This window comes from Halorientalis regularis, from assembly GCF_023698535.1.
GTDB classification, from domain to species: domain Archaea; phylum Halobacteriota; class Halobacteria; order Halobacteriales; family Haloarculaceae; genus Halorientalis; species Halorientalis regularis.
Map to the genome: position 1 here is coordinate 329,698 of NZ_JALJCL010000001.1, position 53,760 is coordinate 383,457.

Consider the following 53,760-nt stretch of genomic DNA (forward strand, 5'->3'; position numbering starts at 1 on the left):
ACCCGGCCGCCGCCAGCGCTGGTTCACGGCCTTCCTCGCCGACCTCCTGGAGAACGACGGCTCGACGCTGTCGCTGCTGCGGTCCAATCCGTTCCCCGACGAGCCGCCCGAGAAGGTCCGGGTGCGGCGGTTCCGCTACCGCTACACCACGCCCGAGGAGCGTGCCGAGACCGGCGAGTGGTGGGAGCGTGACCTCGTCGGCATCTACGTTCATTCCACGTCGCTGTCGGAGCTCCGGTCGCCCACGGGTGGGCGTCGGCCGGGGTCGTAGTCAGCCGCCAGAACGCCGGTCGTCACCGCCGACGAGCGAGGCGAGGTCACCCCAGAACGAGCGGTTGTGGGCGACGTGCTCGTACCCCCACTCCCGGAGCTGTTCGTACTCCTCGAACTCCCGCAGGAACTCGACGACGGCGTGGTACTCCTCGCCCACGTCCGACATGAGCAACGCCCGCTCGATGGACTCGCCACAGGAGTACACCGTCTCCTCGGTGACCAGATGCGAGCAGTCCTCGTACCCCTCGGGCAACCCCTCGGGCAGGCGCTCGCGGAGGTCCGTCTCGGCCAGTTCGGAGAAGCCGACGATGTCGACCGGCGCGTGGTCGTCGACGTACTCGGCACTCCGCGTGCAGAAGGCACAGTCGTCGTCGTAGACGAGCGTCGCGTCCGTCATGCTCGGCGGTAGGTACGCCAGGCACAAACCGTTCCGGTCGGGACGCCACTGCCACCGAGCCGGCCCCCGCACCACCAGACCCATACCGGTCGAACGACCAGTGAGGGCCGTGTCCACCGAACGGTTCGTCCCCGGGACGGTCGAGTGGTTCGTGCAGGCCGTCGTCGCGGGCGGTATCACGCTGGTCGCCGGCCTCTGGCTGACGGCGCTTTTCCGGGTCGGTTCACCCCCGTGGCTGGCAGGCGTCACTCTGGCCGTGGGGGGCGTCGCCGGGATGACCTGGGGAATCTACAGCGAACTGTCGCTCTGACCGGTCAGCGCGAGACGGGAGGGTTTTGACGGCGCGGGAGCAACCGGGAGCCATGCCCGTTCCGAAATCCGAATTCGAGGATCTCCGGTCTCTGGAGTTTCGCGATCCAGGGGAAGTGCTCGACGCCGACGAGATGTATACGGTCTACGAGATCGCCCGGCTGTTCCAGGGGTTGGACCCGGGACAGGACCTCGATCCGGCCACCGAGGACATCCTGCTCGACTGGACCATCCCGTGGATGCTCGACAACAGCGAGGCCTTCGTGTTCGCCGAGCCGGCCGACGACGACGAACCCGGCCACTACGGACTGGCGACCGCTGAGACGGCCGGCGGAACTGACTGGGCGGACGCCGACAGCGAATGAAACTACTCGTCGCCGGCGCGGACCGGGTCGACGCCGGCAAGACCACGTTCACCGTCGGCCTGCTCGACCACCTCGACGCGGTGGGATTCAAACCACGCGCGGGCAACGACCACTGGTTCCACCACGACGACTATCGCCACGCGGTCGAGCAGGGCCGCCTGTTCGGGAAGGACGCCAAGCGCCTGGCCGCGGCCAGCCCCGACGCCCTCGACCCGGAGGATATCAACCCGATCCACCGGCTCTGGCGGCCCTCGCCGGGGGAGGGCGCAGGGATGCTCGGCCAGACCGACCGGGAGTTCGTCGTCGACCGCGTGGCCGAGAACTACGTCGTCAACGACACCGTCGAGATCCCGGCGGAAGTCCGGACGGACCTCCCGCTCGACGAGGCGACCCACGTCTCCTCGCTCCCCGAACTGAACGAGGTGATGGGGAACCTCCACCTGGTGGCGCTGGACGGCATCGCCCGGCGAATCGAAGAGCGAGAGCGCGCCGTGGTCGAGTCCTACGGCGACGTGGCCCGACCGCTCCGCGAGTTCGAACCCGACGCCGTCGCCGTCGTGGAACCCGCCCGTGTCCGAATCTACGAGGGCCAGCGCTACCGGAAAGCCTGTTCGATCACCAGCGGGGGCCCCGGAGAAGGGCAACTGGAGGAACGCGTTCCGGGCGTCGTCGACCTGATCGACCCGGTGGGGTCGGCACCCCTCCCCGCACTGTCGGGCGAGGACCGCGAGGACCCGTCTGCGGTGGCGGCGGCGTACGAACAGGGGTACGAGGAACTGCTGGCTGCGGTGGAGTGAGGGCGCAGCCCCGATTGGCTACCCCATCCGGGCGGCCTGGGCTGCGAGTTCGACGTCCTGGAAGGGATTCGTGGTGACGCTCGGGCCGTGCCCGGTGTGCATCTCGCCGAGGTCTTCGGGGACGACCGAGCGGACGCGTTCGATGCTGTCGATCAGGACGTCGCGGTTCCCCTCGGCGAGGTCGGTCCGGCCGAACCCGCCGTTGGCGAAGATCAGATCGCCCGCGAACAGGGCGCTTGCGGCCTCCGAGTAGAAACAGAGGTGGTCGCCCTTGTGGCCGGGGGTGTGGAGTGCTTGGTAGTCGTGGTCGCCAAGCGTCACGGTTTCTTCGTCGTCGATGGCGTGGTCGACGCCGGACTGGTCGGTATCGTAGCCCCACACGTCCACGTCGAACTCGGCGACGATGTCGGGACGGTTGCCGACGTGGTCGGGGTGTGTGTGCGTCATCACGAGCGCGTCCACGTCGTCGACGTACTCGCGGGCCGCGTCGACGACGTCGAACTCGTTGCCGGCGTCGACGATCACGGTCCGGTCGCCGTCCACCAGGAAGACGTTGCTCGTGAACGCGCGGACACCACGAGCGAGGTTGACGATCATGACCCCCGCTACAGCGACCGGCGGCTTTTGCGTGTCGCTTCATGCTGACACGACCTGGCAGGCGGTTGACCCGTGTGAGGAGACCCGTGGATCGGTATCAGGCGTGAGTATCGACCCACAGGGCTATGTATGAGGAATGGTAAAAGCGTACAAGAGCGCAGATGACTGATTCAGCAGCACCTGTCGTGCTCATCGTCGAGGACGAGCCCGACGTCGCCGAGACCTACAACCTCTGGCTCGCCGACGAGTACGAGGTCCGGATCGCTGGGGACGGTGACGAGGGGCTCGACAAGCTCGACGAAGAGGTAGACGTGGTTCTGCTCGACCGGATGATGCCCGGACTGTCGGGCGACGAGGTGCTCGAACGCATTCGGGAGCGGGAGTTGGGCTGTCGGGTGGCGATGGTGACGGCCGTCGAGCCCGACTTCGACATCCTGGAGATGGGGTTCGACGCCTATCTCAGCAAACCGATCAGGAGCGAGGAACTCATCGAGACCGTCGAGAAACTCCTCGAACGATCAACCTACGACCGCCTGCTCCAGAAGTACTACGCACTGGTCGAGAAGCAGGCCACGCTGGAAACGGCAAAGAGTGGCGCAGAGCTCGCAGAGAGCGACGAATACGCACAGCTACAGGACCGGATCGCCGGCCTGCAGGAAGAACTCTCACAGACGATGGGCGGTGTCGAAGACGACGCCGACTTCATCACGGCGATTCAGCAGATCGGCGGCAGTGAGGACACGTAATGTACGACCTATCATCTGTTCTGGAAACTGAGGCAGTGTCGGAGGTCCGCCCGGGGACCAGCATCCTGATCGCTGGCCCGGCGATGACGGGCAAAGAGAGCCTCGCGATGGAAATTCTGGCCGAAGGCTCGCGGAAGGGCGACGGCGCGCTGGTCGTCTCGACGAGCGACAGCGCCGAGACCATCGTCGAGGACTACCGCGACCGCGTCGCTGGCGTCTCCAATCTCCAGTTGGGCGTCGTCGACTGCCGTGCAGAGGGGTCGGGCGGCGGACTCGCCGACGGCGACACCCCGTCCGGCCTGTACGTTCACAAGGTCTCCTCACCTGGGGACCTGACCGGCATCGGGATCGGGATCACGAAGTGTCTGGAAGCGCTCCACGGCGCGGGCGCCGAGGAGGGCCGGATGGCCCTGATCTCGCTGTCGACGATGCTCACCTACACGGACCGCGAGACCGTGTTCAAGTTCTGTCACGTCCTCTCCTCGCGGCTGGACGCTGCGGGCTACATCGGCGTGTTCACCATCGACAGCGGTGCCCACGACGACCAGACCCTGCAGGTCATCAAACAGGCCTTCGACGGTCTGGTGGACGTTCGTGACGCCGACGCCGGCCGCGAGGCGCGCGTCATGGGGCTGACCGACGGCCCCACGGACTGGCAGTCGCTCTAGATCGGCGCGCCGACCAGCACCAGTCGCGCCAGGTCGTCGCTCTCGTTTCGGAGCTGGCGGCGCTGGTCCGGATCGATCCGCACGGCCTCGTTCTCGCCGAGCGTCACGGTCTCGCCGTCGAACTCGACGACCACTTCACCCTCGACCACGCAGTAGACCTCTTCCTGACCGTCCTCGCTGTGGTCGTGGGGCTTGCCCTTCGAACCGGGTTCCAGGCGCATCACGGTCACGCCCACCTCGTCGGTGTCGAGGGCTTCCTTGAGAAACCACATGCCGCCGTACTCGTCGTCGATCACCGATTCCACGTCGTCGGTCGATGCTTTCTGGTAAGCCATGGACGTAGCATGGACTGCGGAGGACAAGAATCCAGTGTCGGGAACTGAGGCGTACCCTTATCAGGGAAACCGGGAGCAGACACGGTATGGGAACGGAGTGTCCGGAGTGTGGTGAGTCCTACCGAAGACTGACGCAACACTGGGCGATGTCGAGCAGTTGTTCCTACCCAGCGCTTCCGGAACGCTGGCTGGGACTATTGACGGGCATCTTGATGGGCGATGGAACCATACACGACCCGCCGTCGGCAGCAAACACACGTGTCGATGTATGTAACATCTGCGTCACTTTTTTGCAGTGGGTCGACGAGAAGTTGGAATGGCTCTCGAACGGCGTCACGCTGCATCGGACGAGCGACGAAATCCGTGCCGAGAATGCCCGGTCCGACCTCGACCGCATCTCGTCGCTCGACTACGATATTCGAGATCAGTACGTGTTGACGACGAGGCGGCATCCGGCGCTCAATCGATACAGACACTGGTACGACTCAGAGAAACGATATCCCGCCGAACAGGACCTTCGTCCGGCGGTACTCAAACAGTGGTACGTCTGTGACGGGCACCTGTTGTGGGGTACCGAAGGTCACAGGCGACCGCAGGTCTGGCTTGCCGTGGAGAACGAGCGGGACCGACCCGGAGTGATCGAAGGGCTGTTCGATACGACGCCGATCTCACCGTCGTTCCGAAGCGGGAGAGTGATGCTCACGTCCGACGAAACCGAGGACTTCTTCGAGTACATCGGTGACCCCGTTCCCGGGTACGAGTACAAGTTCGTTACAGATGGGAGAGGGCGGTATCGAAAAGCGAAGGAAGCGTTTTATTGGAGGCATACAACGACCAATACAGCCTGACATGGAAGTCGAACTACTCGAAGCCACAGACGATCCTGAACGTCTCATCTGCAAAGGTGCGCGCAACGACTACATGGAAGCCTACGTCGGAGATCTCTCGTTCGAGGAAATTATGGACACGGTTGAGGGCGAGACGACTGCGGACAAGATGGAAACCCTCATCGGCCACCTGCTCGACCACGGCCACTTCGGCCCGTTCGAGCATCCACAGGCCACCTTCGCAGTGAAGGGGATCAGTCGCTCCTGTATGGCCCAGATCACCCGACACCGGCACGTGTCTTTCGACGTTCGATCCATGCGCTACGTCTCGTTCGACGACGTGGACCCCGACGACGTGCGCGCGGGGGAGATGGTCGTCACTCCGCCGTCGGCGACCGATCCCGACTGGGTCGGGCGCAACCAGCAGAGCGGCGCGGTGGGCGAGGAGACGGCAGAGAAGCGCGAGGAAGTCTTCCAGGAGGCCGTCGCCGACGCCGTCGAGTCCTATCAGGAACTGCTCGACCTGGGGATGCCGCCCGAGGACGCCCGGTTCGTCCTGCCCATCGGGACCGAGGTCAACATGGTCATGTCGATGAACGTCCGGATGCTCATGCACGTGGCGGACATGCGAGCGGCGGCGGATGCCCAGTGGGAAATTCGGGAACTGACCGAGCGCGTCCTCGACCTGGCCTCGGAGTGGTGTCCGATCACCTTCGAGTACTACGAGGAGCACATGAAAAACCGGAAGAATCGGCTGGCACCCTGAGTACGAACGGCGACCACTCGCAGCCGGCTAATCACCGGACACCGGCGGGTCACCCGACCTGTCGACACCGGCGAAGTTGGGTCAGACACAGTGTTTTTATAGAGTCCGGGGGTTCTTTCTCTCACTAGATGTCTCGTCCGCTCTCGCTCGCTCTCGTCTGTCTCCTGCTTGCCGGGGGAGTCCTCGGACAGGGCGTGGTCGCTGCTACTCCAGGGGGCAGTGGGGCCGCCCCTGTCGACGGCGCTGGGACACAGCCCGACAGCGGGCAGTCCCTCGCGACACCACAGCAGTTCGAGTCGACGCGGTTCGTCGTCACGGTGTACGCGAACGGCTCCGCACGGTGGACGTTCAAGCACTTCACCGGCGGCCCCCTGAACGACAGCGAACGCGCACAGTTCCGCGAGTACGCCGAGCGGTTCCGCACGGCGGAGACCGACCTCTGGACGAACTTCCAGAATAGCGCACAGGGGCTGACCGCCGCCGGCAGTGACGCGACCGGCCGGAACATGACCGCCACGAAGTTCACCCGGACGGCCGGGCTGAACCCACAGGGCAACAGCGGCGTCGTCGAGATGTCGTTCCTGTGGACGAACTTCGCGCAGGTGGCCGGCGACAGCGTGACCGTCGGCGACGTGTTCCAGGGCGAGTTCTACGTCGGGGAGAGTCAGCAACTCGTCTTCCGGGCCGGTCCCGACCTCTCTTTGCTGACGGACCGGACCGCCCCCGAACCGGACAGCACGACCGGTGGTGGGACGCCCTCACTCAGCTGGGCCGGCCCGCAGTCGTTCGCCGACGACAACCCACAAGTCGTGTTCACGACCGGCGATCCCAGCGCACTCGGTAACGGCGGCGGTGTGGCAACGACCACGGCCAACCCCGATCAGGTCTCGAACGACGGCGGCGGACTCCTCCCCATGGTCCTCGTCGGCGTGCTGGTCGTCGCCGTCGGTGCCGGCGCGGGCATCGCCTGGCGGACGGGGATGTTCGGGTCGACGGCGACCGAGAGCGACGACGCGGACGGCCCGGCCGCCGGTGCCACGGCGGAGACCGAACCGGAGCAACAGACCGCGGCCGAACCGGAGGAGGAGCCACCGATCCCCGACGAGGAGGTGCTGACCGACGAGGATCGGGTGCTCTCGCTGCTCGAGGACAACGGTGGACGGATGAAACAGGCCAACATCGTCGACGAGACCGGGTGGTCGAAGTCGAAGGTCAGTATGCTCCTCTCGGACATGGAAGACGACGAGCACATCAGCAAGTTGCGGGTCGGCCGCGAGAACATTATCAGCCTCAAAGGCCACGAACCGGACGCCGCCGGGTCGCCGTTCGACGACGAGTGATCGGAGCCGGCGGCAAGCCCCCGCGGGGCACGCGCGCTACCCGAACTCGTACTCGCCGTCGTCGGCGGCGTCGTACTGCACGCGCAGTTCTAGCTCCGGGAGCGTGATCTGGTTGATCACGAGGTACGTCGCGTGGATCTCGGGGTCGGTGAGTTCGATGCCGGGGTTCTCACCGCCGACGAGGTCCACCGTCTTCCCTTCGACCGGTTCAGGTGGGGCCGTGATCTGGAACGTCTCGGCCGGGTCGCGGAGTCGGTTCCCTGGATTGCCAGCCCGTTGAACGTTGTTTCGCTCGCGTTCAGTCCCGGCGACTGGATGCGTGTCTGGTCGGTCTCGGCGGTCCCGTCGGACTCGACCAGGATCCGGACGGTGCCGTCGAGGGTGTCGACGGACACGTCACCGAGGTCGATGGTCTTGACGAGTCGCAGTCCCTCGATGCGGTTGGCCTGGAGTTCGATGATCGCCTGCGGGGCGTTGGATCCCTGATCGCGTTCGACCACGTCCGGATAGAGGACCAGGTCGTCGCCCTCGATGCTGTCGGCCTCGACGGTGAACCCACCGATGCCGGCGGCTGGGACGGCCAGTCCCGTCCCGGTACTCAAAGAGAGCAGGCCGACGACCGCGACCACGCCCAGCGAGACACCCGCACTCTTTGCCAGTAGTGATTTGTCGTGCATACTGTTCCCTTTCGTGGTTGCCTCGTCGGCCACGCGGCGTCACAGACTCCACTGCCCCGCCGAGAGTCGCGCCGCTCGACGGTGCCGGTTCCGCCCCCGGGAGTCGCCGACCCCCCTACTGGCCGATCCTCACTCGGCCGTCCCACGCCACAACCACCTGTATCTCTACGTGCGTGTCCAGTGTGAGAATTTTCGCGGGAAACCAGCCGACCAGTCGGCACTTAGCGACGAACTAGGTCCCGACACGGGCCGGAGGCATCCACCCCGTTACCGGCAATTGTCCCGTTCGCTTCGGTTGTCCGTTCGATCATGACTACGATCCGGTGTAGCCGGCAGGGATTTGGCATGCGAACCTGCCCATCGAACGGCGCTGTACCGCGAAGTTCCGGGAGCGACGGGCGGTTGGTACGCCAGCCCACGGTGGTCCGAAAACGGAACTGTTAAACACAACTCGCGGTTACCGTGGAGTAGACGCGCCGAGGGCGTGCGGGACGCCCGAAGCCGGTGCGCTCCGATGGTGTAGTCCGGCCAATCATATTGCCCTCTCACGGCAATGACCAGGGTTCGAATCCCTGTCGGAGCATTTTGCTGCGAACCAACCGTGAGCAGCAACTGCGACTCATCAGCGGTTTGAGCCCAGGAAGTCGCAGCGCGAACGAAGTGAGCGACCGTCTTCCTTCGGTTCAAATCCCTGTCGGAGCATTTTGCTGCGAACCAACCGTGAGCAGCAACTGCGACTCATCAGCGGTTTGAGCCCAGGAAGTCGCAGCGCGAACGAAGTGAGCGACCGTCTTCCTTCGGTTCAAATCCCTGTCGGAGCACTTCTGCGACGAACGAAGGTAAGGAGCGAGTGCTCCAGAAAGGGATTTGAGGTAGAGAAAACGCAACCCGTGAGTGAAACGAACGGGTCCGTTTTCGCGTGGTTCGAATCCCTGTCGGAGTAGTACAGAAGTACAAGGCGAAAGCCCACGGCTTACTGGTTCTGAGTGTCGTGCACCGGGTGCACGGAAATCTCGAGTTCTCAGAGGGCGCTCGTCAAAAGCGGTATCTGCCGAATCAGCAACTACTGTTCAGGGGTGGGAAGAGGTCAAGATTCGTCGAGGACGACGGGGACGCCGGCCTCGGCCACGTCGGCGGCGAAGGTCCGTGCGTCGGCTTCGAGATTCGAGAACGTGTTGTAGTGGATCGGCAGGACGAGCGTGGGCTCGATCTCCGCGGCGAGGGCTGCGGCCTCGTGCTGGTCCATCGTCCGGCCACTCCCACCGATCGGCGGGCACAACAGCATGACCTCCAGGGTCCGATGTCCAGGGAGCACGTCGGTGTCGCCCGGCCAGAAGACGCTCCGCCCGTCGAGTTCTACCAGGAAGCCACAGCCGAAACCCTCTGGGTGATACGGAGTCCCGTCCGGGTGGATGTGAGGGCCTTCAGGTCGGTTGTACGCCGGCGTCGTCCAGATGTCCGCCCCAGTCACCGAGAGGGTATCTTTCATCCCGACCTCCCTGATCTCGTAGGGGAGGTCGTGGATCGCTCGGAGGTCGTGATCGACATCCAGCCCCGCGATACTCTCGAACGCGACCACGGTTGCATCCTCGGTGGCGACGCGCTCGATCCCGTCCGGATCGTAGTGATGGACATGCGAGACACAGACGACATCGCCGTCCTGTTTCCGATAGTCCTGACTCGGGGGGTGACCGATGCCATCGGCGTGGGGTTCCCACTGACCGCTGAGGACGCCGTGTCGACCCGGGTCCACGTAGACGACCGTCTCGCCGTCGGTCATCCTGAGTGTGGCGTATCCGAGCCAGTCGACCGTGAGGCCCGCGAGTCGAACCGTCATCGTGCCACAGTACGACAGCGGGGGCATAAAACACGCCGATCGAGGAGACACAGCGAAGACCCCGTCCCGTTCGGGCCACCGGACCTGCAGGCCTTCGCGAACGCGTTTCCCTGCAGTGAGTCGGAGCCATGCGCAGAGCGGTCGTCTGGCTCCTCACACTGGGTCTAGCTTCGGGACCTCGTCGGCGAGTCGGTCACGTAGCGCCGCAGCTTCGTCCTCGTCGTAGTCGGTGTGGTACTCCTTGGTGATCCCTTCGGACGTGAGCTGGGAGTGTCTATCTGGCGTCACGTCGTGGTTCGCCAGACAGTTTTTCGCGCATTCGAGGGGGCAGCCGTCGATGGCGACGACAGGGCGGTCGCTTTTCGCGGTTTCGACGAGCGGAGCCACGTCGCCGCCGACGCCGGCGATACAGGACATCTCGGCGAGGCGTTCCCTGTCGAGCCGGACGGCGAGGTCGTTGTCCAGCTGTGCGGCGCTGGAACACCCGGAACAGGCGTCCGCCAGCGGCAGGTCGTCGTAGTCGTCGGACATGATCGACGCTCCGTTAGACAGGGCGATAAGCGGTGTCCCGAACAGGTCGGGGTCGGGCGGCGACGGGACCACTCAATCGGTCGTCGACGCGCCCTCGAAGCGACTGGCCGGCAAGAGGAGTTCGTTGACGCCGGGGAGGTACTTGACGTTGAAGACGATCTTCGCCTCGTCGGAGACGGGTGAACTGATACAGGAGAGGCGGATGCCGCGGTCGAGCATCTCCTGTGGGAGGATGTGGCTGGTCGGGGTCGGCATCTCACCCTCGACGACGGCGACGGCGCAGTTCGTGCAGGCACCGCCCCGACAGGCGAAGGGCCAGGCGTGGCCGTCGTCTTCGGCGGCTTCGAGCAGCGACTGGTTGTCCTCGACCCGCAACTCGCCGTAGTCGTCGTCGTCGAGGGGCGCACCGGCGGCCTTCTCGAAGAGATCCTCGTCGGTGAGTTCCCAGCCGTGGTCGCCGAGGACTTCGTAGTTGAGGTACTCGACGCGGGTCCCCTCCGGTTCGCGTGTCCTGTCGTCGGCGCTCGAATCCGACTGGCCGGGCTGTCGAGGACTGGGCTCGGACTGCTCGTCGGGCTCCCATCCGTTCTCGATCTTCTCGTAGGCTTCCTTGACGCGCTGGAACTCGCGCGCGGACCCGCCGCGGTCGGGGTGGGCTTCCTTCACCCGCCGACGGTACGCGTCGCGGATCGCCGCGTCGTCGGCGTCAGGATCGATCCCGAGAACGTCGAATGGGGAGTCCACGCCTTCCCTACGGCTCTGTCGTATAAATCCCCTCCTTCCGCAACAAGTTATTCCGGGTGAGGAACGTGGACACGACACATGGAGCGAGGGTTGCCGAGCCTCGGGACGGACCGGAATCCACAACGAATAGGTGAAACGACGCCGGTCGAACGCATATGAGCGAGTCCGAAGACAGCGAGTTCGCGTCGGAACTGGAAACGGCGCTGATCGAGGAGTTCGACGCCGACGAGGAGACGGCTGCGGCCGCGGCGGAGAAGGCCGCGGCCTTCCGCGAGGAGTACCGCGAGGACCTCACGGTCGCGGAGGTGACCGACCGACTGGCCGACGGCAGCTACGACTCCTTCGAGCACCGGTTCGATTACACGGTGGGCAACCTCGCCGCCGCCGTCGAGGACTGCACCGACTCGCGAGAGTTCCGGCTCGCCGGGTTCGGCGACCTCGCGGCCGACCCCGAGCAGGGGGCCTGACCGACTGGAGCGACAGCGTGTGGCCGCTCAGAGCGGCCAGCGACCGTCGTCGCGGTCGTGGAACCGCTCCCGGGTGTCGTCGGGGAGCGTGTAGGTTCCGTCGTCGTCTTTCTCGATGGCACCCGCGCGGGTCAGGTGGTCGAGGTGGGCAGACGCCTCGCCGGGCCCGTGGAGGACGTGGATGTTCTCCAGGTCGCCGAACAGTTCGTCGCTGACTTTCCAGGCGCTCGCGGGACCGAGGTCGTCGAGCGCTCGGAGGACCCGATACGCGCGTTCCTCGTGGTGGTGAACGATTTCCTCGGCGCGAGCCGTGGGGTCGTCGATGGGGTCGCGGTGGCCGGGCCAGGCGCGGTCGAAATCCGCGTCGGCGATTCTGCCGAGCGCGTCGAGGTATCGTTCGAGCGGGCGGTCGACGCGCACGTCCGCACCGCCGACGTTGGGCGTGTAGACGGGGAGGACGGCGTCGCCGGTGAACACCTCGTTGCGGTCGGTCATGACGAAGGAACTGAGGCCGGCGGTGTGGCCGGGGGTGTGCATCACTTCGAGCGTGGTCTCGCCCACGTCGAAGCGGTCGCCGTCGGCGAAGGTTTCGACCTCGCTCCCGGCCGCGTGGTGGTCGACGCCGGTCTGCATGACAGTCAACAGCGCCTCCTGTCGGTTCTCGGGCATCCCCCACTCGTCGAAGGCGCGGCGCTGCTGATCGCGGAAGTCGTCCCAGGCCTCGTCGTCGCCCTCGATCAGGGGCGCGTCCTCGGGGTGGGCGTGGACGGTGGCACCGCCAGCGTCCTGGATTTCGGCGGCGAGGCCGGCGTGGTCGGCGTGGTAGTGCGTGAGAAAGATGTCGTCCACGTCGGCGAACGAGACGCCGTACTCGGCCAGGCTGTCGGCGAGTTGCTCGCGGGTCCCCTCGGTCGCGATGCCGGTGTCGATCAGCGTCGTCCGGTCGCCAGTGAACAGATAGGTGTCGTTCTCGCCCTCGAAGTACGTGTTTCCGAGTGTGATCCGTTCCATCGAACGCTCGTACAGGTCGAACCATCATAAAACGGACGTGCCCGGAAATCCGCTCCGATTCACCATACTGCGCGGTGATAGCCGCTGTTTGGCCTACTTCGTCGGTCGCCGAGGAAGTTAACGGCGTTTTCTCCGCCCGGAACTTATTTTTCCAATGGTAACGATGGGCCGGTATGTCGTTCCGGCTGACAGCGGAGCAACGCGCCGTCCGGGAGGCGGTCAGGGAGTTCGGCGAGGCCGAGATCCGCCCAGTCGCGCGCGAGTACGAGTCCGAGGAGCGGTATCCGGGCGGCCTGCTCGAAGCGGCCGCCGAGTTGGACTTCGTCGCACCGAACGTCCCCGAGGAGTACGGAGGCGCGGGGATGGACCCCGTCAGCGAACTCCTCGTGACCGAGGAGTTGTGGCGGGCCGACCCCGGCATCGGTGGGTCCATCTCGGCCGCCCGCTTCGGGACCGAGATGCTCCTGGAGTACGGCGACGACTGGATGAAAGAGCAGTGGCTCCCGCGGATTACGGCCGGCGAGACACCCATCTGTACGGGCATCTCCGAGCCGGCCCACGGGAGCAACGTCGCGGGGATAGAGACCACCGCGGAGAGGGACGGCGACGAATGGGTCGTCGACGGCCAGAAGATGTGGATCACGAACGGCACCGTCGCCGACGTGGCCATCATCATGGCCCGGACGGGCGGCGAGGGCCACGGCGGCATCTCCGCGCTGTTGACGCCGACCGACGTGGACGGCTACGAGGCAACCCGCATCGACAACAAACTGGGCATCCGCGCCCAGGACACCGCCGAGATCGTGCTGGACGACCTGCGCATCCCCGAGGAGAACGTCGTCGGCGAGGTCGACCGGGGCTTCCACCAGCTCATGGAGTTTTTCGCCCCGGCGCGGGCCGACGTGGCCGCACAGGCCACCGGCGTCGCGCAGGCGGCGCTCGACGCCGCCCTCGACTACGCCGACGAGCGCGAGCAGTTCGGCCAGCCCATCGGGGAGTTCCAGGCCATCGAGCACAAACTCGCCGAGATGGCCACGAACGTCGAGGCGGCCCGGTCGATGGCCTACCGCGCCGGCGCGGCCATCGACTCGGGCGACGACGCGCTGGCGACGAAACTCGCCAGCATGGCGAAGCTGTTCGCCTCCGAGCGAGCCGTCGACGTGACCGACGAGGCCATCCAGGTCCACGGCGGCGCGGGCTACGTCACCGATCACCCGGTCGAGCGGTTCTACCGGGACGCCCGCATCACCAAGATCTACGACGGCACCAGTGAGATTCAGAAGAATATCATCGCAGATCACCTCTAACGACACACGCTATGTCCGAGACACGCTACACACACGACGAGTGGTCCAGCGAGCAAAGCGACGCGGCCGTCACCGTCGACGGCCACGAGTTGTCGGTCGCGTTCTTCGATTCGGCCGACGAGGGCGAGGCCGACACCGCGAACGACGACCCGCCGATCCTCTTCCTGCACGGCATCCCGACGTGGTCGTACCTCTGGCGGGACGTGGCCCCGGCGGTCGCCGAGGCCACGGATCGCCGGGTGATCGTCCCCGACATGCTCGGCTACGGCAACTCGGCGATGCACGACGGGTTCGACCGCTCGGTCCGCGCCCAGGAGTCGATGCTCCGGGACCTGCTGGACGAACTCGAAATCGACGAGTTCGCACTGGTCGCCCACGACATCGGCGGCGGCGCGGCGGTCCGGTACGCCGCCCACCGACCCGACGAGGTGACCGACCTGGTGATGGCCAACGCCGTCTGTTACGACTCCTGGCCCGTCGAGTTCATTTCGAACCTCGGCCTGCCGGACACGGCAGAGCAAGACGCCGAGGAGTTTCAGGCGATGCTCGACGGGGCCTTCCGGCAGGGCCTCTACGGCGACGACGTCGACGAGACGTTCGTCGAGGGGATCGCCGCGCCGTGGACGACCGAGACCGGGCAGGTGTCGCTGTCCCGGAACGCGGTCGCGACCAACACCAACCACACGACCGAGATCGATTACGACGAGATCGAGGCCGACCTGCTCTGCCTCTGGGGCGCTCAGGACGTGATGCAACCCCTCGAGTACGGGAAGCGGTTGGCAGAGGATGTCGGGGGCGAGGTGATCGAACTCGACGCCTACCACTGGGTCGTCGAGGACCGCCCCGAGCGGTTCGCCGAGGAAGTGTCGCAGTTTGTGTCCAAGTGAAAAGGGTAAAATGAACGTACAAACCACCACTCAAACGATGGAGGGAGACGCGTGAGCGGAGAACGAGACGCACCGGACTGGGAGTTCAAAGAACGGGACGTACTGATACTGCGCGAGCTATCACGGGACCCACAGCTGTCCTCGCGGGACCTCGCGCGCATCCTCGAAACGGAACACGACATCGAGGTGTCCCACGTCACGGTCAGCGAGTCGATCCGCGGGATGCGCGAGGAAGGCGTCTTCCGCGAGGCGATCATCCCGAACGAGGAGTACTTCATCTTCGGGATGTTCGAGTTCAAGATCAACCCCGAGCACTTCGAGGAGGGGTGGCGCGACGCCATGGAGTACATCCGGGACTCGCCGAACACGCTGATGTACTTCCTCTCGGACGGCGAGTACCAGTGGAAGTCGGTGATGATGTTCCCCGACCGCGAGACCGAGTCCAAGTGGATCCACGACTTCTACAAGGAACACGGCGAGGTCGTCGACAACCTCCGCAACTCCGTCGTCCACAACGTCCTCAAGTTCCGGACCGATCCGGAGATCCTGGAGACGCTCCACGAAGAGGACTGAGAAACGGTCCGCTCTTCCGCTCAGGTCACCAGCGAGAGCATCTCACAGGACAACACGGTGTCGTCGTCCTGGGTGACCACGTCGATGTCGTACCGGACCACGCCGGTCGCGACCGGGTGCTCCCGTTCTTCTTTGTCGAGGACTTCGATCTCGACGTGGATCGTGTCGCCGATGAACGTCGGCCCGACGAACCGCACTTTGTCGATGCCGTAGAACGCGACGACGGCCTCTTTCTCTCGCTCCGACCGGGACTGCCAGAGCAGGCCCGTCGCGATGGAGAACACGAGCATGCCGTGAGCGATGCGCTCGCCGAACTGCGACTCGCCCATCGTCTCCGCGTCGGTGTGGAGGTGGTTGAAGTCGCCGCTGACACCCGCGAAGTTGACCACGTCCGCCTCCGTGACCGTCCGGGCCTGTGTCTCGCGCTGTTCGCCGATCTCGACCGTCTCGAAGTAGCTCTCTGTCATAGTGAACTGTCCGTGAAGAGTCGGTAGGTCGTCGCACCGATGGCGACCACCTTTCGGTCGCCCTCGTCGGTCTCACCGGTGACGGTGACGCGGGTGACGCCGGTCGACGTGCCCGAGCGGATGACCTCCGCCTCGACCTCGATGTCCGAGGTCGCCGGTCGGACGTACTTCACGTCCAGATCCGTCGTCGCGAGCGTCGTCTCCATCGGATCGTCCATCGTGGTCCGGAGTGCGAACGCGCTACACGTGTCGATCAGCGTGGCGGTCACGCCGCCGTGGATGGTGCCCGTCACCCAGTTCGTGAGTTTCTCCTGGTAGGGCAGGTGCATGACCGCGCGGCCCGCCTCCAGGTCCTCGACCGTGATGTTCAGCCACGAGAGGTAGCCGTGGTTCTCCAGGACGTAGGCGGCCACCTCCGCGCTTGGGGCGTCCGGGTCGATGTCGACCGGGCTCTCCGGGCCGTCGTCACCGTTCTCGCCCATCTATTTGCCCTCGAACTCGGGGTCGCGATCCTCGGCGAACGCCGAGGTGCCTTCCAGCACGTCCTCGGTACTCAGGAGCAGGCCGAAGCTCTGGCTCTCCATGGTCAGCGCCGCCTCCAGACTCGCGTCCTCGCCCCGGTTCATGACTTTCTTGGCGTAGTCGAGCGCGACCGGCGGCCCCTCGACGATGTCGTCGACGAACTCGCCACACACGTCGTCGAACTCCTCGGGTTCGACCGCACGGTTGATGAGGCCCCAGTTCTCGGCCTTCTCGGCGGAGATGCGCTCCCCGCGGAAGACGAGTTCCTTGGCGCGTGCCTCGCCGATCATGCGCATCGTGCGCTGGGTGCCGCCGCCGCCGGGCAGGAGGCCGAGGTTGATTTCGGGGAAGCCGAACTCCGACTCGGTGGTAGCGACCCGGAGGTCACAGGCCAGCGCGAGTTCGTGGCCGCCGCCGAGACAGAAGCCGTCGATCTTGGCGATGGTCGGCTTGGGGAAGTCGTTGACCGTCTCGAACATCGAGGTGATGGTGCCCCGCTCCCACGGTTTCGCGCCGGCGAAGCCGCCGATGTCCGCGCCGGCACAGAACGCGCGGTCACCTGCGCCCTCGAAGGTCGCGACGCGAACCTCGTCGAGGTCGGCGTTGTTCAGGACGTGTTCGATCTCGTCCATCAGGTCCTCGTTCAGGGCGTTCATCCGCTCGGGCCGGTCGAGTTCGATGGCCAGCACCTCGTCCTCGCGGAGGACGTTCAGGGTGCGGTACTCGCGGTCACCGCCGTCGTCGCCGTACTCGTAGAAGCCCTGCCCGGCGTCCTCGCCAGTGTGGCCGTTGTTGACGAGTTCGACGAGGTAGTCGGCGGGTTCGTACCGGCCGGCCTCGGTCTGTTCGTACAGGTCTTCGAGTTTCTCCAGCACCCGGTCCAGTCCGATCTTGTCCGCGCGGCGGCAGGGACCTTCGGGGAAGCCCGCGCCCAGACGCATCCCGGTATCGATGGCGTCGGGGGTTGCCACGTCGTTGCCGATGAGCTTGGCGGCCTCGTTGACCATCCGGGCCTCGATGCGGAGCCAGTCGAAGTCCTCGGACACGTCCTCGTGGCCGTAGTCGGCCCCGTCGCCGTCCTCGTAGTCGTAGTAGCCCTTGCCCGTCTTCTGGCCGAGTTCGTCGGCCTCGACCTTCTCCTCGACGATGGGCGGCACCGGCTTGCCCGCTTCCTTCCGGACGTGATAACCGATGTCGATCCCAGTCAAATCGCCCAGCTCGAACGGCCCCATCGGGTAGCCGCGTTCGTGAACCATCGTGGCGTCGGCCTCGCGGATGGTGGCCTCGTCGGCGCTGACCATCCAGCCGGCCTCGTCGCCGAACGGACCCAGCACCGAGTTGACGACGAAGCCGTTCACGTCTTTCCGGACGTATATCGGCGTCTTGTCGATGGACTCGACGAAGTCGTAGGTCGTCTCGGCCGTCTCGTCCGTGGTTTCCTCGCCGTAGATGACCTCGACGAGATCCATCTTCACCGGCGGATTGAAGAAGTGCATCCCGACGACCTTGTCGGGTTTGTCCGTGGCCGTCGCGATCTCCGTGATCGACAGGGAGGAGGTGTTCGAGGCGAGGATGGCGTCCTCGGGCGTGAATTCGCTGAGGTCGCCGTAGATGTCTTTCTTGAGGTCCATCTGCTCGGGCGCGGCCTCGATCACGAGGTCCACGTCCTCGACGGCGGTCTCCAGATCGACTTCAGTGTCGATCCGGGCCATCACGTCGTCGGGGTCCTCATCGACGATGCCCTTCTCGGAGAGCTTCTCGAGGCTCCACTCGATATCCTCGTAGCCCTCGTCGACGATCTCCTGTTCGATGTCACGCATCACCACGTCGTAGCCGGCGATGGCGACGACTTCTGTGATACCGTGACCCATGTTCCCGGCGCCGAGTACTGCGACTCGCTCGATGTCGTCGACTGACATGCGGGGTAGCTGTACCCCCACCAGTATAACTCCACCGGAGCGGTGGAACACTGTTAAACTTATTTAGATGTATCTCGTCAGTCGTAAAGTAGAGAGGGGTGAGCAGGTGATCGTGTTAAGACCTGCCTGGTACACCGGGTACGGGTTGCAACCCAGCGATGCCTTCCAACGTTTCGTATATATGCTTTTCGTCTTCCATCGGAAGGGATTACTACCAGGCCTTCGTGGAGCGTTAATGGTATGTACTGGCAACGCAGCATCGATCCGGTCGCCGCGAGGTGGTCGAGATGGTCGTGATCGACGGTCACGGCGGGTACGTTCCGCTGTACCGCGTCGACAGGAGCGAAGTGGCCGCCCAGCACGGCGGCCGGGGCCGCGGCGAGAGCGCCGTGCCGGCCCGCGACGAGAACCACGTCACGATGGCCTGTGAGGCCGCCGACAACGCGCTGGCCCGCGCCGGCGTGGCCGGCGAGGACCTCGGTGCCGTCGTCACCGCGAGCGTGAGCGACCCGTTCGCGGAACACGGAATCGCGGCCCACGTCGCCTCCCGGTTCGGTGCCACCGGCGACGTACGGACGACGGACCTGCGCGGGAGCCGCCGCGCGGCCACCGACGCGCTCGCGGCGGCCCGCGAGTTCGTCGCCGCGAACGACGCGCCAGCCCTCGTAGTGGGCGTCGACGTGCTCCCCGCCGACCCGGACAGCGACGACGTGGCCGAGGCCGGCGCGGGCGCGGGTGCAATCGTCCTCCACCGCGATGCCGACCAGCCCGCCGCCGAACTCGTCGGCGTCGCGCAGGAGACGACCGGCTTCGTCGAACACCACCGCCGGCACGGCGAGGCCGCCGAGACGGGCGACGCCAAGTTCGAGGGGCGGCACGGCGTCGGCGAGGCCGCACCCGCGGCCACCGAGCGCGCACTCGACGGCGCGACTCCCACAAAGGCAGTCGCCGCCGCGCCGAGCGACCGACTCTCCGGGGCCGCACTCGGTGGTGTCGACGCCGAACAGGTCTCGACACGGGATCAGGTCGGCGATGCCGGTGCGGCCGCCGCACTGCTCGACCTGGCGCACCTGCTGGAGACCGCAGTGACCGGTGAGACCGCGCTCGTCGTCGCGTACGGCGCGGGCGGTGCCGGCGCGGTCGCACTGGAGACCACCGACGGCGTCGGGACCGCCGACGCGAAGTCGGTCGCCACCTACCTGGACGCCAGCGAGGAGACGACCTACGCCAAACACCTGGAGTACCGCGAACCCGTCGACTACGAGGGGGTGAAGACGCCATGAGCGGCCCCCGGTACGACCGGAGCAAGCGCCAGGACCAGCACCTGATCGGCTTCGAGTGTCAGGCCTGTGGCTGGGTCTCGTTCCCCGAGGAGAAACGAACCTGCAAGCGCTGCGGGGACGCCCCAGCCGAGATGGCGGAGGTACAGCTGGCGGAGCGCGGCGAGATCCAGACGTTCGTCGTCCAGCAGTACCTCCCCGACGACATCGAGACGCCCCAGCCCGTGGCCATCGTCGACCTGCCCCAGGAGGGCGAGGGCGAACCGGCGCGGGCCTACGGCCTGCTGACCGAGACCGATCTGGAAGAGATCGACGTGGGCACCGAAGTCGTCGCACGCTTCCGTGAACTGTTCAGCGACGGCGAGCGGCCGATCAACTCGTTCAAATTCAGCGTTCCGCGGGAGGAGAAAGCATGACGGATCCACACGTCGTCGGCGCGGGGATGATCGACTTCGGCGAACTGTACGAGCAGAGCTTCGACGACCTGCTCGAATCGGCGTACCTTTCGCTCATCGAGAACGTCGACAAGGGCGTCGACCCGAGCGACATCGACGCCGCCTGGTACGGCACCATCGACATCGCCAACGAGGGCTCGTCCGGATCGGCCGTCGCCCACGCTACCGGCCTGTTCGAGACCCCCATCACGCGCGTCGAGAACGCCTGTGCCACCGGGAGCGACGCCTTCCGGAACGCGGCACAGGCCGTGAAGGCGGGCGACGCCGAGGTGGCGCTGGTCATCGGCGCGGAGAAGATGACCGACTCCACCGAGGGGCTGATCGCCAGCGCCGCCCTCGAACGGCTCTGGCGCGGCCGCGGCGTCACCATGCCCGCGTACTTCGGGATGCGCGCGACCCGCCACCTCGAGGAGTACGAGACCACCCGCGAGCAGATCGCCGAGATCAGCGTCAAGAACCACGAGAACGGGACGAAGTACCCCCACGCCCACCAGCAGTTCGAGTGTACGGTCGAAGACGTGAAGGAGTCCCCCACGGTCTCCTACCCGCTGAATCTCTACGACTGCTGTCCGGTCACCGACGGGGCCTGTGCGGTGCTGGTGACCAGCGAGGAGCGCGCGCGTGAGTTCACCGACGATCCGATCCGGGTCGCGGGCTACGGGCTCGCCAGCGACACCTTCCAGCGGGGTGCACCGGAGGCGTTGACGAACTTCCCGGCCACGCGGCAGGCCTCCAGTCAGGCCTACGAACGCGCCGGCCTCGGTCCCGACGACATCGACGTGGCCGAGGTCCACGACTGCTTCTCCATCACGGAGCTGATCACCTACGAGGACCTCGGCTTCTGCGAGGACGGCAAGGGCGGCCAGTTCGTCGACGAGGGACGCCCGCACCTCGACGGCGACAAGCCGGTCAACCCCTCGGGCGGCCTGCTCTCGAAGGGCCACCCCATCGGCGCGACGGGCGTCGCACAGATCGCGGAGATCTTCGAGCAGTTGCGCGGCGAAGCCGGTGACGTGCAGGTCGACAGTCCGGAGGTCGGCCTCCAGCACAACATCGGCATCGGCCGCAACGCGACCGGCGCAGTATCCTGCGTGAACATTTTGGAGCGGCCCTGAGACGCAGCGTCTCAGTTTTCGAGCGACGCGGGGTCTGGCACCGTCGGCACCGTCTCGTTGTAGCCGGTGAACCAGGTCACCATCGTGGCGCGGCCGGTCTCGGATCGGTGCCGGAACTTCAGCGTCATCTCGACCCGCTGGATTCGGTGTGTCGTTCTGTTCACGTGCATCTCGTAGGAGCGGTCGAGTACCGTCACGGGCCCGGCCCGTTCGATCCCGTTGCCGGGCTGGTCCGCCAGGATTCCCGCGAGGGTGCTGTTCCGTGGGGCCAGTTCGAGCTGGTAGGTCAGCCGACCGTTCGTCCGGGCCCGCTGGAAGTCGGTCACCGTCGCTGCAGTCAGGAGGGCGGCCTGGGCGCGTGCGGGGTCGCTCACGTCGGCGGACTCGCTGGGCAACGGCTCCCAGCCGTCGCTGGTGTTGCGGTAGGCCCGGTCGTCGACGACGTGAGTGGTGTCGTTGCTGTCGGTGCTGTAGACGCTCGTCGCGGCCAGCGACCGGTTGGCCAGCGTCGTGACGTTCGTGAACGTGCGGTTCGCGCCGATAGACACGTCCATGTTCGTGACCGCCCGGTAGCTGTCGACCGATTCCATCGCGTCGAGCGCGTCCGACTGGATCGAGACCGCCTGCTCGCCGACCGACGTGGCCCCCGTTCCGGGGACGATGCCGGCGCCGCTGACGAGGACGACGAACGTCAGCACGGCTATAACTGTCGCGTGGTGGAGGGACGCCATCTCGTTCGATACAACCACTCCCGGGGGTCATCAACCCATTGGTTTCCGAACAAATCAAACGAACGGGAACGTCCCAGCCGTTCCAGCGCGCGATGCGACTCCCCGGGGATCCCAGCCCGCCCGATGTACCCGGATTAGAGTTTGCTCTCGGCGTCCTCGGCGAGTTCCTTCATCCGCTTGCCGATCCGGCCGGCGTCGGAGAACTCGTCCTCGCTCATCGCGGTGGCCAGCGCGTTCCCGAGGACGAAGACGGCGTGTTTGTGTTCGCTTTTGGACTTGTGTACGTCGTTGGGCGTCACGTCGAGTTCCTCGTACGGGTCGAAAAGCTCCGAATCGACGTCCTCCAGATCCGAGAAGTAATCTTTGATCTGCACCATGTGATCGTGCAGTTCGAGCAGTTCGTCTTTGTGCATCTCTACTGTAACATACGCAAAAGCACTGTTTAAGGGTTTTTGACAACCCGTGCCACAGGTCCGCACACTCTCTGTGGGCGTGTCGAGAGCCCACGGCAGCTCCTTCCGGCCGACGGCGACAGGCCCCAGGCGCGAGCAGTCGGACCCGCGGTGGCTCCCTGGTCTGTCAGAAGACGTACTCGTCGTCGTGTCCCATCATCCCGTCGTCTTCGAGGCCGGCCTCCTCGTCGTCGTCGACCGGGCCGCTGGTCTTGTACGCCTTGATACCGGTCGAGAGGAGGTCCTCGATGGCTTCTTCGCGGTTCAGGAACTCCCCTTTCTCGACGAGCTGAGCGATCTGCATCTCGAGGTGTTCGGGGACGGTTATCTCTGCCTTCGGCATTTGAACATTCGAGGTTTCGACTGAGGGGTATTTAACTCTGACGGGGGTTCTTCGGTTCGCGTGAAAGATTTCGTCAGCATTCGCAAACTTGTCTTTTCACACGCGCGCGTTCTGTTTCCGAAATACGGCATCAGGGTTCCACATTCGGCAAGCAGTCGCCGGACCGATACGTTCGCCCGCCCGGAGTCGGCACGCATACGTAGCTGTGGCCCGTCGGTTTCGCTGTGCCCGTTACCGACGTTACGGACCTCTACGAGGAGTTCGGCGACGAGCGGCTCCCACCCGGCCAGCACGAGACCAGTGACTTCCCGGTCCTCTCGAAGGGGAACACCCCGACGTGGGACCCCGAGAACTGGAGCTTCCGGGTCAGCGGGGCCGTCGACGAGGAACTGGAGCTATCCTGGGACGAGTTCACCGACCTTCCCAGCGTGACACAGCGACAGGACTTCCACTGTGTCACCGGCTGGAGCCGTTTCGACTGTGATTTCACCGGTGTCACGTTCCCCGAGTTGGCCGAGCGCGCGGGTGTCCACGACGACGCCTGTCACGTCATGTTCACCGCCCTCGACGACTACACGACGGACTTGCCCCTCGAGGACTGCATGCGCGAAGAAGTGCTGTTCGCGTACGGATTCGACGGCGACGACCTGCCCGCTGAACACGGTGGTCCGCTCCGGGTCGTAACGCCGCACAAGTACGCGTACAAGGGCGCGAAGTGGGTGTGTGGCATCGAGTTCCTCACCGAGCCAGAGCGCGGGTTCTGGGAGAAGCGGGGATACTCTGTCACGGCCGACCCGTGGGCCGAAGACCGGTACAGCTGACCGCGAGCGCGCCGTTGGCCGGGTCGGCAACTCGTTCTCGCGCGCTGGAAGGACAGTCTCAAGAGGGACCAACCCTGAGATTCGGGGGAATGGAACCGGCCCAACGCGAGGAGAGAGTGGGTCCACGCGCGGGTGCAGTGCTGGTCAGTCGTACCTGCGAGGTACCCGACGTATCCTACCGGGCGTTCCTGTCCAGCCACCCGGCCCCGCGGCTTCACTGGGCCGCGCCGGACGGCCTCGAAGTGGTCGGCAGCGGGGCGGCAGTGACACTGACCGCCCACGGGCCGGACCGGTTCGCCCGACTCCGCGAGGACGCGACGGCGGTCTTCGGCGATGTCGACCGAACCGGCCCGGTCGAGACGCGACCGCGATTCCTCGGCGGGTTGGCGTTCAACGAGAACCACGATCCAGCACCGCCCTGGACTGGCTTCCCCGCGGCGGCGTTCTCGCTCCCCGAGACACAGTTGACCCGTGCCGACGGCACGACCTGGCTCACCGTCAGGGAGTACGGGCAGGACGTATCGCCCGACGACGTGGCCCGACGGCTGGAGGAGACCCGCGAGGACCTGGAGACGCTGCCGTCGATGTGTCCCAGCGGCGGTCCGCCGGGGGTCGACCGCACCGAAGTCACGCCCACCAAGGCCGAGTGGACCGCGCAGGTGGAGGCGGCCATCGACCGGATCGCAGAGGGGGACCTCCGGAAGGTCGTCCTCGCGACGGCGCTGTCGGTCGACCTCAAATCGGAGATCGACGTGCCGAGCGTCCTCGAACGGCTCCGCCGGACCTACCCCAACTGCTATCGCTTCCTCGTCCAGCCGACCGACGAGGCGGCCTTCTTCGGCCCGCCGCCGGAACGGCTCGTGAAGCTGACCGACGGGCACGTCAAGACCGAGGCCCTGGCCGGGTCGGTCCCGCGGGGCGGGACACCCGAAGCGGACGCCGACCACGCCCAGTCCCTGCTGGAGAGTGAGAAACTCCAGCACGAGCAACGGCTCGTCGTCGACGCCATCATGGACCAGCTGGCACCGCTGGGCGACGTTGCGGAGGGCGAGCAGGGCGTCCGGAAACTCACGAACATCCAGCACCTCCAGACGTCCATCGAGACGACGCTCGCGGACGAGGAACACGTCCTCACCATCGTCGAGGCGCTCCACCCGACGCCCGCCGTCGGTGGCCTCCCGCCCGAGAAGGCCTGGGAGGTCATCCGTGACACGGAGACCTTCGAGCGCGGCTGGTACGCCGCGCCAGTCGGCTGGTTCGACAGTGACGGAGACGGCGAGTTCGCCGTCGGCATCCGCTCTGGCGTGGCCGGTGGCCGACAGGCGACGCTGTTCGCGGGCAACGGCATCGTCGCCGACTCCGACCCCGACGAGGAGTGGGACGAGGTCAAACACAAGTACCGCCCGATCCTCGACGAACTCGAACGCTGACATGGTCGCTCCGAACCGCAACACGCTCTGGGGCAGGGTGATCGCCGACGAGCTTGCCGCGGCCGGCGTCTCGGGCGCGGTACTCTCCCCCGGCAGTCGCTCGACGCCACTGACCGTCGCCATCTCCGAACACGACGTGATCGAGACGTTCTCCGTACTCGACGAGCGGTCGGCGGCGTTCTTCGCGCTCGGCCGGGCCCGCCGGACCGGCGAACCCACCGCGGTCGTCTGTACCTCCGGGACCGCCGCGGCGAACTACCACCCCGCGGTGATCGAGGCCAGCCAGTCGCGGGTGCCCTTGCTCCTCCTGACCGCCGACCGCCCGCCCGAGCTCGCCGACAGCGGTGCCAACCAGACCGTCGATCAGGAGCAACTGTACGGCGACGCAGTCCGGTGGTACCGCACCCTCCCCGAACCCGAACCCACCGACCGAAAACTCCGCTCGCTCCGGACCACGATCGATAGAGCGGTCGGCGAGACCACCGGCGTCCCGGCCGGTCCGGTCCACCTCAACTGCCCGTTCCGGAAACCCCTCGAACCCGTAGAGGTGGAGGATGACGTGCCCGAGGACCTGGCCGAACGCGCGCCGCTGGCCGTCGAGGGCCGGGACGGCCCCTTCGTCGAGCGGACCGCGGGCCGACCGACCCTGACCGGGAGAGAGATCGAATCGGTCGCCGCGACACTCGACGAGGCCGACCGCGGCCTGCTCGTCGCCGGGCCGACTGACGCGCCCGCACTCGACGCCGACGCGATGGCCGACCTCGCCGCGGCGACCGGCTTCCCGATCCTGGCCGACCCGCTCTCGGGACTGCGCTTCGGCGACCACCTCGACCGCGACGGCGTGACCGTCTGTGGCGGCTACGACTCCTACCTTGCCGGCGCGAGCGAGTGGCCCGACCCCGAGGTCGTGTTCCGGATGGGAGCCTCCCCTACCTCGAAGGTTTGCAGGCAGTATCTCCGGGACCACGCGGCCCGACAGTTCGTCGTCGACCCCGCTGGCGGCTGGCGAGAGGCCGAGTTCACGGCGACGGATCACCTGGTGGCCGATCCCTCGCGGCTGGCGGCCGACCTCGCCGAGGAAATCGGCGACGGTGCGACCGACGCCACCGCCGACTACCGCGACCGCTTCGCCGCCGCCGAGCGCGAGTACTGGGACCTGATCGACGACGCCCGCGCCGACGAGCACTTCGAGGGACAGGTGCTGGCGACGGTCGCCGAGCGCGCACCCGATCCAGCCACCGTATTCGTCTCCAACAGCATGCCCGTCCGCGATCTAGACCGGTTCGGTCGGCCCCGTGCGGCGGCCCTCACGGTCCTCGGAAATCGGGGTGCCAGCGGCATCGATGGCATCACCAGCACGGCGCTGGGGGCCGGGAGCGCGACCGGCGACCCGCTGATCCTCGTGACGGGCGACCTCGCCTACTACCACGACTCGAACGGCCTGCTCTCGGTGGCGCGCTGTGGCGTGGACGCGACAATCGTCCTCGTCAACAACGACGGCGGCGGCATCTTCCACATCCTCCCCATCGAAGAGTTCGACCCGCCCTTCACCGAGCAGTTCCGGACACCCCACGGACTCGACTTCGAGCCGACGGCGGACCTCTACGGGCTGGCGTTTCAGCGGGTACAGCCCGACGGCTTCGCCGACGCCTTCGCGGAATCACAGGGGATGGACGGGACCCAGGTGATCGAGGTGGTGTTCGACGCCGACGCGAGCCACCGGACGCGGGAGGCGATCCACGAGCGGGCGATCGGACTGGTCGAATCCAGCCGCTAATCGAGCGAAGCTGCCGAAACCGTCGCTCTCAAACGCCAGCGTCAAGTATGACCCGGTGTGACCACTGGGTAATGCAACGACGTACGTTTCTCTCGCGAGCGGGACTCGCGACGGCAGGACTGGCGGCGACGGCCGGATGCATCGGCGATTCGTCGAACTCGGACGACGGGACGCTGACGGTCGCGACGTACAGTTCCTTCACCGGCGAGGACACGGCGGGCAACTGGCTCAAGTCGGCCTTCGAGGCGGAAAACTCCGAGGCGACCGTCGAGTTCCGGACGCCGGAGAACGGGATCAACCGGTTCATCCAGCGGAAGGCGTCGGGTGCGACGGTCGACGCCGACCTGTTCGTCGGGCTGAACACGGGCGAACTCGTCCGGGTCGACGAGCAACTCGACGAGCAACTGTTCACGACGGCTGCGGATAGCGTCGAGGGTGCCGACACGGTCGACCCCTCGCTGTCGTTCGACCCCGAGGGGCGGGCCATCCCCTACGACACGGGCTTCATCAGTCTGGTGTACGACGAAGGCGAAGTCGACGCGCCGGGGACCTTCGACGCACTGCTCGAGCCGGCCTACGAGAACGGGCTGATCGCCCAGAACGCCCAGCAGTCCGATCCCGGGCGGGCGTTCCTGCTGTGGACGATCAAGGCGAAAGGGCCCGATGGCTACCTGGATTACTGGGAGGAACTGGTCGACAACGGTGTCCAGATCCTCTCGGACTGGCAACCGGCCTATCAGGCCTACACGAACGGGGAGGCACCGATGGTCGTCTCCTACTCCACGGATCAGGTGTACTACCACGGCGAGGGCGTCGACATGTCGCGCCACCAGGTCGGGTTCCTGAACGATCAGGGGTACGCCAACCCCGAGGGGATGGCCCAGTTCGCCGACGCCGACAATCCGGAGCTGGCGCGGGAATTCATGTCGTTCGCCCTCACGGAAGAGGCCCAGAAGGAGATCGCGGTGCGCAACGTCCAGTTCCCGGCGGTCGAGGGCGTCGAACCGAGCGGTGACTTCGGGAAGTACGCACTCAGACCGCCCGAGGCGGTGACCTTCGGTTACGACGAACTCGTCGGCAAGGTCGACGGCTGGATCGAGGCCTGGGCGCGCCAGATCGCAGGCCAGTAGCGATGGCCCGCCGGGACGGCTGGGCACTGTGGATCGGCGTCGCCGCGACGCTCGCGACGCTGGTCGTCGTCTTCTACTACCCCGTCGGCCGCGTCTTCGCCGACGCGGTCGCCGTCGACGGCCGACTCACGCTCGCCCCGCTCCGCGCGGTGCTGGGCGACCCCTTCTACACCGGTGCGGCGCACACGCTTTTCATAGATCCCGCGGCGGTGCCGTCGGGAATCGCTCGCTGGCTCGCGGCCGGCGCACCACCTGTCGAGTTCGGCCTGTTCGGTTTCACGGCCTACCAGGCGCTGCTCTCGACGCTGGTAAGCGTTCTGGTCGGCCTCCCCGGCGCGTACGTGCTAGCCCGGTTCGAGTTCCCCGGCCGACGATTCCTCCGGTCGGTGACGATCATCCCGTTCGTCCTGCCGTCGATCCTCGTCGCGGTCGGCTTCCTCGCGATGTTCGGTCGGACGGGCCTGTTCAACGATCTGCTCGGAATCGTCGGTCTCGGGCCCGTCGAGTTGACGTTCACGCTGGAGATCGTCGTCCTCGCGCACGCCTTCTACAATGCGCCGCTGGTGACGCGGCTGGTGACGGCGGCCTGGGAGTCGGTCGACGCCGACCGGGTCGAGACCGCCCGGACGCTCGGGGCCTCACCCCTGCGGGCGTTCCGGGACGTGATCCTCCCACAACTCCTGCCCGCGCTGGCGACGGCCGCGGTGTTGACCTTCGTGTTCACGTTCATGTCGTTCCCCATCGTCCTGGCGCTGGGTGGGCTGGAGTTGGCGACGGTCGAGGTGTGGCTGTTCGCCCGCGTCCAGAGTCTGGACCTGACCGAGGCGGCGACGCTGGGTGCCATCGAAACCGCCCTCTCGCTGGGCCTGCTGTACGTCTACCTGCGCTACGAGGCACGCCGGACCGAGCCGGGCGGAGCGAGCCGGGGGCTGTCCCGCCGGCCGCTGGTCGACGGAATCCGGTCGCTCGTCGATCCCCTCCGGGTCGCGATCTTCGCGTACAGCGCCGTCGCCCTCGTGCTGTTCGCGGGGCCGCTGGTCAGCCTCGTGATCGAGAGCATCACGACCCCTGCGGGGCAACTGACGCTCGACTACTACGCGTTCCTGCTCGCGCGACAGGCCTCGACGGCTGCGGGGACCGTCCGCCCGTTCCCGGCCGTCGTCAACTCCCTGCTGTTCGGCGTGGGCACGCTCCTCCTGTCGATCCCGATGGGCGTCGTCGTCGCCGTCGTGGCGACGCGTGGCGACCGTGGCTCTCGCGCGGCCGAGGCCTTGCTGACGGCCCCGCTGGCGGTCAGCGGCATCGTCCTCGGTCTCGGGATGCTCCAGGCGCTCGTGTTCGGCACGACCCTGTTCGGCTACCGACTCACCGTCACCGGGCCGGTCGCCATCGTCGCGGCTCACGCGGTCGCGGCCTACCCGTTCGTCTCCCGCAGTGTCACCCCGGCGCTTCGCTCGATAGACGACCGACTGGGTGAGGCCGCGCGCTCGCTCGGGGCCGACCGGACGCGCGTGCTGACCGACGTGGAACTCCCGCTGGTCGCGCCCGCGCTGGTGGCCGGTGCGGCCTTCGCCTTCGCGATCAGCGTCGGGGAGTTCGACTCCACCGTCCTGCTCTCGACGGGCGTCGACAGCGCGACGATGCCGGTCGCGCTCGAACGCTACGTCGGCGACCGCTCGCTGGGCCCGAACCTCGGTCCGGCGACGGCGATGGGTACCGTCTTGCTGGCGGTGACGACCGTCAGTTTCGTACTGATCGACCGCGTCGGCGGGAGGTGGGAGTGATGACTGGCGCAGACGGCGGCGTCGACGTAGAGAACTTGACGGTTACCTTCGGCGACGTGGAGGCACTCGTGGACGTGTCGCTGTCCATCGACGACGGTGAATTCTTCACGCTCGTCGGCCCTTCGGGCTGTGGGAAGACGACCCTGTTGCGCACGGTGGCGGGCCTGGAAACGCCGACCGCGGGCCGGGTCCGGATCGACGGCCGCGACGCGACCGACGAGCCGCCCGAGGATCGGGGCGTCGGCGTCGTCTTCCAGAACTACGCGCTCTTCCCCCACATGACCGCCCGGGAGAACGTCGCCTACGGGTTGCAGTTCCACGACCTGCCCGAACCCGACGACCAGCGGGTCGGCGAACTGCTCGATCTCGTGGATCTGGCGGGCGTCGCTGACCGGGAACCCGACCAGCTATCGGGCGGCCAGCAACAGCGGATCGCGCTGGCCCGCGCGCTGGCCCCGAAACCCGACGTTCTCCTGCTGGACGAGCCGCTGTCGGCGCTGGACGCCAGCCTCCGGAAGCGCCTCCGGGTGCAGATCCGGTCGATCCAGCGCGATCTGGACATCACGACGGTGTACGTCACCCACGATCAGGCCGAGGCGCTGGCGATCAGCGACCGCGTGGCCGTCGTCCGCGACGGCCGGATCGAGCAGGTCGGAACGCCGGAGGACGTGTACCGCGAACCGGCCACCCGCTTCGTCGCGGAGTTCGTCGGCGACAACAACGTCTTCGACGGCGTCGTCACCGAGGCGGGCGACCGGATCGCCGTCGACGGCACGGCGACGCTCCCGCTCCCGAACGGGACCGACCTGACGGCAGGGGCGAGTGCGACGGTCTCCGTTCGACCGGAGGCGATCTCGATCCGCGACCGGGAGCGGGCACAGACCGACGGGGACGGCTCGGCGGTCGACGGGCCCGGGGGGACCGCGGTGACACGGTCCGCGACCGTCGAGACCGTCGAGTACCTCGGGGACGCCTACCGCGTCCACTGCCAGTGGGACGACCGCCCAGTCACGGTCAAGACAGACAGCACGAGCCCGCCAGAGGGGACCGTCACGCTCGGGTTCGAGCCCGACGCGGTTCACGTCCTCTCGAACGGGAAGCCGGACACTGGGGCCGGAGGTGGCCGATGACCGACCTCGGGAAGATCGACCGCGACGTGTTCCGGGACGTGATCTACCCCTCGCTGGGTGCGAATCGGGACGACGTGGCGCTGGGCCCCCAGCACGGAATCGACTTCGGCGTCGTCGAGGTGGGCGACCGTGCGGTCGTGATGGCGGCCGATCCGGTCTCGCTGCTGCCCGAACTCGGGCTCGAACGGGCGGGGCGCTTCGCGCTGGAGATCGTCCTGACCGACGTGGCCGTGTCCGGCATCCCGCCGACACACCTGGCGATCAGCCTGACGCTCCCGCCGGACTGGAGCGACGAGGACCTGGCCGCGGTGTGGACCGGGCTCGCCGACCACGCCGAGCGGTTGGGCGTGAGCATCGTCACGGGCCACACCGCGCGATACCCCGGCGTCGACAGTTCCTGGGTCGGCGGGGCGACGGTGCTGGGCGTGGGCGACCCCGAGGACGTGGTTCGGCCCGACGGCGCGAGTCCCGGCGACGACCTCGTGCTGACCACGGGGCCGGCCGCGGAGCTGACCGGCCTGTTCGCGACGCTGTTTCCCGAGCAGCTGGGACTGGACGCCGGGACGGTGGCGACCGCGCAGGAACGGGTCGACGACATCGCGGCCGTCGCCGACGCTCGCGCGGCCTTCGAGGGTGGCGCGGTCACCGCGATGCACGACGCGACCGAGGGGGGCGTCGCCGGCGGCCTGGCGGAGATGGCCAGCGGCGCGGGCGTCCGGTTCGAGATCGAGTCCGACCGGGTACCGATGGCCCCGGGCGTCGAGGCGGTCTGTGACGCCGTCGACGTGGACCCGTGGACGGTGTCCAGTGCCGGCACGCTCCTGATCACGGTCGAGTCGGGCGACGGACGGGCGGTCGCCGAGGCGGTGCGACGGCGCGGAACCGCCGCGGCCGTCGTCGGGTCCGTGACCGACGGCTCGGGTGTCGCCGTCGACGGCGAGGCTATCGAACCGCCGGATAGCGACCCTGTATGGGACGCCTTCGAGCGATTCTCGTGAGGGCGTCGGGCAGTCGGGACGGTCAGGTCCGGAGGGCAGCCCGAGTCAACACCGCGAGGCCGAACGGGACCCAGCACGCCGTCAGCGCGACGACGCCGACGAGTGAGACGACGCCCACGCCGGGTAACGCGATCAGGACGGCCGGCGCGAGTACGCCCCAACCGCCGAACACGACCATCCCGACCTCCGGGATCGAGAGGAGGTAGCCGATCACGAACAGCGTGCAGAGTCCGACGACGACGTTGACGGGTGCCGGGAATGCGGGGAACAGCGAGGCGAAGAGAAACACGGGGTAGAAGGCGAACATCGTCCCGACCTGGATGAGCGACTGGGGCGTCAGCGGAACCCGGACGCGGTCGAAGGACTGCTCCTTGTAGTCCGTCCGCGTGGCGTAGCCGGCCGTCGTCGCGCTCGCACCGCCGCGCTGACTGCCCGCCTCTCGCCAGTCGGGCCCGCCGTCGGCACTCCCCGCCGTGGCCTCGGCCGTCTCCGTCGATCCGTCCCTGCCCGCCGATCCGCCTGCCCCCGCCGTCTCCGCCGATCCGCTCGCACCGGTGTCGGAACTCCGGGACGAGCGATCTCTGCCCGTCGTGCCACGGGCCGAGTTACTGGCGGTGCGATCCGTGGTTCGCTCCGCCTCGCCCTGGCCGGTGGTGTCGTCCGACCCGTCCGTCTCGTGGGATTCGTCCGCGTCGGTGTCGTCCGCTGCCCAGCCGGCACCTGCGACGTACTGGCGGTGGCCCAGTCGGTCGTAGCGGGCCCGTTCGTCCGGGTCCGTCAGGACCTCTTTGGCCCGCGTGATGCGTTTGAACTGCGTCTCCGCGTCGGGGTGGTCGCTCACGTCGGGGTGGGTCTCCTTGACCATCTCGCGGTAGGCCGCCTGTATCTCCTCGCGAGACGCGTCGGGCGGCACGTCGAGCACGTCGTAGAACGTGGGCTGGGCGTGCATCGGGGGTTTCTGGTGGGGTGGGTGGGTAGTTGCGGGGCGACACCGAACGGGCACGGGTTCGGGATTCGTTCACACGGAGTTACGCGAGCGTGCTGATAAATCTCCCCCCGCGTTCTCGGCGCTGATACCGATCGTGACCGTGAACCTATTTGACGACACCGACCCGAGTTCGCGTATGGTCTCGGCACTTTTCGACGACGACCGCTGGGAGGCGGTCGACGAGTTCGATTTCGAGGACATCACCTACCACCGCGCCAAACAGACGGGTGCGGTCCGGATCGCCTTCGACCGCCCCGCAGTGCGCAACGCCTTCCGCCCGCCGACCGTGGACGAACTCTACGTCGCGCTCGACCACGCCAAACGCCAGACCGACGTGGGCTGTGTCCTGCTGACCGGCAACGGCCCGTCCCCGAAAGACGACGGCTGGGCGTTCTGTTCCGGCGGGGACCAGACCGTTCGGGGACCGGACGGGTACCAGTACGACGAAGAGGGCAAGACCGGCCGTCTGCACATCCTCGAAGTCCAGCGGCTCATCCGGTTCATGCCCAAGCCGGTCGTCTGCATGGTGCCGGGCTGGGCCGTCGGCGGCGGCCACTCCCTGCACGTCGTCTGTGACATGACGCTGGCCAGCGAGGAACACGCGAAGTTCCTCCAGACCGACCCCGACGTGGCCTCTTTCGACGCCGGGTTCGGGTCGGCCCTGCTCGCCCAGCAGATCGGCCAGAAGAAGGCTCGCGAGGTGTTCTTCCTCGGGAAGACCTACGACGCCGACGAGGCCGAGGAGATGGGTATGGTCAACGAGGTCGTCCCCCACGAGGAACTGGAGGAGGTCGCGCTGGCCTGGGCCGAGGCGATCAACACCAAATCGCCGACCGCGATCCGGATGCTCAAGTACGCCTTCAACCTCGCCGACGACGGGATGGTCGGCCAGCAGCTATTCGCCGGCGAGGCGACCCGCCTGGGCTACATGACCGAGGAAGCACAGGAGGGCCGGGACGCCTTCGTCGAGGGCCGCGAGCCGGACTTCTCCGAATTCCCCTGGCATTACTAATAATAGACCGACATTATTCTGGCTGTGAGCGAGCGACCGAACCGGGGGGAGCGGTCTCTCGATAGATAATTTTTATAAATCCTCAGTCATATCTCCGGGGTGTGTCAGAGGTGACTTTTCGACGGTTACGGGTCGCCGCGCTGATCGTCGTGGCGGCGACGGTCTTCGGTCTCGCGACGGGGACGGCAACGGCTTCGGGAGCGGTGACGGCCACGAACGCGACCGCAGTCGGGGGCGCACAGCAGGCCACCGTCGAGGTCGTCGTGGTCGAAGCGGGATCGGAGGATCCGATCGATGGGATCAGCGTCTTCGCGGAGTGGGACGGCGGGTCGGTACTCAGAGAGACCGCGCCCAACGGCCGGGTACTGCTCGACGTGCCACGAGGGGGCCGCGTCGAGGTCACCGTGGTGTCCCAGCGGTACCACCGCGACTCGCCGTTCGTAATCGAGAGTGCCGCTGCCGGGGAGGTCGTCGTGCCGGTGACACCCTTCGGGAACGCGCCGCCGACCGCCGGGGACGTGACGGTCTCGACGACCGCGGGGGCGGCGGTGTCGGGGACCTTCGACGCGACCGATCCCGACGGCGGGTCGCTGGAGTACACTATCGTCCAGCGGCCGACCCACGGAACGGTCGAGTTGGCCGGTGACGAGTTTACCTACCGGCCGCCAGCCGGCTTCAGCGGGTCCGCCGGGTTCCAGTATCGGGTGCGCGACGGGAACGGCGGGACCGATACGGCTAGCGTCACGGTCGAGGTCCGGGAGGCGGGCGGTGGCGGCGTCTCGCGGGTCGCGTTCGACTACCGGAACTACGGCCCCGACCCGAACCTGGCGGTCAACGGCGACCGCCGGTTCGCGGCGTTCCCGTCGCTGGACGGGGCGACCGTCGGCGGCGCGACGGTGTCGGTCCGGGAGCGCGGCGACAGCGGTTACGCCGGGACCGTCGTCGTGACCGGTGACATCACCTCCTTCAGCGTCGGCGGGGTGGAACACTGGATCGACAACGTGACGCTGTCGACCGGAGCGACGACACGGACCGTCCGGTTCTCGAACCTGCGCCAAGCACAGCCCTACGAACCGGGCGACACGATCACTTCGGTGCCGACGGGCGTCGAGATGCGCGTCGAACCCCTCGCCCGCGAGGATGGATCGACCTACTCGGGGACTCCACAGGTCTCGAACGGCAAGTACTGGTTCGGGAACACCAATCTCCGGTTCCTGCTCGACAGCGTCGGCTCCGGCGCGCCGAGCATCGACGCGTCGTCGCTTCAGATCGTTCCATACCCCGTTCCCGTCGGGACCGAGCCCGAAATCAACGTGCAGATCAGCAACGCGGACTCGGCGTCGGTTCTCGTCGACCCGACCGGGACCGGAGAGACGGTGGACGTGCCGCTCGAAAACCTCGCCGGCGATCTCTGGAGCGCGAGTCTCGACGACGCCGCCGTTCTGGACGGTCTCGACGCGGGGGCCGAGGTCGACCTGACGATCCAGGTGAAAAACGACGCCGGGACAACGACGCTGGATCGATTCTACGGCGGGTCGCCACCGGACGGGGTCGCGTCGACGACCGATCCCGACCTCGATTACTACCTCTTCGAGCAGGTCAGGGACGCGGCGGTGGTCGTCGGAGAGCTGGCCGACGAGCCGGTCGCCGCGGACGCCATACCCAGTCGTGAGGGACGGAATCAGTGGCGCTTCGCCCGGGAACTGTACGTCAACAACTATTACGGCTCCGGGAACGGGTCGATGGGAGCCGTCGGGTTCGATCTCGAACTGTTCACCAACGACGGCGACCTCTATCAGGTCGAGGGAACGCGATCCACTTACGAGAACGACGACGCACATCCGCGGTTCGCGGCGGACCTCCGGGCGGTCGTCGAGTCGGAGATCGTCTTCGAGCGGTTCGACGTCTGGATCGCGTCCCACTCGGGCGAATCGCTCGGCCGGGCGTTCTTTTGTCCGCAACTCCCCGAGAAGGGGCTCCGAGCGGAACTCGATTTCTATGGGTGGGGGTGTGACAAATCCGGGTCCGGGGCCCGGACGGTGTACGTGACCGCGACCGGACTGGTGGGTGACGAGGGACACGGGACCGACGTGTGGCTCCACGAGTTCGGCCACGACCGGGGGCTCGACGACCTCTACGAGGGCGGGAGTTCGATTGCGACGCTGATGGGGTCCGGGGCGAACTTCCGCCGGATCGGAACCCTCAGCCGGATCGGACTGAACGACGGCTCGTGGGACCCGGGGGTCGAGTGGCTCGACACGGATCCGATTCCGGTCGCCGACCTCCCGTCGGGCGGGCGGACCGTCACGGTGCCGCGGCTCGAAACGCTCGATCTCGGCGACGAAGTGCCGGTGATCGAGGGGAAAAAGACGGTCAAGTACCTCGACGAACAATCGACGTTCGTTCCGGGGTACCGTCCGGCACCCCTGTCCGAGACGCCGGTCCTCTGGCTCTACCGGGCGGCTCCGGGGACTCTCGGCGGCGAGGTCAGAGAGCGGATCGGCACTCTCACCGACGTCGGCGAGTCGCTACGGCACCCGCTCGGTATCAGGTCGCCCGAACACGTCCGGTTCGAACTGACTGACAAGAGCGACGGCGAAGCCACGCTCGCCGTCGAAACGACGACGCCGCGGCCGAACACGTACACGGTCGTCATGCAGGATCGAGTACGAACGGGACCCGACCGGATCATCGCCGCGCCCGACGACCGGACCGACGGACAGGACCTCCATCTGGTCGCGATAGACGACCGGGGCCGACGCGTCGGCGTCACTGCGAGCGGCGAGTACGTGACCGAGATTCCGGGGGCAAGAGCGTCCGGCGACCGAGACGGGCTGGAGTGGGTCTCGGTCCCGCGGGACGCCGACGTCCGGTTCCGCGTCCGGAGCGACAGCGCGGCCTCGTCCCCGACGACGGAGGGCGCCGCCCGCGGGAACGTGACCCTCGCCTACCGGACGGCGGTCACGCGGACCGGGGACGACCCCCGGATCGTCCGACGGAACGGTAGCTACGCGGTGGCGGACGCGGCGACGGGCGTGGCGACCAACCGAACCGTGGAACCGGGCGCGAGTGTGCCGGCCCTGGACGCGCGGGTCGTCGCCGTAGCGGCGGCGAGTCCGCGGACGGCGAGCCCCGGCGAAGCGGTCGCGTTCGACGGGTCCTCGTCGTTCTCCCTCGACGGGTCGGTCGAGCGGTACGCCTGGGACCTCGACGGGGACGGGAGTACCGAAGCGAGTGGTCGGCGGGCACAGACGTCGTTCGCGGACGCCGGCACGCACACGGTGTCGCTGCTCGTCACGGGATCGGAGGGGCTCACCGACACCGCGAACGTCACTGTCTCGGTCGCGGCGGCCGACGACCCGAACGACGAGGACGACGGGTCCGGGACATCGGCGGGCGACGGTCCCGGGTTCGGCGTCGTCGCCGCGCTCGTGGCGCTGACGCTCGTCGTGGCTCGACTCCGTCGGACGTCCCGCGAGCGAACCGAAGGGACTCGCCGAAACTGACCCACCGTTCGTCGGGAACGACCGGGCCTCCGACACTCGACCCGCCCGACCACTTATTACCGATAGCGTGACAATCGCCGTCCGTGACGAGTAGCGCGCGGAGTCTCGCGGTCGGCGTACTCCTGTTCGCGGCGGTCGGGGCCGTCGCCGGGGTCGGAGCCGGCGCGACCGGTGCACAGGTCGCCGACGAACCGACCGACAACGGGAGCCTCTGGGCACGGACATACTTCACGAGTGCCCGGGACGAGTGGGACCAGCGGATCTACGGCGTCACGCGGACCGACGACGGTCTCCTGCTGGTCGGGACGGGCCGGAACGACCTGTTCGGCGACGAGGTGGTCGCGTACGCTGCCGAGACGACCCGCGACGGTCGTGGGACCTGGGGCCGGCCGTACATGCACGCCGCGACGCACACGCGCGCCCTCCACGACGGCCTGAAACTCGACGACGGCCGGTACGTCTTCGCCGGGACGACCAACGCCCCGTCGATGACCGGCGTGGGCCAGTACCTCCTGTTCGACAACACCGGCGACATCCACACCTGGCGGTACGCTCGCGGCCACGGCGCGTTCTACGACGTACTCTTGCTGAACGCGACCCGCGTCGTCGCCGTCGGCTCCGAACGGATCTGGGCCGTAGAGACCGCCCGTGGTGACGGCGGCCGTACGTGGACCCACACACCGCTGAGCGAGGTTACCCTCCGGGCCGGGACGCGGGCCGAAGACAGCATTCTCGTGGCCGGCACACAGGAGAGGAACGACGGCAGGACGACCGGCTACGTGGCCGAACTGGGGCCCGACGGCGACCGTCGATGGCGCCGGACGGTCGGTGGGCAGTCGGTTCGGTTGCAGGCTATCACGACCGTCGGAGACGACATCGTCGTCGGCGGGACCGACGGTCAGGGCGGTTGGCTGGCCCGACTCGCCGCGGACGGGGACACGCTGTGGACGCGAAGACCGTTCCCGGACGGCGGCCGAGTCGACGCGGTCGCGAGCGGCCCGGACGGGACGGTACTCGCCGCGGGCGAGACGGGGAACGGCACCGGTGTCGTCGCCCAGTTCGGCGCTGGCGGCCGGACGGTCTGGCGTGGCCGCCACGGCGCGGAGATCAACGGACTCCTCCCGGTGCGAAACGGAACGACTGTCGCCGTCGGCGCACGGTCTGACGGCGGCCATCTCGACGCCTACGCCACACGCATCGACTTCCGGCCCCCGGCGGCCGCCATCACGGTCGGGACCGACCGTGCGGAAGTCGGGAACACGACCGTCAGGCTCCGAGCGAACGGCTCGACCGACAACTTCGGCGTCGCCCGATACCACTGGGACACCGACGGCGACGGCAGGACGGACCATACTACCGAGGAGCCGATCCTGCGGTACGTCCCGGCAGAGACCGGCACGATCCGGCCACGAGTCACGGTCGGAGACGCGAGTGGCAGAACGGACACGGCCACCGCGACCACGGCGATCGACGTGACGGACACGACCCCACCGACCGCGGTGTTCCCCCGACCCTCGTCGGGAGTGGTGGCCGCCGGAGAACCGACCATCCTGTCGGCGACCGGGAGCCGTGACAACGGCGTGATCCGGGCCTACCGCTGGGACTTCGACGGCGACGGCAAGCCCGAGACCACGACCGATAACGCGGCGGTCGTCCACACGTTCGACGGGCGAAACCGAACCTACGAGGTCGGGCTGACGGTCGTCGACGGAGCGGGACAGCGCGACACCACCTCGCGACTGATCGAGACCAGGCGAAACGACCCGCCGGAACTCGCCCTGTCGGTCGACCACGTCGCCTCGGAACTGTACGACGACGGCTACGAGGCCCGGCTCGTGGCCGACGTGACGAACACCGTCGGGAACGCGACGGTCCGGTGGCGACTCCCGAACGGGACCATCCTGACCGGTCGGGCGATCAGCTTCGAGTTCCAGGAACTGGGGAGTACAGTCGAGGCGAGCCTCACCGACGAGTGCGGCGGGTCGGACTACGAGGTCATGGAGTTGACCCGTGCGGCCGAGGGCAAGACCGTCAACCGGAACGCCGGGGACCTCCCGACGACCGAGCGCGAGGAGACTGGAGCGAGCATCGAGAGCGAGCGAACGGCGACCGCCGGTCCCGGACTCGGCGCTGTGGCCGGTGCCCTCGCGCTGCTGCTGGTGGCACTGCTGTTGGCACGCGATTGACCTCGCGTCCTGCAGTCAAGCGGGCCGGCACACGGTGTCTGCTGTACTCAGTTCACGGACGGAGTGGCAACCTTCACACGGCTGGACCACCAACTGTACAGCAATGGCAACGGCAGACGCGGAGGTATCGCGCACGAAGGCGTGGCTGATGGCCGCGCGGCCACAGACCCTGCCCGCAGGGGCCGCTCCGGTCGTTGTCGGGACGGGACTGGCGCTCCACGACGGGGTGTTCGCGCCGGCCGCGGCGATAGCGGCACTGCTCGGGGCGCTCCTCCTGCAGGTGGGGACCAACTTCGCCAACGACTACTACGACGCCGTCAAGGGGACCGACTCGGCCGACCGCGAGGGGTTCACTCGCGTGACCGCCGGCGGGTTGATCGAACCCGCACGCGTCAAGCAGGCGATGGCTGCGACCTACGCGCTGGCGGTCGTCGTCGGCCTCTATCTCGTCTACGTCGGCGGCCTCCCGATCCTCGTCGTCGGGCTCTCCAGCATCGCTGCCGGCATCGCCTACACCGGCGGGCCCTGCCCCTACGGCTACCGCGGGCTGGGCGATCTGTTCGTGTTCCTCTACTTCGGCGTGATCGCCGTCGTCGGGACCTACTACGTGCAGGCCGCGGCGGCACTCACGAGCGTCCAGCCACTCGCGATGGGGATTCCCGAGGGCACCGTGACCGCGGCCGCGCTGGTGGCCAGCCTCCCGGCAGCCGGGCTCTCGACCGCGATCCTGATCGCGAACAACGTCCGCGACAAAGAGGAGGACGCCGCGGCGGGCAAGCGGACGCTGGCGGTGCTCTTCGGCGACACCTTCAGCCGGATCGAGTGGCTGGCGATGGTCGGCATGGCCTACGTCGTCCCCGTCCTGTTCGCGCTGGACCCGGCCTTCGGCCTCCCCGCGCTCGCGCCGCTGGTGACCCTGCCGCTGGCCGGCAGGATCGGAGCCACAGTGATGAACCGCACCGACGGCGCGGCGCTCAACCCGGCACTCGAACGAACCGGCCAGTTGCTGGCGGCCCACTCCGCGCTGTTCGCGGCCGGCCTCGCACTCGCATGATCGACATCGAACCCTACCACCGTGACCTGGCACGCCCGCTCTCGACCGCGCGCGGCGAGATCGAGGAGCGCGAGGGCTTCCTCGTGCGGATCGAGTACGCCGATCAGGTTGGGCTGGGCGAGGCCGCACCGCTTCTCGGCTGGACGGAATCGCTGGACGCCTGCCGGGAAGCCCTCGAGTACGCACCAGAACTCGCCCGCGACGAGGACTGGGGCGTAGCCCTCGGCGAGACGTCCGCGCCGGCAGCCCGGCACGCGCTGGCGCTGGCGCTCGCCGACGCACGTGCGAAACTCGACAACACGCCGCTGTACCGCTATCTCGGCAACGAGCGACTCGTCCGCCGGGTGCCGGTGAACGCGACCGTCGGCGACGCCGATGCCGAGAGGACCGCCCGGCAGGTCATGAAGGCCGTCGAGAACGGCTTCGAGTGCGTGAAGATCAAGGTCGGCGCACGGCGCGTCGCGGAAGACGCCGACCGCCTCCGGCGAGCCAGGGAGGTGGTCGGCGACGACGTGGCGCTCCGGGCCGACGCAAACGGCGCGTGGGACCGCGAACAGGCCGAACGAGCGCTGGAAGCGTTCGACGACCTCGATCTGGAGTACGTCGAGCAACCGATGTCGGCCGAAGAAGTCGCGGCCCACGCCGGCCTCCGGAACGGGGGCAACGAGGTGCCCATCGCACTCGACGAGTCGCTGGCCGAGCGGCCGGTGACGGACCTGCTGGCCGCCGAGGCCGCCGACTACCTCGTCCTCAAGCCGATGGCGCTGGGCGGCCCCGACAGGGCCAGAAACGTCGCGCGACAGGCCAGACAGGCGGGCGTGACGCCGGTGATCTCGACGACGATCGACGGCGTCGTCGCGCGCACCGCAGCGGTCCACGTTGCCGCCGCCATCCCCGAGATTCCGGCCTGTGGCCTCGCGACGGCCGACTGGCTGGCCGACGACCTCGGCCCCGACCCCGCGCCGGTCGCCGACGGCCGGATCGAAGTCCCACAGGCCAAGGGGCTGGGTGTCGACCTCGGGGACGAGTGATGGACTGGCCGACACAGGACCTCGTCGCCGCCCGCGCCGCCGCGACGCCGGACCGGACCGCCCTGATCGACGCCGACCGCGACGAATCGATCACCTACCGTGGGTACGACGCGGCGGTCGGCCGTCGGGCGAGTGCACTGAACCAACTGGCGAGCGACGACCCCGACCGGATCGCCGTCCTGCTCGGCACCCGACCAGCGTTCGCCGAACTGTTCTTCGCGGCCATGCGACTGGGTGTCTCGGTCGTCCCGCTGAACGTTCGCCTGACGCCCGCCGAGGTGAGCGAGCAGGTCGAGCGCACCGACCCCGCCGCGCTGATCTGTGCGCGCGGGACGGCAGCGACGGCCACCGAGGTCTTCGAGGGCCCGATTGCGTCGGTCGACGAGACCGAGCGAGACGGCGTGCAGGCGCTCGAAGACCTCGGCGGCGAACCCGTAGAACCGGCGACGCTGACGCCCGAGACGGAACAGGTGGTCATGTTCACCTCCGGGACCACGGGCCGACCCAAGGGTGTGCGACTGACCGTCGAGAATCTCGTCGCGAGCGCGACGGCCTCGGCCTTCCGGCTGGGCGTCTCGCCCAGTGATCGGTGGCTCTGTTGCCTCCCGACCTACCACATGGGCGGACTCGCACCGGTCGTCCGCTCGGCGCTGTACGGCTCGACGGTCGCGATCCAGCGCGAGTTCGAGGCCGCGGAGACCGCACGAGTGCTCGACGAGTTCGAGATCACGGGTGTCTCGCTCGTCCCGACCATGCTCTCCCGCCTGCTGGACGCGGGCTGGGAGCCGTCCGAGCAGTTGCGGTTCGTCCTGCTCGGCGGTGCGCCGGCCGCCGAGGAACTGCTCGCACGCTGTCGGGAGCGGGACGTACCGGCCTGTCCGACCTACGGCATGACCGAGACGGCCTCACAGATCGCCACGGCCACGCCCGAGGGCGCGGCTTCCCACGAGGGAACAGTCGGGCAACCACTCGTCAATACGACCGTCACGGTCGTCAACGAGGACGGCGATCCCGTCGCGCCGGGCGAGACCGGCGAGATCGTCGTCTCCGGCCCGACGGTGACGCCGGGGTATCTCGATCCCGAGGTCACCGAGGAAGCGTTCGGCCCAGAGGGCCTGTACACCGGCGATATCGGGTCCCGGGACGAGGACGGGCGGTTGTGGGTGCACAACCGCGTAGACGACCGGATCGTCACCGGCGGCGAGAACGTCGACCCCGGCGAGGTCGTGGCTGTCCTGCGGGAGCATCCCGAGATTCGGGAGGCCGCCGTCGTGGGACTGGACGACGACGAGTGGGGCGAACGTGTCGGGGCACTGGTAATCCCGGCGGACGAGGCGCACCCCACCGCCGAGGACATCGAGGACCACTGTCGGGAGCGACTGGCGGGGTTCAAACTCCCGCGGACGGTCGGGTTCGCCGAAGAACTGCCGCGGACGGCGTCGGGAACTATTAAAAAAGAGAGGATCAGAAATTATCTCACAGAGGGCGACACCCAAAACTAAGTTTTAGTAATTGAGACGACCAGCCTCAACCACTGTATGACCCGCTAACGACGACTAGGCCGTGCCTTCGCCTTCGGTCCGCGGTCAGCCGCTGACGACTACAACAGAGGACACCACCCGCTCGGTCCGCCGGGGCTTCGGGCTGGTGACCGTCGGTCGTCGCGGTGTCGGTCTCGATCCGCTCGTCGACGTCGACGGCCCGTGGCCCGGCCACGACGGTCCGGTCGGCGAATCGGCCGCGTCCGAGGACCGCACCCAGCAGGAATGCGAGACAGCCGACAACCGCGAGCGGCGGCGGTTGCCGACGCTTCGTGCCGTCCCGTCGTCGGCGACCGTCTCCGCCAGCACCGGGCCGACGCCGACCGTCCCCGTGACGAGTCCGGTCGCGTACGAGAGCCACGCGGGGTAGGCTGGACCGCGGAGGGACTGCTCGCGGCGGCGACCGAGGAAGTTCGTCAGCGACATCGCAGAGACGCGGGGGACGTACGTCGGCAGCGAGATGTGGCTCTCCTCGTCGTCGTAGGCCGCCGCCCGGTGCACGTCGGCGACGCGGAGGCTTTCGGTGTGCAACCTGACCAGCAGGTCGTTGTAGTAGCCGTAGAACTCGTACATCTCATCGAACTCGACGGCTTCGAGGGCGTCGAGTGAAGTGGCCGTGCAGCCGTTCTGCGGGTCGTTCGTTCCCCAGTAATCCGACAGCAGTCAGCCACAGCAGGTAAGAGGGCGGACTCGGTAAGTGGTCTATGGCCGACGAGTCGATCAGTTACGCGCTCGTTCGCAAGGTAGCCGCCGAGAAGGAAGTGGACCCGGCAGCGTTAACACCGCTTCACGACGTGATCGACCCCGACGCGCTCGAATCGATGTTCGACGACACCGGCGGATCCGTGCTCCGCAACGGCCACGTCAGCTTCGACTACGAGGGGTTCACCGTCGAGATAGACCACGAACGCTCGGTCTCGCTCAGAGCGAACCACGACGACGGTTGAAATCGGATTCGTGAGCGCCTGGGAGAGACGTTCTGTTCGACCCGTTCCTGTCAGGAACCAATGACAGAACTCAAATAGGTAGCGGAAGATACACTACGTAGATGTTCAGCGAGCGTCCGCGAGATGCCCTAGAAGCCCTTCCGCAGTCGACGGCGTACCCCGTCGCGCTGCTCTGTCTGTTGCTCGGGTCGTCGCTGGCGTTCGCGACGAACTACGACATCCTGGGCGCGGTCGGTGTGTTGCTGCTCTGTCTCCTCTCGCTCGTCTACGGCGCGCTCCAGATGCCCGAGCAGATGGAGTGAACGGTCTATAACAGGCTGATGACGGCCGTACTCACCGTCTGGACGACCTGCTCCCAGACGGAGAAGCCGACCGTGATCGACAGCACCGTATCGAGGCCGAAGAAGGCGAACAGACCGGCCCCGAAGAAGTGGGCCTTCCGGAGGTCGAACCGGTGGGAGAACCGATAGAAAAACACGGCGTTGGCGATGCTGACGGGGATGATCGCCAACATCTCGCCCACCCAGATGGCCGGGTGTGCGCCGTACTGGATGGCGAGCCCGATGGTGACCAGTTGGGTCTTGTCACCGAACTCGCCGACGGCCATCATGCTGAAGATCGGCAGGAAACTCCCGAGCGTGGTCGGGACCGTCCCGATCACCGGCAGTTCGTATCCTTCGACGGCGTTGACGCCAGACCCGTCCGTGCCCATCGGCTGTGCATCGGGGGACGGTGCGGACCGCCAGAGCGCGACCGCGAAAAACAGGAAGAGCGCGGCGGTGATCGCGCTCAGATAGACCTCGGGCAGCGCGCCCTTGATCGCCTGCCCGAACCAGATTTCGAGGGCGGTCCAGCCGGCGAAGGCGGTCCCCGCTGCGGAGACGACCACGAGCGGATTGTACCGCGTCGAGAGTCCCGAGATGAGAAACTGCACCTTTTCGCCCGGCAGCACGGCCAGCTGGGTGGCCATCGCGACCACCATGATCTCGAAGAACCCGGTCATGGCTCGGAGGCGTGGCGGTTGTCGGGCCGCTCGTCGGTGTCGGTCTCCGCCGGCTCGGCCCTGATCGTCGCGGCGACGTCGTCGGGGAGGGTCTGGCGGCCGTCCTCGTGGGAGACAGTCATCGTGCCGATGGGTGCCTTCTCCTCGATGACGAGCTGGCGGCCGGGGACGATGCCGGCCTCGGCCAGATACTCCAGTTCGTCCTCGTTACGGTCTCGGACCCGGGCGACGACGACACGGTCGCCGACCGAAAAGTCGGCGAGTGACCGGGTCTCGTCGGCGGCCGGCGGTTCCAGCGTGGCTTCCGGGATCGGATCGCCGTGTGGATCGACCGCGGGGTCGCCCAGTCGCTCGGCGATCCGGGCCTCGAACTCCTCGCTGATGTGGTGTTCCAGCACGTCGGCTTCCTCGTGGACCTCGGTCCACTCGTAGTCGAGATGATCGACGAGAAACGCCTCCAGTAGCCGGTGGTGTCTGATGATCTCGACGGCCACCGTCTCGCCCTCGTCGGTCAGCTCCACACCCTTGTACTTCTCGCGTGCGACGAGGCCTCGTTCCGCCAGTTTCTCCATCATACTGGTGACCGTCGGGGCCGTCACGTCCAGCGACTCCGCGATCAGTGACGTCTTGACGGGTGCCTCGTGCTCGCGCTGGAGTTCGTATATCCCCTTCAGATAGTCCTCCATCACGTCGCTGAGCATTCTTGGCTAAGATTAGACGTCTCTAATTCATAAGCCTGGTCCTTCGAACAATTTGGTTATCACTGATAGAACGTCGGACGCGAGCGTGGGACTCAGCGGCTCACCACTCGCCGGGGCGACCCGGCGCGACGGACGGGAACGCCGGCTCCCACGATTCGAGCTGGTTCCCGCAGGTCGGACAACAGCCGGTCGGACGCAAGGAGCGAAGGATGGCCCCTGCACCGGTATCCTCGTTGAACACGCCCGCCTGCATCGCGAACGCGCACTCGTCGGGATAGGACTCGCATCTGACCCCTGTCGTTTTCGCGACGACTGGCCCCCGTTCCTCACTCATGGCCACTCGAACGGCGTGGATACACTTACGTTCGGGGGTCAGACAGCGGCTGATCGGCGGTCGAGGCGACGCTACCGTCTACAGGCCCCAGTCCAGATTCGTGGCGATTTTCATGTGGCCGGTCGAGTGCAACACCGTCGCGACGCCCACGCCCACGAGAACCGAGCCGGCGAGGATGCCGGCGGTCAGCACGGTCCATACCGTCGGTCCAGCAGACTGGATCGACGGCGAGTACGTTGCGATGGCCCAGAAGAAGTCCCCGATGAAGATCCCGCCGCCGACCAAGAGGATGGTCCCGAGGAGGCGACTCGGGGTCGGCGTGGCAGGTTTGTCTTTGATACGCATTGGACTAGATACGGTATTCCAGTGAGATATGTGTTACTACGCCCACGGCTGTCGAAGGTGTGTGAGCAGTTGGCGCTGGTTCGGTGGTTCGCTGGCGGGTATCGGGTGTTCGGCCCGCAACTAACTGCGAAGAGAGTGAGTCGTACACGCTACTCGCTGGTCCGGAAGATGGCTGTCTCCCGAGCGGTGACTACCGGGTCGTCGACGACAACTACTTCCGGGAGGGCCAGTCCGGGGGTATCACCGTCGAGATCCCGTAATCACCAGCCAGACAATTTAATTCGACCGAGACCCAATCACGGATCGTGTGCACACTCGTTCTCGCCTGGCAGGTGTTCGCCGACACGCCCGTCGCCGTCGCGGCGAACCGCGACGAGATGGTCGACCGCCCCTCCGAGCCACCGCAACGGCTCGGCGACGGTCCCGCGGTGATCGCGCCGCGTGACAGCGAGGCCGGCGGGACCTGGATCGGGCACAACGAACACGGGCTGTTCGTCGGCATCACGAACCGCTGGACCGACGCCGAGTTGGCAGGCGAGCGCTCCCGCGGCCTGCTCACGCGGGACGCGCTCCGGCAGGAGAGCGCCGAGGAGGCCGCCCGGTTCGTGGAGAGCGAGGTTCGCGACCACGAGTTCGAGGGATTCAATCTCGTCGTGGCCGACGGGGACGCCGCCGTCCTGCTGGAGTGGGACGGCCAGCTCGCGGTCCGGAACTTCCAGCCCGGTGTCCACGTCGTCGTCAACGTCGGCGCGGACGGCGACTGGCGGATTCCCGACGAGAAGTCCGAGGACGGCCGGAGGCAGGGCGAGAACGCCGCCGCAGTCCGGACCGAACTCCGACCCGAACCCGGCGAGCAGGCCGGCGCGTGGATCGAGCGCGCCGCCGACGTGATCAGCGATCACGAGTACGGCGTCTGTATCCACCGGGATCGGTTCGGGACGCGTTCGTCGTCGCTTCTGACCATCGGGCCGGAGGGGAGCCGCTACCGGTTCGCCGACGGCCCACCATGCGAGACCGAGTATCGGCCGGTCGAAAGTCAGTTTTAAACCGCAGACAGTCCCAGAGATGGGTATGGTTACGCCCGAATCCGAACTCACCGAGGACGAGCGCGGCGGCCTCGAACTCGTCCGGGAGACCGGTGGCATCCACCAGAGCGAATTCTGGAAGGAACTCGACGTCTCCTCCCGCAAGGGGAGCCGCATCGTCGAGTCACTGGCCGACAAGGGTCTCATCCAGCGCGAGGAGACCGTCTACGAGGGCCACAACACATATCACCTCACTCCCGCACCCCGCGACCTGAACTTCTCCCTGTTGATGGCCGGCGACATGCTCTCCCCGTTCATCGGTGACGAGGAGGTCGACCCCCACTCGGACGCCTTCTCCCAGTGGGTCATGAACCTCGCCTACGAGGAGTAACTGTCATCGCGGTGGCGTGAGTCCGGCCGGACTGGTCGCCCGCGACTGGTCCCCCGCAGAACGAACGAGCGTCGCTTTCTATCCGGTCGTCGGCCTCCTGCCGGTGTGATCCCCATCGCCGTCGGTGCTTTCGACCTCGGCGGCCCGCGACACCGGTATCGGGCTTGCGAGGTTACCGTCAACGGCACCGGCGACCCCATCGGAATCGTGCCCGACGAATCTCGGAGCGTGATCACCGTCAGCGGTGTCCGAAGTGTCGGGTGCGGTGAATTGACACGCTCGCCGTCCTGGGGATGTCTCCTCGAAGAACACGTCGCAGCGACCGGTACCCTCACGGTCGACACGACGAGGTACGAGGGCCCAACCGATCCCTTCGTCCGCCTCGACGCCGGGTACTTCCGGCGGACGGTGAGCGAGAACAACGGGACCACGACGGTCTCACTGGAACTGGTCGCGGCCCGAACCGTCCTCGAAACCGTCGGCGACGACCTGCACGACGCCCCCGCGCCACTCGCCCGTGCAGTCCGGCAGGGGTCGGCACGGTCGACCGTCGAGTACGGGACCGGCCGGTACGTCCTCGACGGGGGCAAGTACTGCTACGTGAGCCGTGCCGGGCAATCCGGCGGCGTGGCGGGCCGCTGGGGCTTCTCGACGGTCGGCGCGCTCGCGGGGCTCGCACTGCTGGCCCGCGGCCACCGACTCCGCATCGAAGGCCGAACCGACGAGTGATACCGATATTTGACACTGGGTCGATCAAAAGTGCCGGGAAACGACGCCATGTAGATTGCTTGCTTCATTACATTCATTATAACGGGGGAATTTACCAGACACCATGGGAATTGGGGACATGCGTCGTGTGGAGACGGAGCGTTGCACCGATTTGTACTACGTCGACCCAGGCGTGTACGAAGTGCCGGGGCACACGTCGGTGTATCTGCTGGACGGCGAGCGGCCGGCGATCATCGAGTCGGGGATCGGGAAACACACCGACCGCGTGCTGTCCGCGCTGGACGAACTGGGGATCAGTCGCGAGGAGATCGAGGTAATCGCGCTCACGCACGTCCACCTCGATCACGCCGGTGGGGCCGGGGAACTCGCCGCGGCGTGCCCGAACGCGGAGGTGGTGGTCCACGAACAGGGGGCGCCCCACCTCGTCGACCCGTCGACACTGGTCGCCGGCACGAAACAGGTCGTCGGCGAGTCCGGCTGGCAGTTCTACGCGGAACCGGAGTCCGTTCCCGAGAATCGGATTCGCGAGGTGACCGACGGCGACGTGATCGACCTGTGCGACCACGAACTCGCCGTCCACCACGCCCCGGGCCACGCCACTCACCAGATGTTCTACCACGATCCGGCCAACGACGCCGTGTTCACCGCCGACGTGCTGGGCTGTTTCTACGAACAGTTCGACACCGCCCGGGTCGCGACGCCGCCGCCCACGTTCGATCTCGACCAGTGTCTCGACGACATCGAGTTACTCCGCGATATCGACGCCGAAACCCTCCTGTACAGCCACTTCGGCCCCCGGCCAGCGGACGGTGCGCTCGACGCTTACGCCGACGTGTTGAAAGCCTGGGTCGCCCGGGTCGCACAGACGCGCCGCCGGCAGGACGACGACCGCGCGGCGTTCAAACACCTGCTCGGAGCGAACGACGTGCCAGAGGGCTGGAGCGACGACCTGGAGTACGGTGAACTCCGGATGAACTTCTCGGGGGCGGTGACGTATCTGGACCAGCAGGAGGGAGCGGCGACGGGCGACCGGGAGCGACCGACGACGGAGTGATCGGAACGAGAGCCGTCCGGCAGTTTCGTTCGCATCGACCGGTGAGTCCGTCACGACAGTTTTGAAGGTCACGGCGGAATCACAGGACGGGAAATGGACGACTGGCGACAGCGACTGGGCCGCGGGACGGACATTCTCGCTCGGCAGGCCGTCAGGGTACCGCTGCCGGACGTAGCCGCCGAGCGAACGCTCCACGAGAACATGCACCGCATCGCGGACGCCGGTGACCGGAAGGCGGAGTTACTCGCCGATCCCGACGTGCCGCTCACCGACGCCTACGAGTACGAACTCGACGAGATGAGCCAGGGATTCAAACACCGGCTCCAGCAGCTCGTCGGCGAGGAGTATCACGCCGTCGCCGACGAGTATCTCCGTGGCGAGCGTGACGACTGGATCGGCGCGCTCGCCGTCTACTATCAGGAGTGTTACTGCCGGCTGCAGGAACGATTCACCGTCGACGACGACATCTGCGTGCTGACCGTCCTTCGCTACCCGGACTCGTTCACGGTGAACTTCAGTTTCTTCGACGGTGACGTGACCGGCGACGCGATCCGTTACGAGTCAGCCAAACACGACGAGACTGACCTCGACGCCCGCTATCGAGACCGATACCACGCGGAATGCCAGTACTCACAGCGGAAAGCGGCCGAGTACATCCGCGAGCGAACCAGTCTGATCCGGGCGGCGTTCCCGGACCCGACGGCGTCGCACGCCCGAGAGTGGCAGTACGGCGGCTTCGTTCACGTCACCGGTCGAGACGGCCCCGTGTTCTCGGAAGTCCTCGACTCGGTCACACCGGACCCGGACCGCTTCGACGAGCCCGCCACGAAACCCGGGTTGGTCCCGGAAGGGCCCGAAGTCGAACGAATCAAGGGCGAGTTCCTCGACGAGGCCGAGTTGATCGTCTGATCGCCCCCTGAGTCCTCGCGAAACAGTCCCTCAATCGGAGTGAAACCATCGTCGGCTACGCCAGCGCGCTCCCGGCCCGAATAATCTCCGTCTCGCCGAACGCGGGGCCGACGAACTGCATCCCGACGGGGAGGCCGTCGTCGGTCTCGCCCGCCGGAACCGAGATGGCGGGCAGGTTCGCCAGATTGACCGGGGTCGTGTTCGCGTCCGCCAGATACATCGTGAGCGGATCGGACAGGCTCTCGCCCATCTCCATCGGCGGGACGGGCATCGTGGGCGAGGCCAGCACGTCCGCCTCGCTCAGGGCCTCGTCGAAGTCCTGTTTCACCCAGGCGCGGGCGTCCTGAGCTTTCTTGTAGTACTTGTCGTGATACCCCGCCGAGAGGGCGTAGGTGCCCAGCAGGACGCGGCGCTTGACCTCCTCGCCGAAGCCTTCCTCGCGGACGCCGGCGAACTCCTCGTTCCAGTTGCCTTCGTAGTCGGGGCTGGGACCGTAGCGGACGCCGTCGAACCGCGCGAGGTTCGAGGAGGCCTCGGACATGGCGATCACGTAGTAGGCCTCGACGGCGTGTTCGACCGACGGCAGGTCGACCTCGTGGTAACTGGCCCCCTGGGCTTCGAGGTCGTCGATGGCGTCCCAGAAGGTCTCGACGACTGCCTCGTCGGCACCCTCGACCAGTTCCGTCGGAATCCCGATCTCCATGCCCTCGACGTCGCCGTCCGCGGCGGCGGCGTAGTCGGTGTCTGCGCCCTCCTCGCGCTCGCGGGCTTCGCCCGCTCGCGTATCCGAGGTGCTTCGCGCCTCGCTTGCCTCCCGGGTCGTCGCGTCGCGGTCGTCGGGACCGGCGATCACTTCCAGCAGTTCGGCGGCCGCCTCGACGGACGGTGCGATGGGGCCGATCTGTTCCAGCGAGTTGGCGTAGGCGATGAGGCCGTACCGCGAGACCAGGCCGTAGGTGGGTTTGATGCCGACGACGCCACAGAACGCGGCGGGACAGCGCACGGAGCCGCCGGTGTCCGTGCCGAGGGCGAGGTCCGCCTCGCCCGCGGCGACGGCCGCCGCGGAGCCCCCGGAGGAACCGCCGGGGACGTGGCCCGGCGCGGCAGGGTTCTCGGTCGGGCCGAACGCGGACGTTTCGGTGGTCGTGCCCATCCCGAACTCGTCCATGTTGGTCTTGCCCGTGATGGTCGCACCGGCCGATTTGAGGCGCTGGACGACCGTCGCGTCGTAGGGTGGGACGTACTCGTCGAGCATCGCCGAGCCGCAGGTGGTGCGGACCCCCTCCGTGGAGATGTTGTCCTTGACTGCGACGGTACGGTCGGCCAGCGGGCCGTCGTCGTCGCTCTCGATCCGCTCGTCGGTGATATAGGCGTTGTGCGACATTAGGAGACCTTCGGCCCCTTGAAGAAGCCCGCCTCGCTCTCGGGGGCGTTTCGCAACGCCTCGTCCTGATCGAGGGAGTCGCGGACCTCGTCTGCTCGCATCACGTTCGCGAGGTCCGTCTCGGAGTCGACTTCCGGGACCTCGTCCAGCGTCTCGAAGTAGTCGAGGATGTCCGCGAACTGCTCGACGAACCGGTCGACCTCCTCGTCGTCGAGGTCGACGCGGGCCAGCGAGGCGACGTGGCGCACGTCCTCGGGTTCGACGGCCGAATCGCTCATGTTCGCGGCGAGGCCCGGACTGGCGGTAAGGGTTTCGATACTCGGGCTTTCGCTCCGGCGCTTCACACGCGAGCGCGCTCGCGCGACGCAGCGCGTTCAACGGCCGAAATCGGCACGTACGGACGCTCAAGATGCCGAAAGTTTTAAGTCGGCGGATCCACAACACAATAACGCATTAGAGAGTTTTCCGGGCACCAGTGCCCGCCGATTCAACCAATGACCGACACCACCATCAGAGAGTATTCGGGCGAGCGCGAGCGCACGCGTGAAGAGCCGACGGAATCGGACGAACGGGAAAGCGAGGAACAGGTCGCCTGTCCGGAGTGTGGCGGCTCGCTAGCGAACGACTCCGAGCGGGGCGAGACGGTCTGTGAGGACTGTGGACTGGTCGTCTCCGAGGACGAAGTCGACCCCGGGCCGGAGTGGCGCGCCTTCGACGCTCAGGAAAAAGACGAGAAGAGCCGGGTCGGTGCCCCGACCACGAACATGATGCACGACAAGGGGCTCTCGACCAACATCGGCTGGCAGGACAAGGACGCCTACGGTAACTCCTTGTCCTCGCGCCAGCGCGAGAAGATGCAGCGACTGCGTACCTGGAACGAGCGGTTCCGGACCCGCGACTCCAAGGAACGCAACCTCAAGCAGGCTCTCGGCGAGATCGACCGTATGGCCTCGGCGCTCGGCCTGCCCGAGAACGTCCGGGAGACCGCCAGCGTCATTTATCGCCGCGCGCTGGACGAGGACCTCTTGCCCGGCCGCTCCATCGAGGGCGTCGCGACAGCCTCGCTGTACGCCGCCGCGCGACAGGCAGGCACACCGCGCAGTCTCGACGAGATCGACTCGGTCTCACGGGTCGACAAGGACGAGATCGCCCGGACCTACCGGTACGTCGTCCGGGAACTGAGTCTGGAGATCCAGCCCGCCGATCCCGAGAGCTACGTCCCCCGCTTCGCCTCGGACCTCGACCTCTCGGAGGAAGTCGAGCGCCGGGCGCGGGACCTGCTGAGTTCCGCCAAGGAGAAGGGCGTCCACTCCGGGAAGTCCCCGGTCGGCCTCGCGGCGGCCGCCGTCTACGCCGCCTCGCTGCTGGCCAACGAGAAGGTCACCCAGTCCGAGGTTTCGGAGGTCGCATCCATCTCCGAGGTCACCATCCGTAACCGCTACCACGAACTGCTGGAAGCCGAAGACACAGTCTCCCAGTAACTCACCGCTCTCCTCTCGCTGTCGCAGTGCCCGACAGCGACGGCAACGCGATCACCGACGGTCACTCCACCAGCGACCGGACGTACTTCGTGACGTGATCGTCCATCCGGCGCTTGTAGCCGGCCTGTCGGGCCAGTCGGTCGAGTTCGCGGCTGACCAGACTCCCGTACTGGACGGCTTTCTTGTCCCGGCCCGCAACCGTCTCGGGGAGCCACGGCTCGGCTGCCCGCCGGAGTGCGACCTTCCGCTCGGCGTCCCCGCGGTCCGCGCCCGGTTTGGGGTCAGCGACGAGCAGAGTCCCGGGCAACGGGAGCGCCGCTTCGACCACCCG

62 protein-coding genes and 1 tRNA gene (2 of these 63 cut by a window edge) are annotated in these 53,760 nt (G+C 67.2%); 39 read left to right on the forward strand and 24 right to left on the reverse strand.

The features are described from left to right. Window positions 1-271 carry the 3' portion of a lipase maturation factor family protein gene (locus tag MU521_RS01780; protein ID WP_092686512.1) on the forward strand. Its footprint begins 1,205 nt before the window's first position, so the window shows 271 of its 1,476 coding nt (coding positions 1,206-1,476); the start codon falls outside the window, past its left edge; the stop codon is at window positions 269-271. Here the strand turns inward: MU521_RS01780 and MU521_RS01785 are convergent, their stop codons facing one another. Beyond that, window positions 272-670 (reverse strand): DCC1-like thiol-disulfide oxidoreductase family protein, encoded by a 399-nt coding sequence (locus MU521_RS01785; protein ID WP_092686511.1) that lies wholly within the window; start codon window positions 668-670, stop codon window positions 272-274. 109 nt (window positions 671-779) lie between these two features. Here MU521_RS01785 and MU521_RS01790 point away from each other — a divergent pair, with 109 nt between their 5' ends. The 3 genes from MU521_RS01790 to MU521_RS01800 are packed head-to-tail and all read left to right on the forward strand — an operon-like array spanning window position 780 to window position 2,141. Then, a complete protein-coding gene (locus MU521_RS01790; protein ID WP_092686510.1) occupies window positions 780-980 on the forward strand; it encodes a hypothetical protein in 201 nt (66 codons plus the stop codon). Window positions 981-1,032: 52 nt separating this feature from the next. Then, window positions 1,033-1,344, forward strand: coding sequence for a DUF5827 family protein (locus MU521_RS01795; RefSeq protein WP_092686509.1), 312 nt, complete (start codon window positions 1,033-1,035; stop codon window positions 1,342-1,344). Beyond that, window positions 1,341-2,141, forward strand: a complete 801-nt coding sequence (locus MU521_RS01800) for an ATPase (RefSeq protein WP_092686508.1) — start codon at window positions 1,341-1,343, stop codon at window positions 2,139-2,141. Before MU521_RS01795 ends, MU521_RS01800 begins: the two co-directional genes overlap by 4 nt. Before the next feature lie 18 nt (window positions 2,142-2,159). On the opposite strand, the gene MU521_RS01805 is transcribed toward MU521_RS01800, so the two are convergent. After that, window positions 2,160-2,738: an MBL fold metallo-hydrolase gene (locus tag MU521_RS01805; protein WP_092686507.1), complete on the reverse strand. Its 579-nt coding sequence runs from the start codon at window positions 2,736-2,738 to the stop codon at window positions 2,160-2,162. A 161-nt stretch (window positions 2,739-2,899) separates the two neighbouring features. Between MU521_RS01805 and MU521_RS01810 the strand changes: the two genes are divergently transcribed. Together MU521_RS01810 and MU521_RS01815 are read left to right on the forward strand one after the other, a co-directional pair. Next, window positions 2,900-3,484, forward strand: coding sequence for a HalX domain-containing protein (locus MU521_RS01810; RefSeq protein ID WP_092686506.1), 585 nt, complete (start codon window positions 2,900-2,902; stop codon window positions 3,482-3,484). Beyond that, window positions 3,484-4,152 carry an RAD55 family ATPase gene (locus MU521_RS01815; RefSeq protein WP_092686505.1) on the forward strand — a complete coding sequence of 223 codons (669 nt, stop codon included), beginning with the start codon at window positions 3,484-3,486 and terminating at the stop codon, window positions 4,150-4,152. The genes MU521_RS01810 and MU521_RS01815 overlap by 1 nt, the downstream gene beginning before the upstream one ends. Here MU521_RS01815 and MU521_RS01820 read toward each other — a convergent pair. Further along, window positions 4,149-4,487 (reverse strand): cupin domain-containing protein, encoded by a 339-nt coding sequence (locus MU521_RS01820; protein ID WP_092686504.1) that lies wholly within the window; start codon window positions 4,485-4,487, stop codon window positions 4,149-4,151. The genes MU521_RS01815 and MU521_RS01820 overlap by 4 nt on opposite strands. A gap of 86 nt (window positions 4,488-4,573) precedes the next feature. Between MU521_RS01820 and MU521_RS01825 the strand changes: the two genes are divergently transcribed. The 3 genes from MU521_RS01825 to MU521_RS01835 all read left to right on the forward strand — a co-directional run bounded on the left by MU521_RS01825 (window position 4,574) and on the right by MU521_RS01835 (window position 7,420). Continuing rightward, on the forward strand, window positions 4,574-5,335 hold the full coding sequence (locus tag MU521_RS01825) for a hypothetical protein (RefSeq protein WP_139171016.1): 762 nt from the start codon (window positions 4,574-4,576) through the stop codon (window positions 5,333-5,335). A gap of 1 nt (window position 5,336) precedes the next feature. Continuing rightward, on the forward strand, window positions 5,337-6,080 hold the full coding sequence (thyX, locus tag MU521_RS01830; RefSeq protein ID WP_092686502.1) for an FAD-dependent thymidylate synthase: 744 nt from the start codon (window positions 5,337-5,339) through the stop codon (window positions 6,078-6,080). A 128-nt stretch (window positions 6,081-6,208) separates the two neighbouring features. Beyond that, the gene (locus MU521_RS01835) at window positions 6,209-7,420 is read left to right on the forward strand and encodes a helix-turn-helix transcriptional regulator (RefSeq protein WP_092686501.1); all 1,212 of its coding nucleotides are present in this window, start codon (window positions 6,209-6,211) and stop codon (window positions 7,418-7,420) included. A gap of 36 nt (window positions 7,421-7,456) precedes the next feature. Here the strand turns inward: MU521_RS01835 and MU521_RS01840 are convergent, their stop codons facing one another. Further along, window positions 7,457-7,609 carry a hypothetical protein gene (locus MU521_RS01840; protein WP_175452724.1) on the reverse strand — a complete coding sequence of 51 codons (153 nt, stop codon included), beginning with the start codon at window positions 7,607-7,609 and terminating at the stop codon, window positions 7,457-7,459. Next, window positions 7,537-8,097: a hypothetical protein gene (locus MU521_RS01845; RefSeq protein ID WP_139171015.1), complete on the reverse strand. Its 561-nt coding sequence runs from the start codon at window positions 8,095-8,097 to the stop codon at window positions 7,537-7,539. The genes MU521_RS01840 and MU521_RS01845 overlap by 73 nt, the downstream gene beginning before the upstream one ends. Before the next feature lie 508 nt (window positions 8,098-8,605). Here MU521_RS01845 and MU521_RS01850 point away from each other — a divergent pair. Continuing rightward, window positions 8,606-8,680, forward strand: a tRNA-Glu gene (locus tag MU521_RS01850). Window positions 8,681-9,184: 504 nt separating this feature from the next. Here the strand turns inward: MU521_RS01850 and MU521_RS01855 are convergent. The 3 genes from MU521_RS01855 to fer form a co-directional block, all read right to left on the reverse strand. After that, window positions 9,185-9,934, reverse strand: coding sequence for an MBL fold metallo-hydrolase (locus MU521_RS01855; protein ID WP_092686499.1), 750 nt, complete (start codon window positions 9,932-9,934; stop codon window positions 9,185-9,187). Window positions 9,935-10,087: 153 nt separating this feature from the next. Then, a complete protein-coding gene (locus MU521_RS01860; RefSeq protein ID WP_092686498.1) occupies window positions 10,088-10,465 on the reverse strand; it encodes a putative zinc-binding protein in 378 nt (125 codons plus the stop codon). Between the two features lie 72 nt (window positions 10,466-10,537). Next, window positions 10,538-11,209 carry a ferredoxin Fer gene (fer, locus tag MU521_RS01865; RefSeq protein WP_092686497.1) on the reverse strand — a complete coding sequence of 224 codons (672 nt, stop codon included), beginning with the start codon at window positions 11,207-11,209 and terminating at the stop codon, window positions 10,538-10,540. 155 nt (window positions 11,210-11,364) lie between these two features. Between fer and MU521_RS01870 the strand changes: the two genes are divergently transcribed. Next, complete coding sequence (locus MU521_RS01870; RefSeq protein WP_245681115.1) at window positions 11,365-11,676, forward strand: hypothetical protein; 312 nt, start codon at window positions 11,365-11,367, stop codon at window positions 11,674-11,676. A 27-nt stretch (window positions 11,677-11,703) separates the two neighbouring features. Here the strand turns inward: MU521_RS01870 and MU521_RS01875 are convergent, their stop codons facing one another. Continuing rightward, window positions 11,704-12,687, reverse strand: coding sequence for an MBL fold metallo-hydrolase (locus tag MU521_RS01875; RefSeq protein WP_092686496.1), 984 nt, complete (start codon window positions 12,685-12,687; stop codon window positions 11,704-11,706). Window positions 12,688-12,860: 173 nt separating this feature from the next. Here MU521_RS01875 and MU521_RS01880 point away from each other — a divergent pair, with 173 nt between their 5' ends. From MU521_RS01880 to MU521_RS01890, 3 genes are read left to right on the forward strand one after another with little or no spacing between them, the layout of a single operon-like run. Next, window positions 12,861-13,994 (forward strand): acyl-CoA dehydrogenase family protein, encoded by a 1,134-nt coding sequence (locus tag MU521_RS01880; RefSeq protein WP_092686495.1) that lies wholly within the window; start codon window positions 12,861-12,863, stop codon window positions 13,992-13,994. An 11-nt stretch (window positions 13,995-14,005) separates the two neighbouring features. Continuing rightward, window positions 14,006-14,881: an alpha/beta fold hydrolase gene (locus MU521_RS01885; RefSeq protein ID WP_092686494.1), complete on the forward strand. Its 876-nt coding sequence runs from the start codon at window positions 14,006-14,008 to the stop codon at window positions 14,879-14,881. A gap of 51 nt (window positions 14,882-14,932) precedes the next feature. Beyond that, on the forward strand, window positions 14,933-15,454 hold the full coding sequence (locus MU521_RS01890) for an Lrp/AsnC family transcriptional regulator (RefSeq protein WP_092686493.1): 522 nt from the start codon (window positions 14,933-14,935) through the stop codon (window positions 15,452-15,454). 20 nt (window positions 15,455-15,474) lie between these two features. On the opposite strand, the gene MU521_RS01895 is transcribed toward MU521_RS01890, so the two are convergent. The 3 genes from MU521_RS01895 to MU521_RS01905 are packed head-to-tail and all read right to left on the reverse strand — an operon-like array spanning window position 15,475 to window position 18,362. Then, window positions 15,475-15,921: a MaoC/PaaZ C-terminal domain-containing protein gene (locus tag MU521_RS01895; RefSeq protein ID WP_092686492.1), complete on the reverse strand. Its 447-nt coding sequence runs from the start codon at window positions 15,919-15,921 to the stop codon at window positions 15,475-15,477. Further along, on the reverse strand, window positions 15,918-16,403 hold the full coding sequence (locus tag MU521_RS01900) for a PaaI family thioesterase (RefSeq protein ID WP_092686491.1): 486 nt from the start codon (window positions 16,401-16,403) through the stop codon (window positions 15,918-15,920). The genes MU521_RS01895 and MU521_RS01900 overlap by 4 nt, the downstream gene beginning before the upstream one ends. Beyond that, window positions 16,404-18,362 carry a 3-hydroxyacyl-CoA dehydrogenase/enoyl-CoA hydratase family protein gene (locus tag MU521_RS01905; RefSeq protein WP_092686490.1) on the reverse strand — a complete coding sequence of 653 codons (1,959 nt, stop codon included), beginning with the start codon at window positions 18,360-18,362 and terminating at the stop codon, window positions 16,404-16,406. It abuts the gene before it with no gap. Between the two features lie 287 nt (window positions 18,363-18,649). Here MU521_RS01905 and MU521_RS01910 point away from each other — a divergent pair, with 287 nt between their 5' ends. From MU521_RS01910 to MU521_RS01920, 3 genes are read left to right on the forward strand one after another with little or no spacing between them, the layout of a single operon-like run. Continuing rightward, entirely contained in the window at window positions 18,650-19,645 is a 996-nt protein-coding gene (locus tag MU521_RS01910; RefSeq protein WP_139171014.1) for a hypothetical protein, read from the forward strand. Further along, complete coding sequence (locus tag MU521_RS01915) at window positions 19,642-20,058, forward strand: Zn-ribbon domain-containing OB-fold protein (protein WP_092686488.1); 417 nt, start codon at window positions 19,642-19,644, stop codon at window positions 20,056-20,058. Before MU521_RS01910 ends, MU521_RS01915 begins: the two co-directional genes overlap by 4 nt. Beyond that, window positions 20,055-21,212 carry a thiolase family protein gene (locus MU521_RS01920; RefSeq protein ID WP_092686487.1) on the forward strand — a complete coding sequence of 386 codons (1,158 nt, stop codon included), beginning with the start codon at window positions 20,055-20,057 and terminating at the stop codon, window positions 21,210-21,212. The genes MU521_RS01915 and MU521_RS01920 overlap by 4 nt, the downstream gene beginning before the upstream one ends. 11 nt (window positions 21,213-21,223) lie before the next feature. Here MU521_RS01920 and MU521_RS01925 read toward each other — a convergent pair whose 3' ends face one another. The 3 genes from MU521_RS01925 to MU521_RS01935 form a co-directional block, all read right to left on the reverse strand. Continuing rightward, on the reverse strand, window positions 21,224-21,943 hold the full coding sequence (locus MU521_RS01925; RefSeq protein ID WP_139171013.1) for a hypothetical protein: 720 nt from the start codon (window positions 21,941-21,943) through the stop codon (window positions 21,224-21,226). A 134-nt stretch (window positions 21,944-22,077) separates the two neighbouring features. Then, on the reverse strand, window positions 22,078-22,356 hold the full coding sequence (locus MU521_RS01930) for a UPF0058 family protein (protein ID WP_092686485.1): 279 nt from the start codon (window positions 22,354-22,356) through the stop codon (window positions 22,078-22,080). 166 nt (window positions 22,357-22,522) lie between these two features. Then, window positions 22,523-22,738: a ribbon-helix-helix domain-containing protein gene (locus MU521_RS01935; protein WP_092659232.1), complete on the reverse strand. Its 216-nt coding sequence runs from the start codon at window positions 22,736-22,738 to the stop codon at window positions 22,523-22,525. Window positions 22,739-22,962: 224 nt separating this feature from the next. Between MU521_RS01935 and MU521_RS01940 the strand changes: the two genes are divergently transcribed. The 7 genes from MU521_RS01940 (at window position 22,963) to MU521_RS01970 (ending at window position 31,808) form a co-directional block, all read left to right on the forward strand. After that, window positions 22,963-23,559, forward strand: coding sequence for a sulfite oxidase-like oxidoreductase (locus MU521_RS01940; RefSeq protein ID WP_092686484.1), 597 nt, complete (start codon window positions 22,963-22,965; stop codon window positions 23,557-23,559). Window positions 23,560-23,648: 89 nt separating this feature from the next. Next, window positions 23,649-24,989 (forward strand): isochorismate synthase, encoded by a 1,341-nt coding sequence (locus MU521_RS01945; RefSeq protein ID WP_092686483.1) that lies wholly within the window; start codon window positions 23,649-23,651, stop codon window positions 24,987-24,989. 1 nt (window position 24,990) lies between these two features. Next, the gene (gene menD, locus MU521_RS01950) at window positions 24,991-26,766 is read left to right on the forward strand and encodes a 2-succinyl-5-enolpyruvyl-6-hydroxy-3-cyclohexene-1-carboxylic-acid synthase (RefSeq protein WP_092686482.1); all 1,776 of its coding nucleotides are present in this window, start codon (window positions 24,991-24,993) and stop codon (window positions 26,764-26,766) included. Between the two features lie 71 nt (window positions 26,767-26,837). Further along, the gene (locus MU521_RS01955) at window positions 26,838-27,896 is read left to right on the forward strand and encodes a thiamine ABC transporter substrate-binding protein (RefSeq protein WP_092686481.1); all 1,059 of its coding nucleotides are present in this window, start codon (window positions 26,838-26,840) and stop codon (window positions 27,894-27,896) included. Window positions 27,897-27,898: 2 nt separating this feature from the next. After that, the gene (locus tag MU521_RS01960; protein ID WP_092686480.1) at window positions 27,899-29,680 is read left to right on the forward strand and encodes an ABC transporter permease; all 1,782 of its coding nucleotides are present in this window, start codon (window positions 27,899-27,901) and stop codon (window positions 29,678-29,680) included. Beyond that, the gene (locus tag MU521_RS01965) at window positions 29,680-30,810 is read left to right on the forward strand and encodes an ABC transporter ATP-binding protein (RefSeq protein WP_092686479.1); all 1,131 of its coding nucleotides are present in this window, start codon (window positions 29,680-29,682) and stop codon (window positions 30,808-30,810) included. The genes MU521_RS01960 and MU521_RS01965 overlap by 1 nt, the downstream gene beginning before the upstream one ends. Further along, window positions 30,807-31,808 carry an AIR synthase family protein gene (locus tag MU521_RS01970; RefSeq protein WP_092686478.1) on the forward strand — a complete coding sequence of 334 codons (1,002 nt, stop codon included), beginning with the start codon at window positions 30,807-30,809 and terminating at the stop codon, window positions 31,806-31,808. The genes MU521_RS01965 and MU521_RS01970 overlap by 4 nt, the downstream gene beginning before the upstream one ends. 22 nt (window positions 31,809-31,830) lie before the next feature. On the opposite strand, the gene MU521_RS01975 is transcribed toward MU521_RS01970, so the two are convergent. Continuing rightward, on the reverse strand, window positions 31,831-32,757 hold the full coding sequence (locus MU521_RS01975; protein WP_092686477.1) for a DnaJ domain-containing protein: 927 nt from the start codon (window positions 32,755-32,757) through the stop codon (window positions 31,831-31,833). Window positions 32,758-32,932: 175 nt separating this feature from the next. On the opposite strand from MU521_RS01975, the gene MU521_RS01980 reads away from it, so the two are divergent. The 6 genes from MU521_RS01980 to menE all read left to right on the forward strand — a co-directional run bounded on the left by MU521_RS01980 (window position 32,933) and on the right by menE (window position 43,087). Then, window positions 32,933-33,808 (forward strand): 1,4-dihydroxy-2-naphthoyl-CoA synthase, encoded by an 876-nt coding sequence (locus tag MU521_RS01980; protein ID WP_092686476.1) that lies wholly within the window; start codon window positions 32,933-32,935, stop codon window positions 33,806-33,808. A 101-nt stretch (window positions 33,809-33,909) separates the two neighbouring features. After that, complete coding sequence (locus tag MU521_RS01985) at window positions 33,910-37,314, forward strand: Ig-like domain-containing protein (RefSeq protein WP_092686475.1); 3,405 nt, start codon at window positions 33,910-33,912, stop codon at window positions 37,312-37,314. An 83-nt stretch (window positions 37,315-37,397) separates the two neighbouring features. Then, window positions 37,398-39,500, forward strand: coding sequence for a PKD domain-containing protein (locus MU521_RS01990; RefSeq protein ID WP_092686474.1), 2,103 nt, complete (start codon window positions 37,398-37,400; stop codon window positions 39,498-39,500). Window positions 39,501-39,603: 103 nt separating this feature from the next. Further along, window positions 39,604-40,554, forward strand: a complete 951-nt coding sequence (locus MU521_RS01995; RefSeq protein ID WP_092686473.1) for a 1,4-dihydroxy-2-naphthoate polyprenyltransferase — start codon at window positions 39,604-39,606, stop codon at window positions 40,552-40,554. Then, window positions 40,554-41,585 carry a mandelate racemase/muconate lactonizing enzyme family protein gene (locus MU521_RS02000; RefSeq protein ID WP_394327218.1) on the forward strand — a complete coding sequence of 344 codons (1,032 nt, stop codon included), beginning with the start codon at window positions 40,554-40,556 and terminating at the stop codon, window positions 41,583-41,585. The genes MU521_RS01995 and MU521_RS02000 overlap by 1 nt, the downstream gene beginning before the upstream one ends. Then, complete coding sequence (gene menE, locus MU521_RS02005; protein WP_092686471.1) at window positions 41,585-43,087, forward strand: o-succinylbenzoate--CoA ligase; 1,503 nt, start codon at window positions 41,585-41,587, stop codon at window positions 43,085-43,087. Before MU521_RS02000 ends, menE begins: the two co-directional genes overlap by 1 nt. Before the next feature lie 84 nt (window positions 43,088-43,171). Here the strand turns inward: menE and MU521_RS02010 are convergent, their stop codons facing one another. Then, the gene (locus MU521_RS02010) at window positions 43,172-43,699 is read right to left on the reverse strand and encodes a hypothetical protein (protein ID WP_092686470.1); all 528 of its coding nucleotides are present in this window, start codon (window positions 43,697-43,699) and stop codon (window positions 43,172-43,174) included. 131 nt (window positions 43,700-43,830) lie between these two features. On the opposite strand from MU521_RS02010, the gene MU521_RS02015 reads away from it, so the two are divergent. Continuing rightward, window positions 43,831-44,073: a HalOD1 output domain-containing protein gene (locus MU521_RS02015; RefSeq protein WP_092686469.1), complete on the forward strand. Its 243-nt coding sequence runs from the start codon at window positions 43,831-43,833 to the stop codon at window positions 44,071-44,073. Between the two features lie 101 nt (window positions 44,074-44,174). After that, window positions 44,175-44,375: a hypothetical protein gene (locus MU521_RS02020; RefSeq protein ID WP_092686468.1), complete on the forward strand. Its 201-nt coding sequence runs from the start codon at window positions 44,175-44,177 to the stop codon at window positions 44,373-44,375. Between the two features lie 5 nt (window positions 44,376-44,380). On the opposite strand, the gene MU521_RS02025 is transcribed toward MU521_RS02020, so the two are convergent. From MU521_RS02025 to MU521_RS02040, 4 genes are all read right to left on the reverse strand, one after another. After that, window positions 44,381-45,076: a TMEM165/GDT1 family protein gene (locus MU521_RS02025; RefSeq protein WP_092686467.1), complete on the reverse strand. Its 696-nt coding sequence runs from the start codon at window positions 45,074-45,076 to the stop codon at window positions 44,381-44,383. Then, a complete protein-coding gene (locus tag MU521_RS02030; RefSeq protein WP_092686466.1) occupies window positions 45,073-45,777 on the reverse strand; it encodes a metal-dependent transcriptional regulator in 705 nt (234 codons plus the stop codon). The genes MU521_RS02025 and MU521_RS02030 overlap by 4 nt, the downstream gene beginning before the upstream one ends. 100 nt (window positions 45,778-45,877) lie before the next feature. Then, entirely contained in the window at window positions 45,878-46,111 is a 234-nt protein-coding gene (locus MU521_RS02035; protein WP_092686465.1) for a hypothetical protein, read from the reverse strand. A gap of 78 nt (window positions 46,112-46,189) precedes the next feature. Continuing rightward, on the reverse strand, window positions 46,190-46,456 hold the full coding sequence (locus MU521_RS02040) for a hypothetical protein (protein ID WP_092686464.1): 267 nt from the start codon (window positions 46,454-46,456) through the stop codon (window positions 46,190-46,192). 83 nt (window positions 46,457-46,539) lie between these two features. On the opposite strand from MU521_RS02040, the gene MU521_RS02045 reads away from it, so the two are divergent. The 6 genes from MU521_RS02045 (at window position 46,540) to MU521_RS02070 (ending at window position 50,564) form a co-directional block, all read left to right on the forward strand. Then, a complete protein-coding gene (locus MU521_RS02045; protein ID WP_175452723.1) occupies window positions 46,540-46,716 on the forward strand; it encodes a hypothetical protein in 177 nt (58 codons plus the stop codon). A 45-nt stretch (window positions 46,717-46,761) separates the two neighbouring features. Next, a complete protein-coding gene (locus MU521_RS02050; protein ID WP_092686463.1) occupies window positions 46,762-47,502 on the forward strand; it encodes an NRDE family protein in 741 nt (246 codons plus the stop codon). A 25-nt stretch (window positions 47,503-47,527) separates the two neighbouring features. Beyond that, the gene (locus MU521_RS02055; RefSeq protein ID WP_394327214.1) at window positions 47,528-47,872 is read left to right on the forward strand and encodes a helix-turn-helix transcriptional regulator; all 345 of its coding nucleotides are present in this window, start codon (window positions 47,528-47,530) and stop codon (window positions 47,870-47,872) included. A 105-nt stretch (window positions 47,873-47,977) separates the two neighbouring features. Next, a complete protein-coding gene (locus MU521_RS02060; RefSeq protein WP_092686461.1) occupies window positions 47,978-48,601 on the forward strand; it encodes a DUF8127 domain-containing protein in 624 nt (207 codons plus the stop codon). A gap of 103 nt (window positions 48,602-48,704) precedes the next feature. Next, on the forward strand, window positions 48,705-49,655 hold the full coding sequence (locus MU521_RS02065) for an MBL fold metallo-hydrolase (protein ID WP_092686460.1): 951 nt from the start codon (window positions 48,705-48,707) through the stop codon (window positions 49,653-49,655). A 93-nt stretch (window positions 49,656-49,748) separates the two neighbouring features. Then, complete coding sequence (locus tag MU521_RS02070) at window positions 49,749-50,564, forward strand: hypothetical protein (RefSeq protein ID WP_092686459.1); 816 nt, start codon at window positions 49,749-49,751, stop codon at window positions 50,562-50,564. A 55-nt stretch (window positions 50,565-50,619) separates the two neighbouring features. Here MU521_RS02070 and gatA read toward each other — a convergent pair whose 3' ends face one another. Both gatA and gatC read right to left on the reverse strand, forming a co-directional pair. Further along, window positions 50,620-51,948, reverse strand: a complete 1,329-nt coding sequence (gene gatA / locus MU521_RS02075) for an Asp-tRNA(Asn)/Glu-tRNA(Gln) amidotransferase subunit GatA (protein WP_092686458.1) — start codon at window positions 51,946-51,948, stop codon at window positions 50,620-50,622. Continuing rightward, on the reverse strand, window positions 51,948-52,226 hold the full coding sequence (gene gatC / locus MU521_RS02080) for an Asp-tRNA(Asn)/Glu-tRNA(Gln) amidotransferase subunit GatC (protein ID WP_092686457.1): 279 nt from the start codon (window positions 52,224-52,226) through the stop codon (window positions 51,948-51,950). Before gatC ends, gatA begins: the two co-directional genes overlap by 1 nt. A 216-nt stretch (window positions 52,227-52,442) precedes the next feature. On the opposite strand from gatC, the gene MU521_RS02085 reads away from it, so the two are divergent. Further along, window positions 52,443-53,429 carry a transcription initiation factor IIB gene (locus MU521_RS02085; protein WP_092686456.1) on the forward strand — a complete coding sequence of 329 codons (987 nt, stop codon included), beginning with the start codon at window positions 52,443-52,445 and terminating at the stop codon, window positions 53,427-53,429. Between the two features lie 61 nt (window positions 53,430-53,490). Here the strand turns inward: MU521_RS02085 and MU521_RS02090 are convergent, their stop codons facing one another. Continuing rightward, on the reverse strand, window positions 53,491-53,760 hold the 3' portion of the coding sequence (locus MU521_RS02090; protein WP_394327217.1) for an asparagine synthase C-terminal domain-containing protein. It continues 846 nt past the right edge of the window; only the last 270 of its 1,116 coding nucleotides appear in the window; the start codon falls outside the window, past its right edge; its stop codon occupies window positions 53,491-53,493.

Excerpts from the sequence above, each read along its gene's own strand:
- MU521_RS01785 (WP_092686511.1), bottom strand. The coding sequence starts at position 670 with ATGACGGACGCGACGCTCGTCTACGACGACGACTGTGCCTTCTGCACG.
- MU521_RS01795 (WP_092686509.1), top strand. The coding sequence starts at position 1,033 with ATGCCCGTTCCGAAATCCGAATTCGAGGATCTCCGGTCTCTGGAGTTT.
- MU521_RS01800 (WP_092686508.1), top strand. The coding sequence starts at position 1,341 with ATGAAACTACTCGTCGCCGGCGCGGACCGGGTCGACGCCGGCAAGACC.
- MU521_RS01805 (WP_092686507.1), bottom strand. The coding sequence starts at position 2,738 with ATGATCGTCAACCTCGCTCGTGGTGTCCGCGCGTTCACGAGCAACGTC.
- MU521_RS01810 (WP_092686506.1), top strand. The coding sequence starts at position 2,900 with ATGACTGATTCAGCAGCACCTGTCGTGCTCATCGTCGAGGACGAGCCC.
- MU521_RS01815 (WP_092686505.1), top strand. The coding sequence starts at position 3,484 with ATGTACGACCTATCATCTGTTCTGGAAACTGAGGCAGTGTCGGAGGTC.
- MU521_RS01820 (WP_092686504.1), bottom strand. The coding sequence starts at position 4,487 with ATGGCTTACCAGAAAGCATCGACCGACGACGTGGAATCGGTGATCGAC.
- MU521_RS01825 (WP_139171016.1), top strand. The coding sequence starts at position 4,574 with ATGGGAACGGAGTGTCCGGAGTGTGGTGAGTCCTACCGAAGACTGACG.
- thyX (WP_092686502.1), top strand. The coding sequence starts at position 5,337 with ATGGAAGTCGAACTACTCGAAGCCACAGACGATCCTGAACGTCTCATC.
- MU521_RS01835 (WP_092686501.1), top strand. The coding sequence starts at position 6,209 with ATGTCTCGTCCGCTCTCGCTCGCTCTCGTCTGTCTCCTGCTTGCCGGG.
- MU521_RS01845 (WP_139171015.1), bottom strand. The coding sequence starts at position 8,097 with ATGCACGACAAATCACTACTGGCAAAGAGTGCGGGTGTCTCGCTGGGC.
- MU521_RS01855 (WP_092686499.1), bottom strand. The coding sequence starts at position 9,934 with ATGACGGTTCGACTCGCGGGCCTCACGGTCGACTGGCTCGGATACGCC.
- MU521_RS01860 (WP_092686498.1), bottom strand. The coding sequence starts at position 10,465 with ATGTCCGACGACTACGACGACCTGCCGCTGGCGGACGCCTGTTCCGGG.
- MU521_RS01870 (WP_245681115.1), top strand. The coding sequence starts at position 11,365 with ATGAGCGAGTCCGAAGACAGCGAGTTCGCGTCGGAACTGGAAACGGCG.
- MU521_RS01875 (WP_092686496.1), bottom strand. The coding sequence starts at position 12,687 with ATGGAACGGATCACACTCGGAAACACGTACTTCGAGGGCGAGAACGAC.
- MU521_RS01880 (WP_092686495.1), top strand. The coding sequence starts at position 12,861 with ATGTCGTTCCGGCTGACAGCGGAGCAACGCGCCGTCCGGGAGGCGGTC.
- MU521_RS01885 (WP_092686494.1), top strand. The coding sequence starts at position 14,006 with ATGTCCGAGACACGCTACACACACGACGAGTGGTCCAGCGAGCAAAGC.
- MU521_RS01895 (WP_092686492.1), bottom strand. The coding sequence starts at position 15,921 with ATGACAGAGAGCTACTTCGAGACGGTCGAGATCGGCGAACAGCGCGAG.
- MU521_RS01900 (WP_092686491.1), bottom strand. The coding sequence starts at position 16,403 with ATGGGCGAGAACGGTGACGACGGCCCGGAGAGCCCGGTCGACATCGAC.
- MU521_RS01905 (WP_092686490.1), bottom strand. The coding sequence starts at position 18,362 with ATGTCAGTCGACGACATCGAGCGAGTCGCAGTACTCGGCGCCGGGAAC.
- MU521_RS01910 (WP_139171014.1), top strand. The coding sequence starts at position 18,650 with ATGGTCGTGATCGACGGTCACGGCGGGTACGTTCCGCTGTACCGCGTC.
- MU521_RS01915 (WP_092686488.1), top strand. The coding sequence starts at position 19,642 with ATGAGCGGCCCCCGGTACGACCGGAGCAAGCGCCAGGACCAGCACCTG.
- MU521_RS01920 (WP_092686487.1), top strand. The coding sequence starts at position 20,055 with ATGACGGATCCACACGTCGTCGGCGCGGGGATGATCGACTTCGGCGAA.
- MU521_RS01925 (WP_139171013.1), bottom strand. The coding sequence starts at position 21,943 with ATGGCGTCCCTCCACCACGCGACAGTTATAGCCGTGCTGACGTTCGTC.
- MU521_RS01930 (WP_092686485.1), bottom strand. The coding sequence starts at position 22,356 with ATGCACAAAGACGAACTGCTCGAACTGCACGATCACATGGTGCAGATC.
- MU521_RS01935 (WP_092659232.1), bottom strand. The coding sequence starts at position 22,738 with ATGCCGAAGGCAGAGATAACCGTCCCCGAACACCTCGAGATGCAGATC.
- MU521_RS01945 (WP_092686483.1), top strand. The coding sequence starts at position 23,649 with ATGGAACCGGCCCAACGCGAGGAGAGAGTGGGTCCACGCGCGGGTGCA.
- menD (WP_092686482.1), top strand. The coding sequence starts at position 24,991 with ATGGTCGCTCCGAACCGCAACACGCTCTGGGGCAGGGTGATCGCCGAC.
- MU521_RS01955 (WP_092686481.1), top strand. The coding sequence starts at position 26,838 with ATGCAACGACGTACGTTTCTCTCGCGAGCGGGACTCGCGACGGCAGGA.
- MU521_RS01960 (WP_092686480.1), top strand. The coding sequence starts at position 27,899 with ATGGCCCGCCGGGACGGCTGGGCACTGTGGATCGGCGTCGCCGCGACG.
- MU521_RS01965 (WP_092686479.1), top strand. The coding sequence starts at position 29,680 with ATGACTGGCGCAGACGGCGGCGTCGACGTAGAGAACTTGACGGTTACC.
- MU521_RS01970 (WP_092686478.1), top strand. The coding sequence starts at position 30,807 with ATGACCGACCTCGGGAAGATCGACCGCGACGTGTTCCGGGACGTGATC.
- MU521_RS01975 (WP_092686477.1), bottom strand. The coding sequence starts at position 32,757 with ATGCACGCCCAGCCCACGTTCTACGACGTGCTCGACGTGCCGCCCGAC.
- MU521_RS01980 (WP_092686476.1), top strand. The coding sequence starts at position 32,933 with ATGGTCTCGGCACTTTTCGACGACGACCGCTGGGAGGCGGTCGACGAG.
- MU521_RS01995 (WP_092686473.1), top strand. The coding sequence starts at position 39,604 with ATGGCAACGGCAGACGCGGAGGTATCGCGCACGAAGGCGTGGCTGATG.
- menE (WP_092686471.1), top strand. The coding sequence starts at position 41,585 with ATGGACTGGCCGACACAGGACCTCGTCGCCGCCCGCGCCGCCGCGACG.
- MU521_RS02010 (WP_092686470.1), bottom strand. The coding sequence starts at position 43,699 with ATGTACGAGTTCTACGGCTACTACAACGACCTGCTGGTCAGGTTGCAC.
- MU521_RS02015 (WP_092686469.1), top strand. The coding sequence starts at position 43,831 with ATGGCCGACGAGTCGATCAGTTACGCGCTCGTTCGCAAGGTAGCCGCC.
- MU521_RS02020 (WP_092686468.1), top strand. The coding sequence starts at position 44,175 with ATGTTCAGCGAGCGTCCGCGAGATGCCCTAGAAGCCCTTCCGCAGTCG.
- MU521_RS02025 (WP_092686467.1), bottom strand. The coding sequence starts at position 45,076 with ATGACCGGGTTCTTCGAGATCATGGTGGTCGCGATGGCCACCCAGCTG.
- MU521_RS02030 (WP_092686466.1), bottom strand. The coding sequence starts at position 45,777 with ATGCTCAGCGACGTGATGGAGGACTATCTGAAGGGGATATACGAACTC.
- MU521_RS02035 (WP_092686465.1), bottom strand. The coding sequence starts at position 46,111 with ATGAGTGAGGAACGGGGGCCAGTCGTCGCGAAAACGACAGGGGTCAGA.
- MU521_RS02040 (WP_092686464.1), bottom strand. The coding sequence starts at position 46,456 with ATGCGTATCAAAGACAAACCTGCCACGCCGACCCCGAGTCGCCTCCTC.
- MU521_RS02055 (WP_394327214.1), top strand. The coding sequence starts at position 47,528 with ATGGTTACGCCCGAATCCGAACTCACCGAGGACGAGCGCGGCGGCCTC.
- MU521_RS02065 (WP_092686460.1), top strand. The coding sequence starts at position 48,705 with ATGGGAATTGGGGACATGCGTCGTGTGGAGACGGAGCGTTGCACCGAT.
- MU521_RS02070 (WP_092686459.1), top strand. The coding sequence starts at position 49,749 with ATGGACGACTGGCGACAGCGACTGGGCCGCGGGACGGACATTCTCGCT.
- gatA (WP_092686458.1), bottom strand. The coding sequence starts at position 51,948 with ATGTCGCACAACGCCTATATCACCGACGAGCGGATCGAGAGCGACGAC.
- gatC (WP_092686457.1), bottom strand. The coding sequence starts at position 52,226 with ATGAGCGATTCGGCCGTCGAACCCGAGGACGTGCGCCACGTCGCCTCG.
- MU521_RS02085 (WP_092686456.1), top strand. The coding sequence starts at position 52,443 with ATGACCGACACCACCATCAGAGAGTATTCGGGCGAGCGCGAGCGCACG.